The organism is Vreelandella halophila (assembly GCF_019903425.1).
Taxonomy (GTDB): Bacteria; Pseudomonadota; Gammaproteobacteria; order Pseudomonadales; family Oleiphilaceae; genus Halospina; species Halospina halophila.
This window is the reverse complement of the sequence record NZ_JACHUZ010000013.1, coordinates 1-56,946: the sequence shown is the minus strand read 5'-3', so window position 1 is coordinate 56,946 and position 56,946 is coordinate 1. Positions and strand designations below refer to the sequence as shown.

The 56,946-nt window shown below is 62.1% G+C and carries 50 protein-coding genes and 2 tRNA genes (1 of these 52 only partly in view); 44 read left to right on the top strand and 8 right to left on the bottom strand.

Annotated features, from left to right (window positions below):
- The 3 genes in view from H4I92_RS04470 to H4I92_RS04460 are tightly spaced (each overlapping or abutting the next) and all read left to right on the top strand, a layout consistent with a single transcriptional unit that may run on beyond the window.
- Window positions 1–721: the end of a sodium-dependent transporter gene (locus H4I92_RS04470; protein ID WP_077529468.1), read on the top strand. The gene continues 731 nt to the left of window position 1, outside the view; the window shows 721 of its 1,452 coding nt (coding positions 732–1,452); its start codon lies beyond the left edge, outside the window; it ends in the stop codon at window positions 719–721.
- Complete coding sequence (locus H4I92_RS04465; RefSeq protein WP_077529467.1) at window positions 718–1,164, top strand: type II toxin-antitoxin system RatA family toxin; 447 nt, start codon at window positions 718–720, stop codon at window positions 1,162–1,164. Before H4I92_RS04470 ends, H4I92_RS04465 begins: the two co-directional genes overlap by 4 nt.
- A complete protein-coding gene (locus tag H4I92_RS04460; RefSeq protein WP_077529466.1) occupies window positions 1,161–1,442 on the top strand; it encodes an RnfH family protein in 282 nt (93 codons plus the stop codon). Before H4I92_RS04465 ends, H4I92_RS04460 begins: the two co-directional genes overlap by 4 nt.
- 8 nt (window positions 1,443–1,450) lie before the next feature.
- Here H4I92_RS04460 and H4I92_RS04455 read toward each other — a convergent pair whose 3' ends face one another.
- Window positions 1,451–1,795, bottom strand: coding sequence for an outer membrane protein assembly factor BamE (locus H4I92_RS04455; RefSeq protein WP_077529465.1), 345 nt, complete (start codon window positions 1,793–1,795; stop codon window positions 1,451–1,453).
- 110 nt (window positions 1,796–1,905) lie between these two features.
- Between H4I92_RS04455 and fur the strand changes: the two genes are divergently transcribed.
- Window positions 1,906–2,331, top strand: coding sequence for a ferric iron uptake transcriptional regulator (gene fur / locus H4I92_RS04450; protein ID WP_077529464.1), 426 nt, complete (start codon window positions 1,906–1,908; stop codon window positions 2,329–2,331).
- A gap of 80 nt (window positions 2,332–2,411) precedes the next feature.
- Here the strand turns inward: fur and recN are convergent, their stop codons facing one another.
- On the bottom strand, window positions 2,412–4,094 hold the full coding sequence (gene recN, locus H4I92_RS04445) for a DNA repair protein RecN (RefSeq protein WP_077529463.1): 1,683 nt from the start codon (window positions 4,092–4,094) through the stop codon (window positions 2,412–2,414).
- A 199-nt stretch (window positions 4,095–4,293) separates the two neighbouring features.
- Here recN and grpE point away from each other — a divergent pair, with 199 nt between their 5' ends.
- The 7 genes from grpE (at window position 4,294) to greA (ending at window position 14,157) form a co-directional block, all read left to right on the top strand.
- A complete protein-coding gene (gene grpE / locus H4I92_RS04440; protein ID WP_077529462.1) occupies window positions 4,294–4,923 on the top strand; it encodes a nucleotide exchange factor GrpE in 630 nt (209 codons plus the stop codon).
- A gap of 86 nt (window positions 4,924–5,009) precedes the next feature.
- Window positions 5,010–6,932 carry a molecular chaperone DnaK gene (dnaK, locus tag H4I92_RS04435; protein ID WP_077529461.1) on the top strand — a complete coding sequence of 641 codons (1,923 nt, stop codon included), beginning with the start codon at window positions 5,010–5,012 and terminating at the stop codon, window positions 6,930–6,932.
- 100 nt (window positions 6,933–7,032) lie between these two features.
- Complete coding sequence (gene dnaJ / locus H4I92_RS04430; protein WP_077529460.1) at window positions 7,033–8,163, top strand: molecular chaperone DnaJ; 1,131 nt, start codon at window positions 7,033–7,035, stop codon at window positions 8,161–8,163.
- Between the two features lie 36 nt (window positions 8,164–8,199).
- On the top strand, window positions 8,200–9,003 hold the full coding sequence (gene dapB / locus H4I92_RS04425) for a 4-hydroxy-tetrahydrodipicolinate reductase (protein WP_077529459.1): 804 nt from the start codon (window positions 8,200–8,202) through the stop codon (window positions 9,001–9,003).
- Between the two features lie 262 nt (window positions 9,004–9,265).
- Entirely contained in the window at window positions 9,266–10,411 is a 1,146-nt protein-coding gene (carA, locus tag H4I92_RS04420) for a glutamine-hydrolyzing carbamoyl-phosphate synthase small subunit (RefSeq protein ID WP_077531655.1), read from the top strand.
- 48 nt (window positions 10,412–10,459) lie between these two features.
- Complete coding sequence (gene carB / locus H4I92_RS04415) at window positions 10,460–13,678, top strand: carbamoyl-phosphate synthase large subunit (RefSeq protein WP_077529458.1); 3,219 nt, start codon at window positions 10,460–10,462, stop codon at window positions 13,676–13,678.
- Window positions 13,675–14,157, top strand: a complete 483-nt coding sequence (gene greA / locus H4I92_RS04410) for a transcription elongation factor GreA (RefSeq protein ID WP_077529457.1) — start codon at window positions 13,675–13,677, stop codon at window positions 14,155–14,157. The genes carB and greA overlap by 4 nt, the downstream gene beginning before the upstream one ends.
- Here greA and yhbY read toward each other — a convergent pair.
- Window positions 14,154–14,459 carry a ribosome assembly RNA-binding protein YhbY gene (gene yhbY / locus H4I92_RS04405; RefSeq protein ID WP_077529456.1) on the bottom strand — a complete coding sequence of 102 codons (306 nt, stop codon included), beginning with the start codon at window positions 14,457–14,459 and terminating at the stop codon, window positions 14,154–14,156. The two genes, greA and yhbY, sit on opposite strands and share 4 nt — an antisense overlap.
- Before the next feature lie 83 nt (window positions 14,460–14,542).
- Here yhbY and rlmE point away from each other — a divergent pair, with 83 nt between their 5' ends.
- From rlmE to pnp, 14 genes are all read left to right on the top strand, one after another.
- Window positions 14,543–15,166 (top strand): 23S rRNA (uridine(2552)-2'-O)-methyltransferase RlmE, encoded by a 624-nt coding sequence (rlmE, locus tag H4I92_RS04400; RefSeq protein ID WP_077529455.1) that lies wholly within the window; start codon window positions 14,543–14,545, stop codon window positions 15,164–15,166.
- Window positions 15,167–15,275: 109 nt separating this feature from the next.
- The gene (gene ftsH, locus H4I92_RS04395; protein ID WP_218668141.1) at window positions 15,276–17,216 is read left to right on the top strand and encodes an ATP-dependent zinc metalloprotease FtsH; all 1,941 of its coding nucleotides are present in this window, start codon (window positions 15,276–15,278) and stop codon (window positions 17,214–17,216) included.
- Between the two features lie 71 nt (window positions 17,217–17,287).
- Window positions 17,288–18,118: a dihydropteroate synthase gene (gene folP, locus H4I92_RS04390; protein ID WP_077529453.1), complete on the top strand. Its 831-nt coding sequence runs from the start codon at window positions 17,288–17,290 to the stop codon at window positions 18,116–18,118.
- Window positions 18,119–18,139: 21 nt separating this feature from the next.
- Entirely contained in the window at window positions 18,140–19,483 is a 1,344-nt protein-coding gene (gene glmM / locus H4I92_RS04385) for a phosphoglucosamine mutase (RefSeq protein ID WP_077529452.1), read from the top strand.
- Window positions 19,484–19,546: 63 nt separating this feature from the next.
- Entirely contained in the window at window positions 19,547–20,305 is a 759-nt protein-coding gene (gene tpiA / locus H4I92_RS04380) for a triose-phosphate isomerase (RefSeq protein WP_077529451.1), read from the top strand.
- 11 nt (window positions 20,306–20,316) lie between these two features.
- Window positions 20,317–20,751: a preprotein translocase subunit SecG gene (gene secG / locus H4I92_RS04375; RefSeq protein ID WP_077529450.1), complete on the top strand. Its 435-nt coding sequence runs from the start codon at window positions 20,317–20,319 to the stop codon at window positions 20,749–20,751.
- A gap of 61 nt (window positions 20,752–20,812) precedes the next feature.
- Window positions 20,813–20,897, top strand: a tRNA-Leu gene (locus tag H4I92_RS04370).
- Window positions 20,898–21,246: 349 nt separating this feature from the next.
- Window positions 21,247–21,705, top strand: coding sequence for a ribosome maturation factor RimP (gene rimP / locus H4I92_RS04365; protein WP_077529449.1), 459 nt, complete (start codon window positions 21,247–21,249; stop codon window positions 21,703–21,705).
- A 39-nt stretch (window positions 21,706–21,744) separates the two neighbouring features.
- A complete protein-coding gene (nusA, locus tag H4I92_RS04360) occupies window positions 21,745–23,241 on the top strand; it encodes a transcription termination factor NusA (protein ID WP_077529448.1) in 1,497 nt (498 codons plus the stop codon).
- A 19-nt stretch (window positions 23,242–23,260) separates the two neighbouring features.
- On the top strand, window positions 23,261–25,831 hold the full coding sequence (gene infB / locus H4I92_RS04355; protein ID WP_077529447.1) for a translation initiation factor IF-2: 2,571 nt from the start codon (window positions 23,261–23,263) through the stop codon (window positions 25,829–25,831).
- A 12-nt stretch (window positions 25,832–25,843) separates the two neighbouring features.
- The gene (rbfA, locus tag H4I92_RS04350; protein ID WP_077529446.1) at window positions 25,844–26,260 is read left to right on the top strand and encodes a 30S ribosome-binding factor RbfA; all 417 of its coding nucleotides are present in this window, start codon (window positions 25,844–25,846) and stop codon (window positions 26,258–26,260) included.
- A complete protein-coding gene (truB, locus tag H4I92_RS04345) occupies window positions 26,257–27,174 on the top strand; it encodes a tRNA pseudouridine(55) synthase TruB (RefSeq protein ID WP_077529445.1) in 918 nt (305 codons plus the stop codon). The genes rbfA and truB overlap by 4 nt, the downstream gene beginning before the upstream one ends.
- A gap of 74 nt (window positions 27,175–27,248) precedes the next feature.
- Complete coding sequence (gene rpsO, locus H4I92_RS04340) at window positions 27,249–27,518, top strand: 30S ribosomal protein S15 (protein WP_077529444.1); 270 nt, start codon at window positions 27,249–27,251, stop codon at window positions 27,516–27,518.
- Window positions 27,519–27,596: 78 nt separating this feature from the next.
- Window positions 27,597–29,723, top strand: coding sequence for a polyribonucleotide nucleotidyltransferase (gene pnp / locus H4I92_RS04335; protein ID WP_077529443.1), 2,127 nt, complete (start codon window positions 27,597–27,599; stop codon window positions 29,721–29,723).
- Window positions 29,724–29,941: 218 nt separating this feature from the next.
- Here pnp and lon read toward each other — a convergent pair whose 3' ends face one another.
- On the bottom strand, window positions 29,942–32,395 hold the full coding sequence (gene lon, locus H4I92_RS04330; RefSeq protein ID WP_077529442.1) for an endopeptidase La: 2,454 nt from the start codon (window positions 32,393–32,395) through the stop codon (window positions 29,942–29,944).
- 150 nt (window positions 32,396–32,545) lie between these two features.
- On the opposite strand from lon, the gene H4I92_RS04325 reads away from it, so the two are divergent.
- The 4 genes from H4I92_RS04325 (at window position 32,546) to H4I92_RS04310 (ending at window position 36,751) form a co-directional block, all read left to right on the top strand.
- Window positions 32,546–33,409: a thioredoxin family protein gene (locus H4I92_RS04325; protein ID WP_077529441.1), complete on the top strand. Its 864-nt coding sequence runs from the start codon at window positions 32,546–32,548 to the stop codon at window positions 33,407–33,409.
- A 162-nt stretch (window positions 33,410–33,571) separates the two neighbouring features.
- A complete protein-coding gene (locus H4I92_RS04320) occupies window positions 33,572–34,051 on the top strand; it encodes a DUF3015 domain-containing protein (protein ID WP_077529440.1) in 480 nt (159 codons plus the stop codon).
- 64 nt (window positions 34,052–34,115) lie between these two features.
- The gene (locus H4I92_RS04315) at window positions 34,116–35,942 is read left to right on the top strand and encodes an Lnb N-terminal periplasmic domain-containing protein (protein ID WP_077529439.1); all 1,827 of its coding nucleotides are present in this window, start codon (window positions 34,116–34,118) and stop codon (window positions 35,940–35,942) included.
- The gene (locus H4I92_RS04310; RefSeq protein ID WP_077529438.1) at window positions 35,921–36,751 is read left to right on the top strand and encodes an alpha/beta hydrolase; all 831 of its coding nucleotides are present in this window, start codon (window positions 35,921–35,923) and stop codon (window positions 36,749–36,751) included. The genes H4I92_RS04315 and H4I92_RS04310 overlap by 22 nt, the downstream gene beginning before the upstream one ends.
- Here the strand turns inward: H4I92_RS04310 and H4I92_RS04305 are convergent.
- The gene (locus H4I92_RS04305) at window positions 36,748–37,077 is read right to left on the bottom strand and encodes a hypothetical protein (RefSeq protein WP_077529437.1); all 330 of its coding nucleotides are present in this window, start codon (window positions 37,075–37,077) and stop codon (window positions 36,748–36,750) included. The genes H4I92_RS04310 and H4I92_RS04305 overlap by 4 nt on opposite strands.
- A gap of 63 nt (window positions 37,078–37,140) precedes the next feature.
- Here H4I92_RS04305 and H4I92_RS04300 point away from each other — a divergent pair, with 63 nt between their 5' ends.
- Entirely contained in the window at window positions 37,141–37,665 is a 525-nt protein-coding gene (locus H4I92_RS04300; RefSeq protein WP_077529436.1) for a GNAT family N-acetyltransferase, read from the top strand.
- Window positions 37,665–38,171 (top strand): hypothetical protein, encoded by a 507-nt coding sequence (locus tag H4I92_RS04295; RefSeq protein WP_077529435.1) that lies wholly within the window; start codon window positions 37,665–37,667, stop codon window positions 38,169–38,171. The genes H4I92_RS04300 and H4I92_RS04295 overlap by 1 nt, the downstream gene beginning before the upstream one ends.
- A 13-nt stretch (window positions 38,172–38,184) precedes the next feature.
- On the opposite strand, the gene H4I92_RS04290 is transcribed toward H4I92_RS04295, so the two are convergent.
- Entirely contained in the window at window positions 38,185–38,760 is a 576-nt protein-coding gene (locus H4I92_RS04290; RefSeq protein ID WP_077529434.1) for a hypothetical protein, read from the bottom strand.
- A 193-nt stretch (window positions 38,761–38,953) separates the two neighbouring features.
- Here H4I92_RS04290 and aceE point away from each other — a divergent pair, with 193 nt between their 5' ends.
- The 5 genes from aceE to cysI all read left to right on the top strand — a co-directional run bounded on the left by aceE (window position 38,954) and on the right by cysI (window position 48,788).
- Window positions 38,954–41,620 carry a pyruvate dehydrogenase (acetyl-transferring), homodimeric type gene (gene aceE / locus H4I92_RS04285; protein WP_077529433.1) on the top strand — a complete coding sequence of 889 codons (2,667 nt, stop codon included), beginning with the start codon at window positions 38,954–38,956 and terminating at the stop codon, window positions 41,618–41,620.
- Between the two features lie 27 nt (window positions 41,621–41,647).
- On the top strand, window positions 41,648–43,360 hold the full coding sequence (aceF, locus tag H4I92_RS04280; protein ID WP_077529432.1) for a dihydrolipoyllysine-residue acetyltransferase: 1,713 nt from the start codon (window positions 41,648–41,650) through the stop codon (window positions 43,358–43,360).
- Window positions 43,361–43,559: 199 nt separating this feature from the next.
- Window positions 43,560–45,008 (top strand): pyruvate kinase, encoded by a 1,449-nt coding sequence (gene pyk / locus H4I92_RS04275; protein ID WP_077529431.1) that lies wholly within the window; start codon window positions 43,560–43,562, stop codon window positions 45,006–45,008.
- Window positions 45,009–45,282: 274 nt separating this feature from the next.
- Window positions 45,283–47,085, top strand: a complete 1,803-nt coding sequence (locus tag H4I92_RS04270; protein ID WP_077529430.1) for an assimilatory sulfite reductase (NADPH) flavoprotein subunit — start codon at window positions 45,283–45,285, stop codon at window positions 47,083–47,085.
- A complete protein-coding gene (gene cysI / locus H4I92_RS04265) occupies window positions 47,085–48,788 on the top strand; it encodes an assimilatory sulfite reductase (NADPH) hemoprotein subunit (protein WP_077529429.1) in 1,704 nt (567 codons plus the stop codon). Before H4I92_RS04270 ends, cysI begins: the two co-directional genes overlap by 1 nt.
- Before the next feature lie 197 nt (window positions 48,789–48,985).
- On the opposite strand, the gene H4I92_RS04260 is transcribed toward cysI, so the two are convergent.
- Complete coding sequence (locus H4I92_RS04260) at window positions 48,986–49,645, bottom strand: peroxiredoxin (RefSeq protein ID WP_077529428.1); 660 nt, start codon at window positions 49,643–49,645, stop codon at window positions 48,986–48,988.
- 215 nt (window positions 49,646–49,860) lie between these two features.
- Here H4I92_RS04260 and H4I92_RS04255 point away from each other — a divergent pair, with 215 nt between their 5' ends.
- The 5 genes from H4I92_RS04255 (at window position 49,861) to H4I92_RS04235 (ending at window position 54,379) form a co-directional block, all read left to right on the top strand.
- Window positions 49,861–50,352, top strand: coding sequence for an ABZJ_00895 family protein (locus H4I92_RS04255; protein ID WP_077529427.1), 492 nt, complete (start codon window positions 49,861–49,863; stop codon window positions 50,350–50,352).
- A 168-nt stretch (window positions 50,353–50,520) separates the two neighbouring features.
- On the top strand, window positions 50,521–51,237 hold the full coding sequence (locus tag H4I92_RS04250) for a hypothetical protein (protein ID WP_077529426.1): 717 nt from the start codon (window positions 50,521–50,523) through the stop codon (window positions 51,235–51,237).
- On the top strand, window positions 51,234–51,458 hold the full coding sequence (locus tag H4I92_RS04245; RefSeq protein ID WP_077529425.1) for a hypothetical protein: 225 nt from the start codon (window positions 51,234–51,236) through the stop codon (window positions 51,456–51,458). Before H4I92_RS04250 ends, H4I92_RS04245 begins: the two co-directional genes overlap by 4 nt.
- Window positions 51,459–51,556: 98 nt before the next feature.
- Window positions 51,557–52,987: an exonuclease domain-containing protein gene (locus H4I92_RS04240; protein ID WP_218668140.1), complete on the top strand. Its 1,431-nt coding sequence runs from the start codon at window positions 51,557–51,559 to the stop codon at window positions 52,985–52,987.
- 183 nt (window positions 52,988–53,170) lie between these two features.
- The gene (locus H4I92_RS04235) at window positions 53,171–54,379 is read left to right on the top strand and encodes an acetylornithine/succinyldiaminopimelate transaminase (RefSeq protein ID WP_077529422.1); all 1,209 of its coding nucleotides are present in this window, start codon (window positions 53,171–53,173) and stop codon (window positions 54,377–54,379) included.
- On the opposite strand, the gene trhO is transcribed toward H4I92_RS04235, so the two are convergent.
- Window positions 54,372–55,343: an oxygen-dependent tRNA uridine(34) hydroxylase TrhO gene (trhO, locus tag H4I92_RS04230; RefSeq protein WP_077529421.1), complete on the bottom strand. Its 972-nt coding sequence runs from the start codon at window positions 55,341–55,343 to the stop codon at window positions 54,372–54,374. The genes H4I92_RS04235 and trhO overlap by 8 nt on opposite strands.
- A gap of 138 nt (window positions 55,344–55,481) precedes the next feature.
- Between trhO and lpxL the strand changes: the two genes are divergently transcribed.
- The 3 genes from lpxL to H4I92_RS04215 all read left to right on the top strand — a co-directional run bounded on the left by lpxL (window position 55,482) and on the right by H4I92_RS04215 (window position 56,903).
- Window positions 55,482–56,453, top strand: a complete 972-nt coding sequence (gene lpxL, locus H4I92_RS04225) for an LpxL/LpxP family Kdo(2)-lipid IV(A) lauroyl/palmitoleoyl acyltransferase (protein ID WP_179105623.1) — start codon at window positions 55,482–55,484, stop codon at window positions 56,451–56,453.
- Between the two features lie 37 nt (window positions 56,454–56,490).
- Window positions 56,491–56,763 carry an oxidative damage protection protein gene (locus H4I92_RS04220; RefSeq protein WP_077529419.1) on the top strand — a complete coding sequence of 91 codons (273 nt, stop codon included), beginning with the start codon at window positions 56,491–56,493 and terminating at the stop codon, window positions 56,761–56,763.
- Between the two features lie 64 nt (window positions 56,764–56,827).
- Window positions 56,828–56,903 (top strand) — tRNA-Phe (locus H4I92_RS04215).
- Window positions 56,904–56,946: the final 43 nt, after the last annotated feature.

Here is a 56,946-nt window from a genome sequence, read left to right as displayed (position 1 = left end):
GACGCTGGGCAGCTATATGCCGGGGAATGCATCCATGCCGATTTCCGCGATCGGGGTGGCGCTGGTGGATCTGGTGGTGACTCTGGTGCTGGGGCTGGCGGTTACGGCGCTGATGCTGGCGGAGCAGGTGCCGCTGACGTCCGGGTTCGAGCTTGTTTTCGTGGCGTTACCGCAGGTGTTTGAGGCCATGGCAGGGGGGCAGCTTGTAGGCAGTCTGTTCTATCTGGTCATGGTGCTGCTGATCTGGACCTCGGCCCTGTTCACATTGGAGGTGGTGATTGCGCGTGTCACGGAAGCCCTGGGTGGAAACCGGGTTTTGGCCGGACTCATCGCCATGCTGCCGGCGGGCATGGCAGCAGCCCTGGCTCTGTCCGGGTTCACCCGGGTGGGAGGCGTGGATGCCTGGGCTCTGATGGAGCTTGTCGTCATGCTGGTCCTAGTGCCCGTTTCAGTGCTGGCGCTCGTTAGGCTGGCGGGCTGGCAGCTGCGCCCACGTCAGCTGCTGGCCTTTCTGGGCGTAAGGGGCAAGGGGTACCGGCTGTGGCGGGCGTTGATGGCATGGCTGGTCCCTGTGGCAGTGATGGTCTCTGTCGTTGTGACGGTGGTTGAGTACAGAGAGGGTTTCTGCCGGCTGGTCGGTACTGCTATGTGTGGCGGTGCTGGCCTGGAGCAGCCGGTGATGCCCATTGAAGAGGAACCTCACGGGGTAAACATTCAATGACCCGACAGATCGAGCGCAGTGCGCTTGTGCATCATTCCGCTGAAGAGATGTTCCACCTAGTCAGTGATGTGGAGCGCTACCCCGAGTTCCTTCCATGGTGTGGGGGTGCGGTGCTGCATGAGCAGGGCGGGAATCAGCTGGTGGCGTCGCTGGATGTGGAGCGCGGCGGCCTGAAGCAGCGTTTCACCACGCGCAATTACCTGATGCCCACGGAATCGATCCGTATGGAGCTGGTGGATGGTCCCTTTGAGCATCTTCAGGGCCTTTGGCAGTTCCGTGCGCTGCGGGCGGACGCCTGCAGGGTGACGCTCAGTCTGGAGTTTGCGGTCCAGAATGGCCTGGCACAGATGGCCTTCAGCGGCGTTTTTGCCCAGGCCGCCAACACCATGGTGGACGCGTTCTGCAGAAGGGCCAGGGCACTCCAGGAGGTTGAGGGGAGATGATCCTTGTGGAAGTCGCCTATGCGCTACCGGAAGCCCAGCGCCTGATTGCGCTCAGCCTTCCCGAAGGGAGTACGGCGCTTGATGCAATCCGGGAGTCCGGAATCGAGGATCTTTTTCCCGGGATTGATCTGGAACGCCAGAGCGTGGGGGTGTTCAGCCAGGTGATTGCCGAGCCCGGGCTGTACCGTCTGCGCGAGGGTGACCGGGTGGAGATCTACCGCCCCCTTGAGATTGATCCCAAGGAGGCCAGGGCTAAACGGGCCGGCACGCGGCGCTGACCGTTAAGTCAGTTGGCCGGGGTATCTTCCAGCAGCTTGGCTTCGTGCCGCAGGTACTGGCCGTCCTCGTAGATGATGGTCACCCGCTGCTTACGGATATCGCCACCGTCCTCCTGGAAGGTATAAAGGTAGTGTTCCCGGTTCGGATTGAAGCTGTTGACGGTTATGGGCGTGCCCAGAAGCTCGTGCACATCGGACCGGGTCATGGTCGGGTTGAGCTGGCCGAGATCTTCCTGATCGATAATGTTACCCTGTTGAACATCGATCCGGTAAACGCCCGGAAAACTGCATGCCGCAAGGCTGAGCGTCAGGGTGACCGCAGCCAGGCAGGCGGGAATGGAAGCCTTTTGCATCGTGGAAGGAAATCCTCTATCTTGAGTGCCGCTCCGAGGCGCGCTGCCCGCCTGAAGACGAGCGCACATGGTAACGAAAGCCCACTCCATCACCAACGGTTAGGTTCAGCATGGCACCAGAAAACGTCGAGCTGCGCAAGGCAGGCCTCAAGGTCACGCTGCCGCGGGTCAAGATTCTCAGCATCCTGGAAAGCGCGGAAGCTGCCGAGGATGCCGAAGGCGATCACCACCTCAGTGCCGAGGATGTGTACAAGAAACTCCTGGAATCCGGGGATGACGTGGGTCTTGCCACCGTTTACCGGGTGCTGACCCAGTTTGAAGCTGCAGGCCTGGTGCTGCGCCACAATTTCGAAGGCGGTCATGCGGTATTCGAGCTGGCCGGGGAAGAGCACCATGACCATATGGTGTGCACCCAGACGGGCCGGGTGATCGAGTTCTATGACGAGGTCATCGAGGACCGTCAGCGCCGTATCGCTGAAGAGCATGGCTTCGATCTGGTGGATCACAGCATGATCCTGTACGTGAAGCCGAAATAATCATCGTACGGTTTCTGTAGGAGCGAGCCCTGCTCGCGACTAACGGGATCGCCTGCGGGGCAGGCTCCTACAGTCGTGACTCAGTGGTGGGTTGCCTGCCCCTTCTGGACCATCTCGCTGGCGTGGGCAATGGTCTGCTCCGTGAGATCCACACCCCCGAGCATCCTGGCCACTTCCCGGATCCGTTCCTCGGAATCCAGGCTTTCCACGGTTGAATAGGTCCGTTCGTCCTCGGTGAACTTGCTCACGGTCATGTGCTGGTGTGCCTGGCTGGCCACCTGGGGCAGGTGCGTCACGCACAGGATCTGGCCGCTTTCGCCGAGTTGGCGCAGTAGCCGGCCGACTACTTCCGCGACGCCACCGCCGATGCCCACGTCCACTTCGTCGAAGACCAGCGTTGGGATCGTTGAGGTCTGGGCCACGACCACCTGAATGGCGAGGCTGATGCGGGACAGTTCACCACCCGAGGCTACTTTCCCAAGGGGGCGGGCGCTCTGGCCGGCATTGGTGCTGACCAGGAACTCCATCTCCTCGTGCCCGGAGGCTGCAGGCTGACCGTCTCCGGATGTGGCGGCGAAATGGGTCTGGAACTGGATGTCCGGCATGCTCAGCCGGCGCAGTTCCTCGCCGACGCCCGCATCGAGGCGTTCCGCAGCTTCCCGGCGGGCATCGCTGAGCTCATCCGCGAGCCGGTTCCAGTCTGCCCGGGCTGTTTCCGCCCGTTCACGCAGCTGTTCCAGGCTTTCGGAGCCATTCTCGAGTTCATCCAGCTCGGCGCGCAGTGATTCCTGGTGCTCGCGGATCTCCTGGGGCTGGATCTGGTGCTTGCGGGCGATCTGGTAGATCGAGCTCAGGCGTTCCTCCACCTCCTGCAGGCGCTGTGGATCGCAGTCATAGTCGTCGATGAAGCGTCGCAGGTTGTCCCCGGCCTCCTCGGCCTGGATGCGCGCCTCCTCAAGCATCTGGCAGGTTTCGGCGAGTTGTGGCACTTCTATGGGCAGCCGCTCCAATCTCTGACGTGCCTGCTCCAGCAGGCCCACTGCCGATGGTTCACCTTCGCTGCAGCACTGGGAAGCCTCATGGCACTGCTCAAGGATGCTCTCGGCGTTGGCCAGCTGCTTCTGTTCCGCCTCGAGCTGGTCCAGCTCACCCTCGCCCAGGGCCAACCGGTCGAGTTCCTCCACCTGGTAGCGCAGCAGTTCGGTGCGGGCGTTGCGTTCATCCCGCTGGTTGCTGGCCTGCTCCAGCTTACGGCTGAGCTCACGCCACTCCCGGAAGGCCCCGCGCACCTGCTCGGCAAGTCCGCCGTTACCGCCGAACTCGTCCACCAGCCGGTGGTGTGTCTCGCGCTTGAGCAGGGACTGGTGCTGGTGCTGGCTGTGGATGTCCATGAGCATGCCGCCCAGGGTCTTCAGGTCCGAGAGTGTGCAGGGCTGGCCGTTGATGTAGCCACGGGAGCGGCCGTCATGCCGGATCACGCGCCGGAGCACGCAGTCATTCTCCTGATCCAGGTCCCGCTCCTCCAGCCAGTGCCTGGCCTGAGGGATGCGGGACAGGTCGAACACCGCGCTCAGGTCGGCCCGGTCCGCGCCCTCGCGCACGGCCCCGGCATCCGCCCGGGCCCCGGTGACCAGGCTCAGGGCGTCCATGACGATGGACTTGCCGGCCCCGGTCTCGCCGGTGAGCGTGGTCATCCCTTCCCTGATGGTCAGTTCCACTTTCTCCGCAACGGCGTAGTTGGCAACGGTCAGATGCGTGAGCATGAGCAACTCCTGGTGTGTATCCATATACAGTATATGTTTATTTGTACAGTTAGTTGGTGGGGGTTTCAAGGGGGAGGGAGGCCGTCAGCGGTGAATAAAATGCCCAGGGGTGGTTGAAACCCGCTGCAGCAGCCCCATATCGCCCGGCAGACGTCCCCACGCGGGCCAGAGAATCCGATACCGAGCAATGAGGTCGATCATGAGTGATGACGAAACCCGTAAGGATGAAGCCGTGAACGAAGCCGGGGCGGACCAGAGCGCCGGCGCGGAAGAGGCGGAACCGGCACCCGGGGCGGGCGAGGAGACTGCGTCCGCCGGGAGCGGGGATGACGAGGTGGCTCAACTGCGTGAGCAGCTTCAGGAGCAGAAGGAAGAAGTGCTGCGCGCCAAGGCGGAGATGCAGAACATCCGCCGGCGTGCCGAGATTGATGTGGAAAAGGCTCATAAGTTCGGCACCGAGAAGTTCGTGAAAGAGCTTCTGCCGGTGGTCGACAGCCTGGAGAAGGCCGTCGAGAGCGCCCAGAACCAGGAGGTGCAGAACGAGGAAGTGGTCAGCCGCATCAAGGAAGGCGTCGATATGACGCTTGAAATGTTCACCGGCGCGTTGTCCAAGTTCAACGTCGAGCAGATCAACCCGGTGGGTGAGCCCTTCGATCCACAGAAGCATGAGGCCATGTCCATGGTCCCGAGCAACGAGGCGGAGCCCAACACCGTGATCGCGGTGATGCAGAAGGGCTACCTGCTGCATGATCGCGTCGTGCGCCCGGCAATGGTCATGGTCGCCAAGGCGGACGATTCCGGAGGCGGAAACGTCGACGAGCAGGCTTGAAATTGAACCGTTAAGCCCAATAAAGGCAGTAACGGCAACCGAACACCGGATTTGAATTCAACGATCAGAAAACTGGAGTGATATCCATGGGTAAGATTATCGGCATTGACCTGGGCACCACGAACTCCTGTGTAGCCATCCCGGATGGTGACGGGGTCAAGGTGATTGAGAACGCGGAAGGCGATCGCACCACGCCCTCCATCGTGGCCTATACCGACGAAGGTGAGACCCTTGTGGGTGCGGCGGCCAAGCGCCAGGCGGTGACCAATCCGAAGAACACACTTTTCGCGATCAAGCGCCTCATCGGCCGTGCCTATGATGACGATGTCGTTCAGAAGGACATCAAGATGGTGCCCTACGACATCGTGAAGAACGACAACGGCGACGCTTGGGTGGAAGTAAACGGCGAGAAGATGGCGCCCCCGCAGGTGTCCGCCGAGGTACTCAAGAAGATGAAGCGGACCGCCGAAGACTATCTCGGTGAGACCGTGACTGAGGCGGTTGTTACCGTTCCGGCCTACTTCAACGACAACCAGCGCCAGGCCACCAAGGATGCCGGCCGCATCGCCGGTCTTGAGGTTAAGCGCATCATCAACGAACCGACCGCGGCCGCACTGGCCTATGGCCTGGACAAGAAGGGCAAGGATCGCACCGTGGCGGTCTACGACCTGGGCGGTGGTACCTTCGACATTTCCATCATCGAGATCGCGGATGTCGACGGTGAGAAGCAGTTCGAGGTGCTGGCCACCAGTGGTGACACCTTCCTGGGTGGCGAGGACTTCGACCTGGCACTGATCGAGTACCTGGCCGACCAGTTCAAGAAGGAGCAGGGCATCGACCTGCGCGGCGACTCCTTGGCCATGCAGCGCCTGAAGGAAGCTGCCGAGAAGGCCAAGGTTGAGCTCTCCAGCGCACAGCAGACCGACGTGAACCTGCCCTATGTCACAGCGGACCAGAACGGGCCCAAGCACCTGAACGTGAAGGTTACCCGGGCCAAGCTGGAATCGCTGGTCGAGGATCTGGTCAAGCGCAGCATCGATCCGTGCCGGACCTGCGTCGAAGACGCCGGCGTGAAGGTTGGCGAAATCGACGAGGTGATCCTGGTCGGTGGTCAGACCCGCATGCCCAAGGTGCAGGAAGCGGTGAAAGAGTTCTTCGGCAAAGAGCCGCGTAAGGACGTGAACCCGGACGAAGCCGTGGCCATGGGTGCGGCCCTGCAGGGCTCCGTGCTCTCCGGCGACGTGAAGGACGTACTGCTGCTGGACGTGACACCGCTGACCCTGGGTATCGAGACCATGGGCGGCGTTGCCACACCGGTGATCGAGAAGAACACCACGATCCCGACCAAGAAGTCGCAGACCTTCTCGACCGCCGAGGACAACCAGACCGCGGTAACCATCCACGTGGTTCAGGGCGAGCGCAAGCAGGCAGCCCAGAACAAGTCCCTCGGCCGCTTCGACCTGGCGGACATTCCGCCGGCACCGCGTGGCACGCCCCAGATCGAGGTGACGTTCGACATTGATGCCAACGGCATCCTGAACGTCTCCGCGAAGGACAAGGCGACCGGCAAGGAGCAGTCCATCGAGATCAAGGCGTCTTCCGGCCTGACCGAGGACGAAGTCGATCAGATGGTCAAGGATGCCGAGCAGAACGCTCAGGAAGACGAGAAGTTCGAGGAACTGGTCCAGGCGCGCAACCAGGGCGACAGCATGATCCATGCCGTCCGCAAGAGCCTGGAAGAGGCCGGCGATCAGGCCACCGAGGAAGAGAAGTCCGCCATCGAAAACGCCATCTCCGAACTGGAAGAGGCGATGAAGGGCGACGACAAGGAGCAGATCGAGGCCAAGACCCAGGCCCTGACCGAAGCTTCCTCCAGCCTGGCGCAGAAGATGTACTCCCAGCAGGGCGAAGAAGGCGCTGCCGGGGCTGAAGGCAGCCAGGACCAGGGCGGTGGTGATGATGCGGTTGACGCCGAGTTCGAGGAAGTCGACGACAATGACAAGCGGTAAAACCGCTGGCATCATCCACATCCTTTGATCGGCGGACGCGGGGGTTCTCTCCCGCGTTCGTCGTTGTTGTGAACACTCGAATTACGGTTGACAGACTGTCATGGCCAAACGCGACTATTACGAGATCCTTGGCGTCTCCCAGGGCGCTGACGACAAGGAGATCAAGAAGGCATACCGGAAGCTGGCAATGAAGTATCATCCGGATCGCAATCCGGATGACGAAGACGCCGAAGCGCGTTTCAAAGAGGCCAGCGAGGCCTATGAAGTCCTGAGTGACCCCGAGAAGAAGGCCGCCTATGACCAGTTCGGTCATGCCGGCGTTGATGGCTCCGCCGGTGGCGGCGGCTTCGGCGGCGGTGGTGGTGCCAGCTTCTCCGACATCTTCGGGGATGTCTTTGGTGACATCTTCGGCGGCGGGCGGGGTCGCAGCGGGCGTGGCGCGGACCTGCGCTACACGCTGGAGCTGGACCTCGAGGACGCCGTGCGCGGCAAGAACGTCAAGATCGAGATTCCCAGTGCCACCGAATGCAGCAGCTGTAACGGCAGCGGCGCCGAGCCGGGCACGCGGCCGGAGACCTGCGGGACCTGTCGCGGTATGGGGCAGGTGCGCATGCAGCAGGGCTTCTTCTCGGTGCAGCAGACGTGCCCCAACTGTCGGGGCGCCGGCCAGATCGTGAAGAACCCCTGCAAGGCCTGCCGTGGCGAAGGGTTCGTCGAGGAAGAGAAGACCCTTTCGGTCAAGGTGCCGCCGGGCGTGGATACTGGTGACCGGATTCGCCTTTCCGGCGAAGGCGAGCCGGGCATGCACGGCGCTGCGCCGGGGGATCTCTATGTGCAGATCGCGGTCAAGGAGCATCCCATCTTTGACCGGGACGGCCGCAACCTGCATTGCGACGTGCCCATCAGCATCACGGATGCGGCGCTCGGTGGCGAGCTCGAGGTGCCGACGCTGGATGGCCGGGTCAAGCTCAAGATCCCGGCGGAAACCCAGAGCGGCAAGCTGTTCCGCCTGCGGGGCAAGGGTGTGACGCCCGTGCGTGGCGGGTCACCGGGTGACCTTCTGTGCCGGGTGATGGTGGAAACACCGGTCAATCTCACCAAGAAGCAGAAAGAGCTGCTGCGTGAGTTCGACGAGACCCTTCAGGAGGACAGCGACGGCAAGCAGCACGGGCCGCGCAAGAGCTCCTGGTTTGAGGGCGTGAAGAACTTCTTCGAGGATATGAAGTTCTAGCGCACCCGGTACAGTGGATACGCATGGGGAAACAGTATGACGCGGATTGCGGTCGCCGGCGCTGCCGGTCGTATGGGCAAAACACTGGTTGAGGCGGTGACGCTGACCGAGGGAGTCTCCCTGGGTGCGGCAACCGTTCATCCGGAAAGCTCGCTGATTGGTTCCGATGCCGGTGAAGTGGCCGGCGTCGGCCGCAATGGCGTGATGCTGGTCGGCAGCCTCGCGGAGGTGACGGACGATTTCGATCTGGTGATCGATTTCACCTTCCCGGATCTGACCCTGCAGCACCTGGATATCTGCCGGGATGCCGGCAAGGCGGCGGTGATCGGCACCACGGGCCTGAGCGAGGCCGAGAAGCAGCAGCTTGAGGCGAAAAGCGAAGGCCTGAACGTGGTGTTTGCGCCCAACATGAGTGTGGGGGTGAACCTGTTGCTCCAGATCCTGCAGACGGCGGCCCGGGTGATGGGTGATGACGCCGATGTCGAGATCATCGAGGCCCATCATCGCCACAAGAAGGACGCCCCCTCGGGGACCGCGCTGCGGCTGGGTGAGGTGGTGGCTGATACACTCGGCCGTGACCTCCAGCAGTGCGCCGTCTATGGCCGGGAAGGCTTTACCGGGGAGCGCCCGCGTGACGCCATTGGCTTTGAGACCATCCGTGCCGGGGATATTGTGGGTGAGCACACCGTAATGTTTGCTGGTCTCGGGGAGCGCATCGAGATCAGCCACAAGGCCAGCAGCCGCATGACCTTTGCCCAGGGTGCTGTCAGGGCGGCCCAGTGGCTGATGCAGCAGCCCGCGGGGCTGTACGACATGCAGGATGTGCTCGGTCTCAAGTGATCCGCGCCGTGAATGCCCTCGTGCCGGCCCCATAGGGGAACTCCCGGATGACAGTGCAGTCGGTTTCTCTATATAATACGCCGGATTTGTTAAGCGCTTACTCCACCGGCTGTTGAGGAACCTCTGTGAGTCCGGCAGAAGTTCCCAGAATCCCTGCGAAAAGCGGGACGGCGTCCACGACACCGTCTCGCTTTTTTGCAAATGAGCGCCGGGGTTTCGTGACGCGCGTCCTACCCGCCAGAGACGCTAGAGGGGCATGGCTTTGACGAAACCAGCGATCCTTGCACTTGAGGACGGCAGCATCTTCAGAGGGGAATCCATTGGTGCCGACGGCGCCACCAGCGGCGAGGTCGTTTTCAATACGGCCATGACCGGCTACCAGGAGATCCTGACTGACCCGTCCTATACCCGCCAGATGGTCACACTGACCTATCCGCACATTGGTAATACCGGCACCAACCCGGAGGACGTGGAGTCCGACCGGATCTGTGCTGCCGGACTGATCATCCGCGACCTGCCGCTGCTGGCCAGCAACTGGCGCCGGACCGACTCGCTTTCGGATTACCTGCAGAGGGAGAGCGTGGTGGCCATTGCCGGTGTGGATACCCGCCGACTGACGCGTCTGCTGCGCAATAAGGGGGCCCAGGGCGGTGCCATTGTCGCCGGTGAGAACGCCAGCGAGGAAGAGGCCCTGCGCCTGGCCCGGGACTTCCCCGGCATCAAGGGCATGGACCTGGCCTCCGAGGCCGGCTGCAAGGAGCCGCGCACCTGGACCCAGAACGTCTGGACCCTGGATGAGGGCTACGGCGAGGCGCCCGAAAAGCGTTACCGTGTGGTCGCCTACGATTACGGCATCAAGTACAACATCCTGCGGCTGCTGGTCTCGCGCGGCTGCGAGGTGACTATGGTGCCGGCGCGGACGCCGCTGGACGAGGTGATGGCGTACAACCCGGATGGCGTCTTCTTTTCCAATGGCCCCGGTGATCCGGAGCCCTGTGATTACGCCATCGAGGCCCTGAAGGGCTGTATTGAGCGGCGCATTCCGACCTTCGGCATCTGCCTCGGGCATCAGCTGCTGGGGCTGGCCGTCGGCGGGCGCAGTGAGAAGATGAAGTTCGGGCACCATGGCGCCAACCATCCGGTGGAGCGGGTTGCCGACGGCACCGTGGTCATTACCAGCCAGAACCATGGCTTTGCGGTGGATGAGAAGTCACTGCCGGACAATGTGGAGGTTACGTACCGCTCGCTGTTTGATGGCACCCTCCAGGGGATGCGCCTCAAGGATGCGCCGGTATTCAGCTTCCAGGGGCATCCGGAAGCCAGCCCCGGGCCGCGGGATGTGATCCCGCTGTTCGATGAGTTCACCCGCCTGATGGATGAACATCAGGCCACGCAGGCCGCACAGTGAGGCCGACGGCTTCGAATCACGGCTCGAGACGAACAGGATAAGGGTTCAATGCCGAAAAGAGACGATATTCAAAGCATTCTGATTCTTGGCGCCGGCCCCATCGTGATTGGCCAGGCGTGCGAGTTCGACTATTCCGGCGCCCAGGCCTGTAAGGCCCTTCACGAGGAAGGCTTCCGGGTCATTCTGGTCAACTCCAACCCGGCGACCATCATGACGGACCCGGTGATGGCCGATGCGACCTATATTGAGCCCATCACCTGGCGCACCGTCGAGAAGATCATCGAGCAGGAGCAGCCGGACGCAGTGCTGCCCACCATGGGTGGCCAGACCGCGCTCAACTGCGCCCTGGACCTGGAACGCCACGGCATTCTGGAAAAGCATGGCGTGGAGATGATCGGTGCCAACGCGGACACCATCGACAAGGCCGAAGACCGCGACCGCTTCGACAAGGCGGTTCACAACATCGGCCTGGAGACACCGCGTGCCTCCATGGCTCACAGCATGGAAGAGGCCTATCAGGTGCTGGACCACATCGGTCTGCCCTGCATCATCCGGCCGTCCTTCACCATGGGGGGCTCCGGTGGCGGCATCGCCTACAACCGGGAAGAGTTCCATGAGATCTGCGAGCGCGGCCTGGCGCTGTCGCCCACCAATGAGCTGCTGATCGACGAGTCGCTCATCGGCTGGAAGGAATACGAGACCGAGGTTGTCCGGGACAAGAACGACAACTGCATCATCGTCTGTAGCATCGAGAACATGGATGCGATGGGCGTGCACACCGGCGACTCCATTACCGTGGCGCCGTCCCAGACGCTCACGGACAAGGAATGGCAGATCATGCGCGACGCCTCGCTGGCGGTGCTGCGTGAGGTGGGTGTCGAGACCGGCGGCTCCAACGTCCAGTTCGGCATCAACCCGGCCAACGGGCGCATGGTCGTGATCGAGATGAACCCGCGTGTGTCACGCTCTTCGGCGCTGGCATCCAAGGCCACCGGTTTCCCGATCGCCAAGGTCGCCGCCAAGCTGGCGGTCGGCTTCACCCTGGATGAGCTCAGCAACGACATCACCGGTGGCGTTACCCCCGCCTCCTTCGAGCCGTCCATCGACTATGTGGTCACCAAGATCCCGCGGTTCACTTTCGAGAAGTTCCCGCAGGCGGATCCGCGCCTGACCACCCAGATGAAGTCCGTGGGTGAGGTCATGGCCATCGGGCGCACCTTCCAGGAGTCCTACCAGAAGGCGCTGCGCGGTCTCGAGACCGGCGCCTCCGGGCTGGACCCGATCCTGGAGGACCGTGAGGACGCCCGGGATACCCTGATCCATGAGCTCAAGGTGCCGGGCGCCAGCCGCAGCTGGTACGTTGGCGAGGCTTTCCGCTGGGGCATGAGCGTGGATGAGGTGTTCGAGTACACCTTCATCGACCGCTGGTACCTGATCCAGATCCAGGATCTGATCGAGGAGGAGAAGCAGCTCCAGTCCACCGGCATGGCGGATCTGGACTACAACACTGTCTTCCGGCTCAAGCGCAAGGGCTTCTCCGATACGCGCCTGGCCAACCTGCTGGGGGTGTCGGAACAGAGCTTCCGCAAGCTGCGGCATGATCTGGGTGTGCGCCCGGTCTACAAGCGCGTGGATACCTGCGCCGCCGAATTCGAGTCCTCCACGGCCTACATGTACTCCAGTTACGAGGAGGAGTGCGAGGCCAATGTCAGTGACAGGAAAAAGATCGTGGTCATCGGCGGTGGGCCCAACCGCATCGGTCAGGGCATCGAGTTCGACTACTGCTGTGTGCACGCGGTACTGGCCATGCGCGATGACGGCTATGAAACCGTCATGATCAATTGCAACCCGGAGACGGTCTCCACCGACTACGACACCTCGGACCGGCTCTATTTCGAGCCCATTACCCTCGAGGACGTACTCGAGATCGTCCAGGCGGAGAACCCGGATGGCGTCATCATCCAGTTTGGCGGCCAGACGCCTCTGAAGCTGGCGCGCGGCCTGGAAGCGGCCGGCGTGCCCATCATCGGCACCAGCCCGGACGCCATTGACCGGGCCGAGGACCGCGAGCGCTTCCAACAGATGATCAACCGGCTGGGGCTCAAGCAGCCGGCCAACGCCACGGTGCGCAGCCTGGAGGAAGGCATCCTGGTGGCGCGGGACATCGGCTACCCCCTGGTGGTCCGCCCCTCCTACGTGCTGGGCGGCCGGGCCATGGAGATCGTCTACACCGAGGAGGAACTCAAGGAGTACATGCGCAGCGCCGTGCTGGTCTCCAACGACAGCCCGGTCCTGCTGGACCACTTCCTGAACTCCGCCATCGAGATCGATATCGACGCCGTGTGCGACGGCAAGACCGCCGTGATCGGCGGCATCATGCAACACATCGAGCAGGCGGGCGTGCACTCCGGTGACTCCGCCTGCTCACTGCCGCCCTACACCCTGCCGGCAGACGTCCAGGACCAGATGCGCGACATGGTCAAGCGCATGGCGCTGGAGCTGGACGTGGTTGGCCTGATGAACGTGCAGCTGGCCTGGCAGGACGGCGAGGTCTATGTGATCGAGGTGAATCCGCGGGCCTCCCGGACCGTGCCCTTCGTGTCCAAGGCTGTGGGGCGCTCGCTGGCACGCATTGCCGCGCGCTGCATGGTCGGCGTCAGCCTCGAGGAGCAGGGCATCACCAGCGAATCCGTGCCCCAGTACTACTCGGTGAAGGAATCGGTCTTCCCGTTCCCGAAGTTCCCGTCCGTGGATCCAATCCTGGGGCCGGAAATGAAGTCCACCGGCGAGGTCATGGGCATCGGCGACAGTTTCGACGAAGCCTTTGCCAAGGCCGCGCTGGGCGCGGGCGAGACACTGCCCACCTCGGGCACCGCCTTCATCAGTGTGCGTGATGCGGACAAGCCGGACGTTGTACGCCTGGCCCGTGACCTGGCGGATGTGGGTTTCCGCCTGATTGCCACCGGCGGTACCGCCCAGGTGCTCTCCGAGGCCGGGCTCGAGGTCGAGAAGGTGAACAAGGTACGCGAGGGCCGCCCGCACATTGTGGACGCCATCAAGAACGGCCAGGTCGACCTGATCGTGAACACCACCGAGGGGCGCAAGGCCATTGCGGATTCCGCCCAGATCCGTCAGTCCGCCCTTCAGCGCAAGGTCACCTACGCCACCACACTGACTGGCGGCGAAGCATTCTGCCGCGCCATCCGATTCGGCTCTGAGCGCCAGGTGCGTCGCCTCCAGGATCTGCACGCGGGGTATCAGCAATGAGCAACAACCGTGTTCCCATGACCAAGCAGGGCGAGCGGGCCCTGCGTGATGAACTGTACCGGCTCAAGTCCGAGGACCGGCCGAAGGTGATCGAGGCGATCTCGGAAGCACGCGAACACGGCGATCTGAAAGAGAACGCCGAGTACCACGCGGCCCGGGAGCAGCAGAGCTTTGTTGAAGGTCGGATCCAGGAGCTCGAAGGTAAGCTGGGCGCGGCCCAGGTGATTGACGTCACCACCATCGAGAAGACAGGCAAGGTGATCTTTGGTACCACGGTGCGCCTGATCAACATGGACACTGAGGAGGAGGTTTCCTACCAGATCGTGGGTGACGACGAGGCGGACATCAAGGAAGGCCGGATCTCGATCTCCTCACCGATCGCCAGGGCGCTGATCGGCAAGGAGGAAGGCGAGGAGGTTTCGGTTCAGGTGCCCTCAGGCACCGTGGAATACGAAATCGACGAGGTGATGCATATCTAGCGTTGGCGCAGGTTGGAGAGCTTCGGGTTGGGTTCGGCCGCGCGGCGCAGCAGTACGGCCACCTTGCCGATCACCTGCACCAGTTCCGCGCCTGTGCTCTCGCAGGCCTCGTCAATCAGTTCACGCCTTTCCTCGCGGTCCGTGGAGGCGATCTTGACCTTGATCAGTTCGTGGTCATCCAGGGCCCGCTCCAGTTCCTGCTGCAGCCCTTCGGAAATGCCGTTGTCGCCGACCTGTACGACCGGTTTGAGGTCATGGGCAAGAGCCCGGTACTGGCGGCGCTGTTCGGCGGATAGTGGCATGTTGGGGTCTCTTGATCGTATGGATTGGGTAGAACGCATGATAGCAGCCGGCACAGCCCGGATGCACCGTTTCGGAGGCAGGATTGGGACGTTCCAAAAGCAGTGACCGCTGGCTGCGCGAGCACCACCAGGACCCCTACGTGAACCGCTCACGGGAGGAGGGGTACCGCTCCCGTGCCAGTTACAAGCTGATCGAGATCGACCGCAAGGACGGGCTTTTCCGGCGCGGCCAGACCGTGGTTGATCTGGGTGCTGCGCCCGGCGGCTGGTCCCAGGTGGCTGCTGAAAGGGTTGGCGAGAGCGGTACCGTGCTCGCCAGCGATATCCTGCCGATGGATCCGATTCCGGACGTGACCTTTGTCCAGGGCGACTTCACCGAGCAGGCGGTTCTGGATGAACTGCTGGCCAGGCTCAATGGTCGCCCAGTGGACCTTGTCATTTCCGATATGGCGCCCAATATGAGTGGGGTGGCGGCCATTGATATCCCCAGTGCCATGCATCTGGTGGAACTGGGGCTGGAAATGGCGCACGAGGTGCTGCGCCCGGGGGGTGCTTTTGTGACAAAGGTGTTCCAGGGTGAGGGATTTGATGACCTGCTTCGTACAATGAAGCGGGACTTTCAGCGGGTGGCCAGTCGCAAGCCGGATGCCTCGAGGGGCCGCTCGCGTGAACAGTATCAGGTGTGTACCGGGTTCCGTGGCCGTTAAGGCCCGTTAAGGGAACCGGGCGGCTATGGCCGCTGACCGGCGCATTGGTGTAAGGTTTGAATCAGGACCGTTCGAGTTCGGAACGGGCAGACAGTATGGGTGAGCGATCTTGAACGACATGGCAAAAAATCTGGTTCTGTGGCTGGTCATCGCAGCCGTTCTGCTGATGGTATTCCAGAACTTCAGCCCGGAACCGCAGCAGCAACAGCTCAACTATTCCCAGTTCATCGAAATGGTGCGTAGTGGTCAGGTCGAGGAAGTGACCATCGAAGGCCAGACCATTACCGGTGCACGGCAGAACGGGGAGAACTTCACCACCATCCGGCCGGCCGTCGAGGACCCCAACCTGATGGACGACCTCTACAACAACAATGTGGAGGTGACGGGCAAGGAATCCTCCGGCCAGAGTATCTGGACGCAGCTGCTGGTGGCCTCTTTCCCGATCCTGATCATCATCGCGATCTTCATCTTCTTCATGCGCCAGATGCAGGGCGGTGCCGGTGGCGGCAAGGGGCCCATGTCCTTCGGCAAGAGCAAGGCCCGCCTGATGAGTGAGGAGCAGATCAAGACCAGCTTCAGCGATGTGGCCGGGGTGGATGAGGCCAAGGAGGACGTTAAGGAGCTGGTGGATTTCCTTAAGGATCCCAGCAAGTTCCAGCGGCTGGGCGGCCATATTCCCAAGGGCGTGCTCATGGTCGGACCGCCCGGTACCGGTAAGACGCTGCTTGCCAAGGCCATTGCCGGTGAGGCTGGGGTGCCGTTCTTCTCCATCTCAGGCTCGGACTTTGTTGAGATGTTCGTGGGCGTGGGTGCTTCGCGGGTCCGTGACATGTTCGAGCAGGCCAAGAAGCAGAGCCCGTGCATCATCTTCATCGATGAGCTCGATGCGGTCGGCCGCCATCGTGGTGCCGGCATGGGCGGTGGCCATGACGAGCGCGAGCAGACCCTGAACCAGATGCTGGTCGAGATGGACGGCTTCGAGGGCAACGAGGGCGTGATCGTGATCGCGGCCACCAACCGCCCGGACGTGCTGGACCCGGCGCTGCTGCGCCCGGGGCGCTTTGACCGCCAGGTGGTGGTCCCGCTGCCGGATATCCGCGGTCGGGAGCAGGTGCTCAAGGTCCACCTCTCCAAGGTACCGCTCGCGGATGGGGTGGAGCCCAAAAACATTGCGCGTGGTACGCCCGGTTTCTCCGGTGCGGATCTGGAAAACCTCGTCAACGAGGCAGCCCTGTTTGCCGCACGCCGCAACAAGCGGCTGGTATCCATGGACGAGCTGGAGCTGGCCAAGGACAAGATCATGATGGGCTCCGAGCGCAAGTCCATGGTCATGTCCGAGAAGGAAAAACTCAACACGGCCAACCACGAGTCCGGCCACGCCATCGTGGGGCGGCTGATGCCCGAGCATGACCCGGTCTACAAGGTCAGCATCATCCCGCGCGGCCGGGCCCTTGGCGTGACCATGTTCCTCCCGGAAGAGGACAAGTACAGCCACAGCCGGCGCTACATCATCAGCCAGATCTGCAGTCTCTTCGGTGGCCGTATTGCCGAGGAACTGACGCTGGGCAAGGACGGTGTCACCACTGGTGCCCAGAACGACATCAAGCGCGCCACCGAACTGTCCCGGAACATGGTCACCAAGTGGGGCCTGTCCGATAAGCTGGGCCCGCTGATGTACGACGAGGACCGCGATGAGCCCTTCGCCGGGTACGATTCCGGCTCCGGCAGCAAGGGAGTTTCCGGGCCCACGGCGCAGGCCATTGACGAAGAGACGCGCCGAATTATCGATGAGTGCTATGAAACCGCCAAGCAGATCCTTGTGGACAACATGGAGAAGCTGCATCTTATGGCGGACGCACTGATGAAGTACGAAACCATCGATGCCGGTCAGATTGATGACATCATGGCGGGCAAGGTGCCACGGCCGCCGAGCAGTTGGGACGATGATGACGATCACGGCGGTGACACCGTTGTGGCCGACATCAATGCCGGCTCCGGGTCCGAGGCGTCGGACGGTGAAGGAACGGGTCATCCTGCCGGTGAACACTGAAAGCCCGACCCTCTGTGGTCTGAGCGCTCCCGGGTCAGTCCCGGGAGCGTTTTTCGTTGTGGGGAGCAGTCATGACCATCCTGTCTGAGAAGACACCGTCACCCGCCGTCATGGGGGTGATCAACGCCACTCCGGATTCGTTTTCGGACGGTGGCCGCTTCATCGTTCCGGAAAACGCTGTTGCGCAGGCCAGGGCGATGGTCGAAGCCGGGGTGGACTGGGTGGACGTTGGTGGCGAATCGACCCGTCCTGGCGCCAGACCGGTTCCCCTGCAGGAGGAGCTGGACCGGGTCTGCCCGGTTATCGAGGCGATCCGTCGCGATCTGGATGTGCCCATCTCCCTGGATACCAGTGCCCCCGAGGTGATGCGTGAAGGGGCTCGGCTGGGCATCAGCATGATCAACGATGTACGCTCGCTGGAGCGGGAAGGCGCTGTGGCGGCGGCGCGTGACACGGGGCTCCCGGTCTGCATCATGCATCGTCAGGGTGAGCCGGAAACCATGCAGGATCGGCCCGAGTACAGTAACGTTCTGGAGGAGGTGCTGGGGTATCTGGACCGTCGCGCCGCGGAGCTCCAGGAGGCGGGTATTGCCGGCGATCGACTGCTCTACGACCCGGGCTTTGGTTTCGGCAAGACGCTGGAGCACAACCTGATCCTGCTTGAAAACCTGGAGGCCATTGTCGCCCGTGGGTGGCCTGTGCTGGTGGGAATGTCACGCAAGAGCATGATCGGCGGTGTTACCGGTCGACCGGTTGAGGACCGCATGCCAGGCAGTGTGGCGGCTGCGACCATGGCGATGATGAAGGGGGCCGCGATCGTGCGTGTGCACGATGTGCAGGAAACGGTGGACGCCGCGCGTATGGTGCGTGCGGCGCGGGAACAGGGCACTCTCCGGGAATAGAACAGGAACGGGAACCGAATCATGGGTGAACGCAGGTATTTCGGAACGGACGGTATTCGCGGGGAAGTGGGGGTTCATCCGATATCCCCGGACTTCATCCTCAAGCTGGGGTGGGCGGCCGGTCGGGCCTTTCGCCGCGAGGGACAGGCCAACACCATGCTGATCGGCAAGGACACCCGCCTGTCCGGTTACATGTTCGAGTCAGCGCTCGAGGCAGGCCTGTCCGCCGCCGGCATGGATGTGCGCCTGCTGGGCCCCATGCCCACGCCCGCCATCGCCTATCTCACGCGTACCTTCCGGGCAGCGGCGGGCATTGTCATCAGTGCCTCCCACAACCCGCACCATGATAATGGCATCAAGTTCTTCTCGGCGGATGGCACCAAGCTCGGTGATGCGCTTGAGACACGTATTGAGCAGTGGATCGACTCGGAGCTTGCGGTGGTCCCCGCCGCGGATCTGGGCAAGGCGGCCCGTATCGATGATGCCCCGGGTCGCTATGTCGAGTTCTGCAAGAGCACCGTTCCGGGCCAGTTCAGTCTGGAGGGGCTTCATCTGGTGGTCGACTGCGCCAATGGCGCCACCTATCACGTGGCGCCGGCGGTATTCCGCGAGCTGGGCGCCCGGGTAACGGCCATGGGAGCGGAGCCGGATGGCCTCAACATCAACGACGGCTGCGGCTCCACATCTCCGGAGTCCATGCGCCAGCGTGTGCTTGAGATCGGCGCGGATCTCGGCATCGCCTTTGATGGTGACGGCGACCGGGTGATCATGGTCGATCACACTGGCCGCGAGGTGGACGGCGATGAGCTGCTCTACATCATCGCCCGTGAGCGCCACGATGCCGGCGGTCTTGATGGCGGTGTCGTGGGAACGCTTATGACGAACCTGGGCGTTGAGCTGGCTCTGGGCCGGCGCGGCATTCCCTTCGCCCGAGCCAAGGTTGGTGACCGCTATGTGATGGAAGAGCTGGTGAATCGCCGGTGGCAGATCGGTGGTGAGGGGTCCGGGCATATCGTCTGTCGGGACCGCACCACCACCGGCGATGGCATCGTCTCGGCCCTGCAGGTGCTGGTGGCCATGCATCAGCGCGAATGCGGGCTGGCAGAGCTGCTCTCGGATGTCACCCGCCTGCCCCAGGAGACGGTCAATGTGCGCGTCGGCCAGCGTTTCAATCCGGACGACAGTGAAGGCATCCAGTCGGCGGTGCGCGCCGCCGAGTCCGAGCTGGGCGAGCGCGGCCGGATCCTGCTGAGGGCCTCCGGCACCGAGCCGGTAATACGGGTTATGGCCGAAGGCGAGGACGCGGACCATATCGGGCGTGTGGCCCGTGAGCTGGCGGAGGTGGTGCAGCGGGAGGCGCCCTGAGCTTCCTTGCGCGGCAGAGGCATCTTGGGTATAGTGCCGCGTCCCTGAAAAACGGCTTCTTGTATGCGACGTCGGCTGATAGCAGCAAACTGGAAACTCAACGGGACAGGCGCTTTTGCGGCGGAATACGCGGCAGAGCTGGTGCCTGCTCTGGAAGGACTGGACCCAGCCGTTGAAGTGGCGGTGATGCCTCCGGCTATCCTGCTCCCGGCGTTGCGTGAGTCGCTGAACGAGAATAGCGGTCGCAGGGTCATGGTGGGCGTCCAGGATGTCTCCGCCTGGGAGGCGGGTGCCTATACCGGCGAGATTGCGGCCTCGATGGCGGCGGACCAGCATGGCAGCTTTGCCATCATTGGGCACTCGGAGCGCCGGCAGTACTGGTCCGAGTCTGATGGCCGCATCAATGCCAAGGTGCTCCAGGCGTTGAGCGCGGGTCTCGATCCCATTCTCTGTGTGGGCGAGACGGAAGCCGAGCGCGAAGCCGGAGACACCGAGGCTGTGGTGGCGCGCCAGGTTCGTGCGGCACTGACGGACGTTCCGGAATCGGATTGGCGTCATGTCTGTGTTGCCTACGAACCGGTCTGGGCCATCGGGACCGGGAAAAGTGCGACTGCTGAGCAGGCGCAGGCGGTACACGCGCACATCCGCGGGGTGCTGGAAGAGCTGGACCCCGCGGCGGCCGAAGCGCCGGTCATCTACGGTGGCAGCGTCAAGCCCGATACGGCTGGCGAACTGTTTGCACAGCCCGACATCGATGGCGGTCTTATCGGCGGCGCATCCCTGAATGCGACCGATTTTGCCGCCATCTGTCGGGCCGGTTGAGAGACGGAATTATGGATTGGGTTGAAACAGGCATTCTGCTGGTACATGTGGCTGTTGCCGTGGCCCTGGTGGTGCTGGTGCTGCTGCAGCAGGGCAAGGGTGCTGACGCCGGTGCGGCTTTCGGGGGTGGATCCTCCCAGACCGTGTTCGGCAGCTCCGGGGGCGTGGGTTTCATGGTCAAGCTCACCGCAGTGCTGGCAGCGCTGTTCTTCGTGACCAGCTTTGCGCTGGCGATGTACGCCAAGCAGCGGGCCGAGGTCGGCGTCCAGGATGGCGTGCCGACGGTCGAAGAATCCTCCTCGACCTCCGGGCAGCAGGGCGGCCAGGAAAGCGGCAGCCAGGCACCGGACATTGCCTCTGACAGCGGCGCCGATGGGGCCGAATCAGGCAGCGGGGATCAGGAAAGCGGTGAGAGTGAGGGCGAAGAGGTCCCCTCCATCGAATAAACCCCTTGTGGGTATTGGAAATGCCGGGGCTGTCCGTTAGTATACGCTCCGGAAATGACATGCCGAAGTGGTGGAATTGGTAGACACGCTAGCTTGAGGGGTTAGTGGCGCAAGCCGTGCCGGTTCAAGTCCGGCCTTCGGCACCATACAGGGAACGGCTTGGAAGGGGTGGCGCTGCTTTCCTCGACCAAGCCGTTTTTTTGGTCAGTCCTTGACCAGTCAGGGGGTGGTGCTTATACTTCCGCCCCTGTGCGGCGCGCATTGTGCGCTGCTAAGGCATTGTTTCGGCAGGCACCGGAGCAATGCGCGGGGTGGCATCACCAGCCCGCGGCATCCTTCAGGGATGCCAGGCCGCCGGAGAGGCGGCTGGCTTTTCGTTCGGTGGCTCCGCAGACCGGAGGCCACGTTTTGAAAAGGGGCTGGTTAGAGCCCTTTTTTTGTTTCTGGACTCCGCCAAACGGGCGGGTCCAGTGGTTGCATGACAGCGGAGGCGCATTGTCCGCGAAGGTTCGCAAGCTTGAGGAAATGCTGGCCCCCGTGGTCGAGGGGCTGGGATTCGTGTTCTGGGGCATTGAATACCTGGCCCAGGGCAAGCACACCACGGTAAGGGTCTATATCGATCACGCCGACGGCGTCACCGTGGATGACTGCGAGCAGGTCAGTCGCCAGGTCAGCGGCGTTCTGGATGTCGAGGACCCGATCGGAACCAACTATACCCTCGAGGTTTCCTCACCGGGCATGGACCGGCCGCTGTTCAGGCTGGACCAGTACCATGATTTCATTGGTTCCAGGTTGAGCGTGCGCCTGAGCGCGCCCTTTGAAGGGCGGCGCAAGTACGAGGGCATCCTGCGCGCGGTCGAGGGTGAGGAAATCTGTCTGGTGGTCGGCGAATACGAGCTCCAGCTCCCGTTCGAATCCATCGAGAGCGCGCGCATTGTTCCGGTATTCGAGTGATTTGCAGTATCAGGCTTACAGGAAAGGCAGGGCTGTTCAATGAATAAAGAAATCCTGATGGTGGTCGAGGCCGTCTCGAACGAGAAGGACGTCGACAAGGACGTCATCTTCGAAGCGATCGAGATGGCGCTGGCAACAGCGGCCAAGAAGCGGTATGAGGATGAGGAAGCGGATCTGCGCGTCAGTGTTGACCGCAAGACCGGTGAGTACGAGACCTATCGCCGCTGGACCATCGTGGACAACGACGCGGTTCCGGCCCTGGGCACGGAACTGACGCTCCAGGAAGCCAACGAGATCGATATGTCCCTGCAGCCTGGTGATGTCTACGAGGAGCAGGTGGAGTCGGTCTCCTTCGGGCGCATCGGCGCCCAGGCCGCCAAGCAGATCATTTTCCAGAAGGTGCGCGAAGCTGAACGTGCCCGGGTGGTCGACAGCTACCGCGACCGGGTGGGTGAACTGATCTCCGGCTCGGTCAAGAAGGTGACACGGGACAACGTCATCGTGGATCTCGGCAGTAACGCCGAAGCCCTGCTGCCGCGTGACCAGCTGATCCCGCGCGAGACCTTCCGCATGGGCGACCGGGTGCGTGCGCTGCTCAAGGAGATCCGCACCGATCATCGCGGCCCGCAGCTGATCTTGAGCCGGACAAGCCCGCAGATGCTGATTGAGCTGTTCCGCATCGAGGTGCCCGAGATTGCCGAGGAGCTGATCAACATCAAGGGTGCCGCGCGCGATCCGGGCTCCCGCGCCAAGATCGCCGTCAAGACCAACGACGGGCGCATCGACCCTGTCGGCGCCTGCGTCGGCATGCGCGGCGCCCGTGTCCAGGCGGTCTCCAACGAGCTGGGCGGCGAACGCGTCGACATCGTAACCTTTGATGACAACCCGGCACAGCTGGTCATCAATGCCATGGCACCGGCCGAAGTGGTCTCCATCGTGATCGATGAGGACACCCACTCAATGGAAGTGGCCGTAGCCGAGGATAATCTTGCCCAGGCTATCGGCCGTGGCGGCCAGAACGTGCGCCTCGCCAGCGAGCTCACCGGCTGGGAGCTTAATGTCATGACTGAGAGCGAGGCGGAAGAGAAACAGGAACAGGAGGCGCAGAAGCTGGTCGAACACTTTCAGCGCTTCCTGGATGCGGACGAGGAACTCGCCCAGGTGCTGGTGGAAGAAGGCTTCACCACGCTTGAGGAAATCGCCTACGTGCCGCGCGATGAGATGCTGGCCATCGAAGGCTTCGATGAGGATCTGGTCGAGGCGCTGCGCGAACGTGCCCGGGATGGCATGCTGAACGAGGCGCTCGCGTCGGGGACCGAGAGCCAGGAAGGCGGCGAACCCCAGGAAGATCTGCTCGGGATGGATGGTATGGATCCCGAACTGGCCCAGACGCTTGCCGGCAAGGGCATCTGCAGTATGGAAGACCTGGCGGAGCAGTCCGTGGATGAGCTACTCGACATCGAGGGTATGGATGAGGATCGCGCGGGTCAGCTCATCATGACCGCGCGCGCACCCTGGTTCGAGGGCCAGGAATAATCGGGAGAGGAGGACCAGTATGGCCGAAGTAACAGTCAAGCAATTGGCCGAAGACGTAGGCGCTCCCGTTGATCGCTTGCTCCGTCAGTTTGAGGAAGCGGGCCTGAGCAAGCGGGCGGAAGACGATGTGGTTACGGACGAGGAAAAGCAGACCCTGCTTGCCTACCTGCGCCAGGGTACTGGCGGCGAGAGTGGGCCGAGCAAGGTAACGCTCAAGCGCCGTACCACGACCCAGCTCCGGACCGGCGGTGGCAGCCGCGGTGGCAGTGGCAAGACCGTTAACGTGGAAGTGCGCAAGAAACGCACCTACGTGAAGCGCTCGGAAGCCCAGGGTCAGCCGGAGAGCGAAGCGGAACAGCAGGCGGAAGAAGCGGCGGCTGAAGCGCAGGCCCAGGAGGCCCCGCAGGCTGAAGAGGCTGCCGCTGAGCAGGCCGCGGAAGCAGCGGAAGCCACCCAGGCTGCCGAGCCGGAAGCGGAAGCTGCGGAAGCCGCCGAGAGTGAACCGGCGGCGGAAGAGGCTGCTGCCGAGGAACCAGCGCCTGCTCCCGAGCCGGTGAAGGAAGACACGCGCAAGCATGCCAGAAAGAAGAAAGGCAAGCCGGAACGCGACGACGACGAAGATAAGCACAAGAACAAGGGCGGCAAGGCGGCTCAGAAAGGGCCCAAGAAGCCGCGTGTTGAGGAAGAGCTGGCTGAGCTGGACGCACCGGAGGCTGAAGCCGAGCCCGAAGAAGCTGCCGCTGCACCGGAAGAGCCGCGCAAGCCGCTGCGCTCCTCCCGCCGCAAGAAGCAGCAGCGTGAAAAGCGCCATGTTTTTGAAAAGCCGACCAAGCCCAAGGTGCATGAAGTGGAAATTCCGGAAACCATCACGGTCGCTGAGCTCGCCCAGCGCATGGCCGTCAAGGCAGGCGAGGTCATCAAGACCCTGATGGGAATGGGCGTCATGGCCACCATCAACCAGGCCCTGGATCAGGAAACAGCGATTCTTGTGGTCGAGGAAATGGGGCACAAGGCCAAGTCGGTCCGTGAGGACGAGATCGAAGAGGAAGTCCTCAGCGATATCGAATACGAGGGTGAAGCCGAGGCGCGTGCGCCGGTCATCAGTGTCATGGGGCACGTTGACCACGGCAAGACCTCGCTGCTCGACTACATCCGCAAGACCAAGGTGGCCAGTGGCGAATCCGGCGGTATCACCCAGCACATCGGTGCCTACCACGTTGAGACCGGCCACGGCATGATCACCTTCCTGGATACGCCCGGCCACGCGGCGTTCTCCGAGATGCGTGCCCGTGGCGCCCAGTCCACGGATATCGTCATCCTGGTTGTGGCGGCTGACGACGGTGTCATGCCCCAGACCAAGGAAGCGGTCCAGCACGCCCGGGCCGCCGGCGTACCGCTGGTGATTGCCGTGAACAAGATGGACAAGCCCCAGGCGGACCCGGACCGGGTCAAGAACGAGCTGGTGGGTATGGAAGTGGTCCCCGAGGAATGGGGCGGCGAGACCCAGTTCGTGCATGTCTCCGCCGAGACCGGCGATGGCATCGACAACCTGCTGGAGGCGATCCTGCTGCAGGCTGAACTGCAGGAGCTCACGGCCGTGCCCAATGGGCCGGCCAAGGGTACCGTGGTTGAGTCGAGCATGGAGAAGGGCCGCGGCTCCGTGGCAACCCTGCTGGTCCAGAACGGAACCATGCACAAGGGCGATGTCATTGTTGCCGGCATGTACTATGGCCGCATCCGCGCCATGGTGGATGAGACGGGTAAGCATATTGAGACGGCGGGCCCCTCCATTCCGGTAGAGGTGCTTGGCCTCAACGGCACGCCGAACGCCGGTGACGAATTCGTGCGCGTGGCGGACGAGAAGAAGGCCAAGGAACTGGCCGAGTTCCGTCAGGAGAAAGAGCGCGAGCAGCGCCTCCACCGCCAGCAGGCCGCCAAGCTCGAGAACCTGTTCGAGAATATGGGCAAGGAAGAGGTCAAGACCCTCAACGTCATCGTCAAGGCCGATGTGCAGGGGTCCCTGGAGGCTCTTACCGGTGCCCTGCAGGATCTGGGCAACGAGGAAGTGGAGGTCCAGGTGGTCTCCAGTGGTGTGGGCGGTATCACCGAGTCCGACATCAACCTGGCCATCACCAGCAGCTCTGTGGTCTTCGGCTTCAACGTCCGCGCCACCCCGGCCGCCAAGAAGCAGGCGGAGCAGGAAGAAGTGGACATGCGCTACTACAGCGTCATCTACAACCTGATTGATGACGTCAAGGCGGCGCTGACCGGCATGCTCAAGCCTGAGTTCCGCGAGGAGATCCTGGGGATCGCGGAAGTACGCGACACCTTCCGTTCCCCGCGCTTCGGCCAGGTTGCCGGCTGCATGGTCACCGAGGGCCACGTCTACCGGAACAAGCCCATCCGTGTACTGCGTGACAACGTGGTGATCTTCGAGGGTGAGCTCCAGTCCCTGCGCCGCTTCAAGGACGACGTCAACGAAGTGCGCAATGGCATGGAGTGCGGTATCGGCGTGAAGGGCTACGACGTGAAGGTCGGTGACCAGATCGAGGTCTTCGAACGGATTCAGGTTGAGCGCAAGCTCAACTGATCGGGAGTACTCATGCCGCGTGAATTCAGTCGTGCCGATCGGGTTGCCGACCAGATCCAGCGGGAGCTGGCGCAGCTGATCCAGCGGGAGGTCAAGGACCCCCGCCTGGGTATGATCAACATCAGTGAAGTGCGGGTGACCCGGGACTTCGGTTACGCGGACATCTACATCACGCTGCTGAGCACCGAGGAACTGGACGAGAACAGCGAAGAGGTCCAGACCAGCCTGGAGGTGCTTCAGCGCGCCTCCGGCTTCCTGCGTGGGCATCTGGGTAAATCCATGCGTCTGCGCGTGGTGCCCCAGCTGCGTTTCCGTTTCGATCGGCTTGCCGGCCAGAGTCGCCACATGGAATCACTGATCCGCAAGGCGGTGGCCAGTGACGAAAGCCGGCACGGCGGGGATGACCCGGAGGACGGGGGCGGAGTTTGAGCCGCAGGCGTCGCGGGGACGACATCAACGGCGTACTGGTGCTCGACAAGCCGGCGGGGATGACCTCCAACGCTGCACTCCAGCAGGTCCGGCGTCTTCTCAATGCCGCCCGGGCCGGGCACACCGGTGCCCTGGACCCGCTTGCAACGGGCGTTCTGCCGCTCTGCTTCGGGGAGGCGACCAAGTTCGCCCAGCGCCTGCTGGAAGCGGACAAGACCTACCGTACCGTGGCCCGACTCGGCCAGCGCACAAATACCAGTGATGCGGATGGCGAGACCGTCCAGGAGAGGGCGCTGCCATCAGCCCTGGATACAGAAGCCGTGGAGTCCGTTCTGGCACCCTTCCGGGGGGCAATCGAACAGGTGCCCTCCATGTACTCCGCCCTCAAGTACCAGGGCCGGCCACTCTACGAGTACGCCCGGGAGGGGCGGACTGTCCCCCGGGAAGCACGCCCGGTACGCATTGAGGAGCTGACGGTGCTGCGGCTTGAAGGGGATGAACTGGAGCTGCGTGTGCGCTGCAGCAAGGGGACCTACATCCGGACACTGGTGGATGATATCGGCGAGGCCCTGGGCTGTGGCGCCCATGTGGCCGAGCTGCGCCGGGAGCAGGCCGGGCCCTTTGAACTGGCCCAGGCCCTGACGCTGGACGATCTTGAGGCCATGGGCCGGCAGGCAGTCCGTGAGCGGCTGCAGTCACCGGATGTGCTGCTTGCGGACCTGCCGGCGACTGTTCTGGACGGGCCCGGAGCCGTATCGATTTCCAACGGTCAGGCTGTTACCATATCGCCCTCTGAATCGGCGGTTGATGGCCTCTGTCGACTGTACGATCCGGATGGACGCTTCCTCGGCCTTGCAGAAGGCGCGGGGGAGGCCATAAGGCCCCGACGGCTGATGCGTACCGGGGCCCAGTAAGCAATACGGTCGGGCTGTAGATATGCGCGGTCCGCTCCGTTCCCATTCAAGGCATATTCAGGAGAAATCAGAGCATGGCACTGACCAACGAAGAAAAGCAGAAGATCGTCAACGATTACCAGCGCGCCGAGGGCGACACCGGTTCCCCCGAAGTACAGATCGCGCTTCTGACGCACAACATCGTGAAGCTGCAGGATCACTTCAAGGACAACAAGCAGGATCACCACTCGCGCCGCGGGCTGATCCGGATGGTCAACCAGCGCCGCAAGCTACTGGACTACCTCAAGCGCAAGAACGCGGATCGCTACGTTGAGATGATCCGCAGCCTTGAGCTCAGGCGCTAACGGTCAAAACATCCTCGGCCAGACCCTCGGGTCTGGCCGTTTTGGTTCTGAACAACGCACGTCTGGAAAGGAGCAACTGTGAATCCAGTCAAGAAAACCTTCGAATTCGCAGGGTCCACCGTTACCCTCGAGACCGGTCGCATCGCGCGGCAGGCCACAAGCGCCGTCCTGGTTACCATGGACGACACCTCCGTTCTTGTTACCGTCATGGCGGACAAGGAACCGAGCCCGATGCCGTTCTTCCCGCTGGCGGTTCACTACGTGGAAAAGACCTACGCCGTGGGCAAGATTCCGGGTGGCTTCCTCAAGAGGGAAGGGCCTCTCTCGGAAAAGGAAACCCTCACCTCGCGCCTGATCGACCGGCCCATCCGGCCGCTGTTCAAGGACGGGTTCAAGCACGAAACCCAGGTGATCTGCACCGTCATGTCCTCGAACAAGAACGTGGACCCGGACATCCCCGCGATGATTGGCGCCTCCGCTGCGCTGTCCATCTCAGGGCTGCCCTTTGAAGGCCCTATCGGTGGCGCACGTGTTGGCTTCACCGATGAGGACGGCTACTTCCTGAACCCGACCTACGAGAAGCTCGAAGAGAGCCGCCTCAACATGGTCGTGGCCGGCACCAAGGATGCCGTGCTGATGGTCGAATCCGAAGCGGACCGCCTGACCGAGGACCAGATGCTGGGCGCGGTGCTTTTCGCCCACAACGAGATGCAGACTGCGATCCAGGGCATCAATGAGTTCGTTGAGGATGTGAAGCCGACTTCCTGGAACTGGGAAGCCGAGCCCGAGAAGACCGAGCTGAAGAACCGCATCAAGGAGCAGTTCGGCAGCGAGATTGAGGCCGCCTACCAGGTCAAGGACAAGCTTGAGCGCCAGGAGACACTGGGCGAGCTGAAAAACCGTGTGCTCGAAGCACTGGCGTCTGACGAAGAAGGTGGCGAACCCACCGAGAATGACGTGAAGGAATACTTTGGCAAGGTCGAGAAGGAAATCGTGCGTGGGCGCATCCTGCGTAACGAGCCGCGTATCGACGGACGTGACAACAACACGGTGCGCCCCATCGATGTGGAGGTCGGGCTGCTGCCCAATGCCCACGGTTCGGCGTTGTTCACCCGTGGCGAAACCCAGGCGATCGTGACTACGACTCTGGGCACCGCCCGGGATGCCAAGATTGTGGATTCCCTCAAGGGCGAGAGCCGCGACCCCTTCCTGTTCCATTACAACTTCCCGTCCTACTCCGTGGGCGAGACCGGTCGCATGGGTCCCCCGGGGCGCCGTGAGATCGGCCATGGCCGGCTGGCGCGCCGTGGTGTTCAGGCGATCATGCCCAAGCATGATGATTTCCCCTACACCATCCGCTGTGTCTCCGAGATCACCGAGTCCAACGGCTCCAGCTCCATGGCTTCCGTCTGCGGCAGCAGCCTGGCGCTGATGGACGCCGGCGTACCGGTGAAGTCGCCGGTGGGCGGCATCGCCATGGGCCTGGTGAAGGAGGGCGAGGATTTCGCCGTTCTGACCGACATCCTGGGTGACGAGGACCATCTCGGCGACATGGACTTCAAGGTGGCGGGTACACCGGAAGCGGTCACCGCCCTGCAGATGGACATCAAGATCGCCGGCATCACCGAGGAGATCATGGAGATCGCCCTGCAGCGCGCCTATGAGGCCCGCCAGCACATTCTGGGTGAGATGGCGAAGGTGATTTCCGAGTCGCGTGCGGACGTAGCGAACAACGCGCCGAAGATGCACACCATGCACATCGACTCCGAGAAGATCCGGGACGTGATCGGCAAGGGTGGCGCCACCATCCGCTCGCTCTGCGAGGAGACCGGTGCGTCCATCGACATCGAGGACGATGGTACGGTCAAGATCTACGCGGAGAACTCCGAGCAGGTCGAGAAGGCCACTTTCCGCATCATGGAGCTGACCGCGGATGTGGAAGTAGGTCGGGTCTATCGCGGCCGGGTTGAGCGCATCGTGGACTTCGGTGCCTTCGTCAATCTGCTGCCGGGTAAGGACGGTCTGGTGCACATCAGCCAGATCGCCGACCGCCGCATCGAGACCGTGCGTGAAGAGCTCACTGAAGGCCAGGAAGTGCTGGTCAAGGTGCTGGACGTGGACCAGCGTGGTCGCGTCAAGCTCAGCATGAAGGAAGTAGCCGGTGACGAAGAGCCGGTGGACTTCCGCCTGCCCGGCGAGGGCTGATCGCCGGCGCATGTGCCGACAGGCACGTGGAGAAAGAGGGGTGGCTGCGGCCGCCCCTTTTTGTGTGGGCATCAACCGCGCATAAAAAAGGCCACCGCGTGGGTGGCCAATGGGCTCTACTCAGATGACAGGAATTCTGAGGATCGGATGCGCCGCAACCGATACTTCCCAGTTTAGTTCCCACAGCTCAGGGCGCTATAGCGGTTTGTCCGTATACGTCAGTGCGCCCTCCGTCGCGGCGAATCCTCAAAACAGACCCGGTACACGTCCGTGTATTCTTTCGCGAAGTGCACTTCCATACCTTCCTTCAGATAGTCCGGAAGTTCCTCGTAATCCCCCCGGTTGGCCTCGGGAAGGATCAGGGTGTGGATCTTCTGGCGCCGCGCGGCGATCACTTTCTCGCGTATGCCGCCTACTGCCAGTACCTGCCCGGTCAATGTCAGTTCCCCGGTCATGGCCAGCGTCTTGTGGGGCGCCTCGTTGCGCGCCAGTGACAGCAGTGCCGTGGCCATGGTCACGCCGGCACTGGGGCCGTCCTTGGGCGTGGCCCCTTCCGGTACGTGCAGGTGGATGTACGACTGGTCGAAGAATTCCGGATCCCCCTTGTACTGCTTCAGGTGGGACGAGACGAAACTGTGTGCAATGGAGGCGGACTCCTTCATCACATCGCCGAGCTGGCCGGTGAGCTTGAAGCCGCGGTTCTGGCTGTGGATGCGTGACGCCTCAACGCCCAGGGTGGCCCCGCCCATGGCGGTCCAGGCCAGGCCGGTCACCACACCCACACCGCGCAGAGCTTTCTCCTTGCGGAACAGGGGCTGGCCGAGGTAATCCGGCAGGTCCTTCACGCCCACCCGGATCGGGCTCTGCTCCGCCTCTTCGCTCTCAACCATGCGCACGATGCCCTTGCGCACGATCTTGTGCAGCTGTTTCTCCAGATTGCGCACACCGGCCTCGCGCGCATAGCCCTCGACCACCTGGCGAATGGCCCCATCAGTGATGTCCAGCTGCTTCTTCTTCAGGCCGGCCCTCTTCAGCAGCTTGGGCAGCAGGTGGTGCTTGGCGATGTCCACCTTCTCATCCGTGATGTAGCCGGAGAGCCGGATGGTGTCCATGCGGTCCAGCAGCGCCTGGGGGATGGTGTCCAGCTGGTTGGCGGTGCAGATGAACAGCACCTTGGAAAGATCGACGCGCAGGTCGAGGTAATGGTCCAGGAATTCGCTGTTCTGTTCCGGATCCAGGCTTTCCAGAAGCGCCGAGGCCGGGTCGCCCATGAAGGAGTTGCCGATCTTGTCGATCTCGTCGAGCATGATCACAGGGTTGTTGGTGCCCACTTCTTTGAGCGCCTGCACGAACTTGCCCGGCATGGCCCCGATGTAGGTGCGCCGGTGGCCCTTGATTTCGGCCTCGTCGCGCATACCGCCCAGCGAGAAGCGGTAGAACTCACGGCCCAGGGCGCTGGCCACGGACTTGCCGATGGAGGTTTTGCCGACCCCCGGGGGACCCACCAGCAGCAGGATGGAGCCGGAGATCTCGCCCTTGAAGGTGCCCTCGGCCAGGAACTCCAGGATGCGGTCCTTGATGTCGTCGAGCCCGTCATGGTCTCGGTTGAGTACCCGCCGGGCCTCCTTGAGGTCCAGCTTGTCCTGGGAGTGCTGGCCCCAGGGCATCTGGGTCAGCCAGTCCAGGTAGTTGCGGGTGGTGCCGTATTCCGGGGACCCCTGCTCGAGCACCTGGAACTTGCCGATCTCGTCCTCGAAGCGCTCCTGTACGTTCTCCGGAGGGATCTTGTCCGCCATGCGTTCGCGGAACATGTCCACGTCCGCTGTCTTGTCGTCCTTGGCAATGCCCAGTTCGCGCTGGATGATCTTGAGCTGTTCGCGCAGGAAGAATTCGCGCTGGTGTTTCTGCACGCGCTCGTTCACCTCCTCGGTGATCTCTGCCTGCATCTGGGCCACTTCGTGTTCCTTGCGAAGCAGCAGAAGGACCTTCTCCAGCCGGTTCAGCAGCGGCACAGTATTGAGTATGTCCTGCAGCTCCGGGCCGCGGGCACTGGTGATGGCGGCGCCAAAGTCTGCCAGTGGTGAGCTGTCATCCGGCCCGAAGCGGGAGAGGTAGTGCTTCACCTCCTCGCCGTAGAGCGGGTTGGTGCGCAGCAGCTCCTTGATGGAACTGATGATGGCCAGGGTGTAGGCCTTGACCTGCTCGTGGTCCTCGGCCGGTTCCTCGGGGTAGCTGACCTCTGCCAGGTACGGGGGCTCCCGGCGCAGCCAGTGATCGATGCGGAAGCGGCGGATGCCCTGGGCAATGAACTGGACCTTGCCGTCCTCGCGGTGGACGTGATGAACGCGCACCGCACAGCCCATGGTGGCCAGCTGCTCGGGGGCGGGGAGGTCCTCGTCATTCCCGCTCTCGCCGGCTTCGTTCTCCACAAAGCAAAGCCCCACCGTCATGTGGCTGGTGTTTTCCAGCCGCTGGAGGGTTTCATCCCAGGGGTCCTGGTTCAGAACCACGGGCTGCACCTGGGCCGGCAGGAAGGGCCGGCCGGAGAGCGGCATGATGTAGATCCGCTTCGGGAGCACCTGATAGGGCAGGGCGAGACCACTGCCACTGCCGCCCTGGCCATTACCGTTGTCATCCCTGCCGATGTATTCGATTGCGTCGCTGTCCGTCATGGTCCCCCTTCCAGTCACCAAACATCACTGCTCCCGCAGACATGATGTCTGAATTCCGCAAATCAAGGGGGCGGGCCGGGTTGAACAACCCCTTCCGGATCCCCATCTAGGCGGACAGTAAGGACCACCGCCAATACAGGATCCAGCACTATGAGCAATTCCGAGTTCGTTTTTGATGCCACACTCGAGAACTTCCAGCAGAAGGTGCTGGAAGCGTCCATGAACACGACGGTGGTGATTGATGTCTGGGCGGAGTGGTGCCAGCCCTGCAAACAGCTGACGCCCATTCTGGAGAAACTGGCCGAGGAGTACCGGGGTGCCTTCGTGCTGGCAAAGGTCAACGCCGAGGAGCAGCAGGAACTGGCGGGGCATTTGGGAGTGCAGAGCCTGCCCAACGTCAAGATCGTGAAGCAGGGTCAGCTCCTGGATGAGTTCAATGGGGCGCTGCCGGAGGGCGAGATCCGGCAGAAGCTGGATCAGCACGTGGATGCGCCGCCGGAAACCGATCAGGAGAAGGCCAAGCACTTGTGGTCCGAGGGGCAGCTTGAGGAAGCTGAGGCCGTGCTGATCCGGATGAACCAGCAGAACCCTCAGGATTACGACGTGCTGATCGACCTCGCGCGCCTGCGGATGGAGCAGGGGCAGACCGAGGAAGCGCGTGCGATCTATGAAGGTCTGCCCGGGGAAGAACGCCTCAAGCCCGGCGCCAAGCAGCTGGAGGCGCGATTTGAATTCGAGGAGCAGGCCCGGGATATTCCGCCCGTGGCGGAGCTTCAGGACCGCGTGAAAGAGGATCCCTCAGACGTGGCCGCGATGAACCAGCTGGCGACCCACGGCATCCTTGCTGGTGACTATGAGGCTGCCATGGAGCTCCTCCTGAAATCGGTGCAGACCGAGAAGGATTTCGGAGACGGTGCCGCCAAGAACACCCTCATTAAGCTTTTTGATCTGCTGGGCAACGAGAACCAACTGGTGAGGCAGTATCGGCGGCGGCTTTTCGCCATGATGTACTGAGCACGTTCTCAGGGCCTTCAGGTTCCATTCTGCTGCTTGTCATGCCTTCTTAAAGCGCCTATCTTTTCGGGAGCCCCGTCCGAGAGAAGAGGGGGTAGGGGGTCCGATCACGTTGTGGTCGGTCTGCTATCAAGGAAGTGAACAAACAAGTGGAGATTCAAGATGAGGAAAACACTGTTGGCCGCAGCACTGGTCGCAACCTCTTTCGGCGCCCAGGCAAGTGCACCTGGCGGTTCCGGTTGTGGCTGGGGCAACATGCTGTTTGAAGGCAATGACGGCATGCCGATGCACGTCCTGGCAACGCTGGTGAATGGCACCTCCGGCAACCGTACCTTCGGCATCACCTCCGGCACCAACGGCTGTGATACCAGTGGCGCGCTGTCTTATCACGGCGAAAACATGCTGGCCCAGGCGGGTGTCATGGAAGAAGTGGCGCAGGACATGGCCGTGGGCGATGGCGAGGCTCTGACAGCGCTTTCCGTATCCATGGGCATTCCGGCCGAAGAGCGTGATCATTTCAAGAAGACCATGCACGAGAACTTCAGCACCATCTTCCCGAGCGAAGACGTGACCGCTGAAGAAGTCATGGCCAACATCCAGAAAGTCATGAACCAGGACAAGCAGCTGGCCAGCCTCAGCTGATTGCCTCACCATACCGCCGTCCGGCCCCGTGCCGGGCGGTTGTTCCTCCCCGAGCAAACCACTGATGAAATCAACATACCTGGCACTGATACTGGTGCTGGCCAGTGCGCCGTTATGGGCAAGGACCACGCCTGAGGAACTGGCGGAGCACCCCCGCTGGAAGGCGCTGCTGCACATCAACCAGGGCACCACCTGGCGTTACCAGGGCCGCAGCTATATTGATGACCCCGATTTCTTTCTGCACGAATCCGGTGCTACCGATGCGCGCGCCGAGCTGGAGGCAAGTATTGAACAGCTCCGCTCGTCGGAAAGCGAGGCGCGCTGTGATTTTCCAGCCCGCTACCGTTTCCTGAGCCAGCAGCTGGATTGGCCCGATGACGGGGCCCTGAGCCACTGCAGTGAATACCAGGAGTGGCGCGGGGCCATGCCTGAGGAACGGGTCGCCCTGATTTTTCCCGCCTCCTACCTGAACAGTCCGTCCTCCATGTTCGGCCACACACTGCTGCGCATTGATCACGGCGAGGACGAGGACGGCGTATGGCTGTCCCGGGCCATCAATTTCGGCGCCACGGTTCAGGGGCAGGAGAACTCCATACTCTACGTTTACCGGGGCCTGTTCGGTGGTTACCCGGGGTATTTCAGCAACGTACCCTATATGAACAAGATCCGGGATTACGCCCACCTCGAGAACCGGGACATGTGGGAGTACCAGCTCAATCTCGACGAGCAGGAGCGGGAATGGCTTCTGGCGCACCTATGGGAGCTGGAAGACATTGAGTTCGATTACCTGTTCCTGGACGAGAACTGTTCGTTCCGGTTGCTGGAGCTGATCAACCTGGCGCGGCCGGAAAGCGGCCTGATGAACGATTTCCGCCTGGCGGAGGTGCCGGCGAATACGGTCAGCTCGCTGGACAGGGCAGGGTTCATCGAGTCGGTGGATTATCGCCCCTCCAAGGCGAATGAACTGGATGCGCTGGTCAAGCAGCTGGATGCCACGGAACAGGATCTGGCCCTGGCGCTGGCCGCTGACCATGCCGTCACGGAGCGGGAGGCCTTCAGGGAGCTGGAGCCCCGGCGCCAGAACCTGGTGGCCCGTACCGCCTATGCCCACCTGCGCCTCCAGAACCGGGAAGGAGAACGCAGTCAGGCGGCTGCCGAGCGTGGCATGGCGCTCCTCAGAACCATTAACGGTACGCCCACGGTCTCTGGGATTGAGCCGGAAAGACCGGTTTCGCCGGAAAAGGGGCACGGCACCAAGATGCTGGCCGCCGGCGGCGGCATGCTGGGTGATCGCGGGTTCGGGGAGTTGCAGGCCCGCTTCAGCTACCATGACTGGCTGGACAACCCGGATGGCTACCTCAACGGTGCGGCGATTGAAGCCTTCAACGCCCGTATCCGCCGCACCGAGGGCGATGACCTGACCCTGGAGCAGCTGGATGTGGTCAACATCAAATCCCTGGCGCCACGCAACAGCTTCCGTAAGCCGGTTTCATGGTTCGTCAATGGCGGGCTGGACCGGCGGTTCATCGGTGAGAAGCGCCATCTGACACGCCACATTCAGGGCGGGCCCGGTCTGGCTTGGGAGCTGGGCCCTGTCATGCCCTATGCCTATGCCATGGCTCGGGCGGAGAATAACAGCGCCCATGAGGTACTGGTCTCCACGGCGGCCGGCGCGCGGGCCGGGGTGCTCTGGTATGCTGATGGCTTCCAGCTGGGGCTGGAGGCGGAAGGCCTGTACTATCACAACGACGACCGCCGCTATCGGCCCTCGGCCACGCTCAACGTGCCCCTGGGCCGTAACCATGCCCTGCGAGCCCGTATTGAGCGGGATGGCGGACCGGACCGTGCTGAAACGGAGTTCCACCTCTCATGGCGCTATTACTTCGACTGACCCTGCTGCTGACACTGCTCGGGCTGGGTGGCTGCAGCGGCCTCTTCTTCTATCCCATGAGCGACTGGGTGCAGAACCCGGCGCGCCAGGGGCTGGATTATGAGGACATCGTGCTCATCCACCCGGATGGTCAGCGCATTCATGGCTGGTGGCTGCCATCGGCCACGGACGAGGTGCGGGGCACCGTCTACCATCTGCACGGCAATGCCCAGAACATCAGTACCCACCTGATGAACGTGGCCTGGCTGCCGGAGAAGGGCTACCAGGTACTGTTGATTGACTATCGTGGCTACGGTCTCTCCGAGGGTGAGCCGGATCTGGCCGGTGCCCGTAAGGATATCCAGCTGGGGTTGGATTGGCTCTATGCGGCGGACCGTGTGGAACCGCCCCTGGTGGTGTTCGGGCAAAGCCTGGGGGCGTCACTGTCGACCGCCGTATTGGGTCGGGAGGAGAACGCCGGCAAGGGTGACTGCGTCATGCTGGAGGCCGCGTTCACCAGCTACCAGAGCATCACCCGGGATGTGATGCGTAAAAGCTGGGTGCTCTGGCCGTTCAGTTTTGTGGTCGCGCCGCTGATGCCGGATGAGGCCAACCCCATTGACAGGGTTGCCGGTATTGCACCGAGGCCCCTGCTGGTCCTGCACAGCATCGACGATGACATCATTCCGTTTGAGCACGGCCGGGCCCTTTACGAGGCTGCTGCCGAGCCCAAGACCTTCCAGCGCCTGAAAGGCGGGCACATCCAGAGTACCCAGGCGGAGGATGTGCGCCAGCGCCTGCTGGACTTCATGGCCGAGGACTGCCCCTAGCGGCGCCGGTGGTGCTTCTTGGGAACGAAGCCGGGCGGCTTGCTGCTGAGCCAGCGCGCGAACTCCGCCAGCTCGGGGATGGCCAGCAGGGATTCAAGGGTGTTGTGGTAAAGGCCCAGCTGCTGCTCGCTGCGTACATGGTGGATCATGTTGTGGCAGGGCCGGCAGACCCAGCAGACGCGTCCTTCCAGCTCCTCCCGGGAGAAGTCTTTCCGGAAGCGCTTCCTACGGTGCAGTCGCCTGGGGATCAGGTGATGCTGGGTCAGGTCCGCGACGGCGCGCCCGCAGAGTTCACACTGTGACGGTCTGGGTGGTTTGCCATTCATTGCATGTGCAGACCCGATGCAGTTTGGTTATTATCAGCGCTTATTCTATCGAGGAAGTTGTCCATGTCCGAAATCCGGCCCGCAACAGGCCCTGATGTGCCCGCAATTCACAGCCTTGCGGAGCAATGGGTTCTTCAGGGGCTGAGCAGCGCGGAGGCGCGTGATCACGGGTTTCTGGTCTCCAATTTTACTCCCGCGGAGTACCGCCGGTTCACGCAGGTCGCCAACGCGTTCTATGTGTTTGAACATGAAGGGCAGATAGAGGCGTTCATACTGGCGCTCACCGATGACCGTATCAGCCCGGATGATCCCGTGAGCCTGTCGATCCATGACTATGACCCGGGGCCTTTCCTGCTGGTCAAACAGATCTGCAACCGACGCGGCAGCACTGTCAGGGGTGGCGCTACGGCCCTCTACCGCTTCGCCAGTGAGGAATTCAACGACCTGCCCCAGTATGCGGCCATTGTGCTTCAGCCTGAAAACACCCGCTCCATTAGCTTCCACGAGCAGCGTGGCTTCACCCGGTGCTGCGAACGGGATGCACCTGATGGCCGCCGGCGTGGCATCTGGTGCAGGAGCGCCTCCTGATGGACGTGACACCTCCGGTGCAGCGCCGGAATGTGGTCGACAACCGGGTCGACATCCTGATCCACGAATTCTATATCGCCGCCAGCCTTTACCTGCATGAGGACCAGCTCAACTGGCAGAAGCTGCATCACCTGCTCTACGTCAATGTGGGGCTGGGGGCGGTTGCCGGGTTTGCGCTGGAGAACGGGGCAGGGCCCGTGTCCGCATTTGATGCGGAAGCGGTCTTTGTACTGCTGGGTGTGATCGGCATCGTGGTCGCGCTGGCCTTCGGTACAGCGCTGTGGTACGGCACACTCTATCTCCAGAACCGCAAGGCGGCACTGGGTGCTCTGGAAGCCCATCTCGGGGAATACGGGGGCGAAGCGGTGGTCAACCTGCCCGCGCACCTGCAGGTGATCTCCAGTCGTTTTGCTCGGGTCTCGCCCACCGTCTGGGTGCTGCGCCTGTTCCCGGTCATGCTGGCCCTGGTCTGGGCAGGGCTTGTGGGCATGGTGCTGCTGCAATAGCGGCGGTGCGTGCTCAGTCGAGGCTGCGCATCATGCGACCCGTGCCCGTGAATTCCAGCCCGTACAGGGTCTGGTTGAATCCCTCCCGGGAAATGGCCTGTTTCGGGAACCGCACTCCCTGCCACTGGAGCTCCTGAACCCGCACATCAAAGTCCGTATTGACCACGGGCCGCCCCTGAACGCGCTCGATGAAACTCTGGACCTGGTGTTCCGGCGGGTTGATCACGATCAGGGTCTGGCCGTCACTGGCCGGACTCGGGATGGACCGCTGGCGCGGGACCGAGAAATCCGGTTCCGGCAACACCAGCGACAGGATGTTCCGTTCATCCTTCACGCGGCGGGTGGGGCGATTGGATTCCGTCGCCGTCAGGCCCAGCGCCATGCTCACGCTGGCCTGTTCCCCGGCGGTCTGCTGGATGGGAGGCGCCTCGCCACCGGCCGCCGTCGGGCCGACAATGTTGAGGACGTTGCCGGCGTTGATATGGACGCCGCCCAGAGCGGACTCGTCCATCATTTCGACCGCCTGAACGGAACTGGCCATCAGTGTGCTGAGGAGGGTGGCCGCGAGAGTTTGATGTCCCGTTTTCATGGTAGAACTCCGGATCCGTGGGAGAGGGTGTCTATACAAAGTGTAATGTTTCGTTAAAAAAGGTCAAATTCTGTTCAGCTCGTAGGGGATATCCGCTACGGAACTGTGATCCATTACGCGCAATCACGCTGCAATGAACTATGTTAGTCTCATGTGACGCACGTCACGATGGACACGATGCAGGAGGGCCCTGATGCGCGAAGACGAGGATCCGGTCGAAACACGGGAATGGCTGGAGGCACTGGAATCGGTTATTGAATATGAAGGGGTTGAGAGAGCGGAATACCTGCTGTCCAAGCTCTCCGACAGGGCCACCCGCGCGGGCACACCCATGCCCTACGCCATCACCACGCCCTTCCGCAACAGCATCCAGCCCACGGACGAAGCCCGCATGCCGGGCGACATGTTCATGGAGCGCCGCATCCGCTCACTGATCCGCTGGAACGCGCTGGTTATGGTGATGCGCGCCAACATGAAGCCGGGGGATCTCGGCGGCCACATCTCCACCTTCTCCTCCGCCGCCACGCTCTATGACGTTGGGTTCAACTACTTTTTCCACGGTGGCGACGAAAGCCGCGAGCCGGACCTGATCTATTTCCAGGGCCACGCCGCGCCGGGCATCTACGCCCGTTCCTTCCTGGAAGGGCGGCTGAGCGAGGAGCAGCTCGACCACTATCGCCAGGACACCCTGGAAAACGGCATCTCCTCCTATCCGCACCCCTGGCTGATGCCGGACTACTGGCAGTTCCCGACCGTTTCCATGGGGCTGGGCCCGATCCAGGCCATCTACCAGGCCCACATCATGAAATACCTCCATAACCGGGAGCTGGTGGAAAGCGGCGATCGCAAGGTCTGGTGTTTCGTGGGCGATGGCGAGTGCGACGAGCCTGAGACCCTGGGCGCGATCGGCCTGGCCGGGCGCGAGAACCTGGACAACCTCATCTTCGTGGTCAACTGCAACCTCCAGCGCCTGGATGGGCCGGTGCGTGGCAACGGCAAGATCATTCAGGAGCTCGAAGGCATCTTCCGTGGCGCCGGCTGGAACGTGCTCAAGGTGGTCTGGGGCCGCCACTGGGATACCCTGTTCGAGAAGGACACCGAGGGCGTACTGCAGGAGGCGCTGGACCGCACCTGTGACGGCGAGCTCCAGAACTACCTGAGCCAGGGCCCGGCCTACACCCGCAAGCACTTCTTCGGACAGAGTCCGGAGCTGGCCGAGTTCGCCAAGGAGCTGACCGATGATGACATCCTGGCGCTCAACCGCGGCGGCCACGACCCCTACAAGGTCTACGCTGCCTACAACGAGGCGGTGAACAACAAGGGCCAGCCCACGGTCATCCTGGCGCACACCATCAAGGGCTATGGATTCGGCAAGGGCGCGGAGGCGCAGAACATCGCCCACCAGGTGAAGAAGCTGGACAAGGAGGGGCTCAAGGCATTCCGGGACCGCTTTGGCGTACCGGTCAACGACGACGAGCTGGAGAACCTGCCCTACTACCGCCCGGCCGCCGACAGCCCGGAGATGCAGTACATGCAGAAACGCCGGCGTGAGCTCGGCGGCCACCTGCCGCGCCGGCGCCGGGATGCCCGTCCGCTCAAGGTTCCGGAGCTCAAGGCTTTCGACAAACTGCTCGAGGGCACCGGCGACCGCGAAATGTCCACCACCATGGCCTTCGTGCGTCTGCTCACTACCCTGCTCAAGGACAAGCAGGTGGGCCAGCGCGTGGTGCCCATTGTGCCGGACGAGGCCCGCACCTTCGGGATCGAGGGCCTGTTCCGCCAGACCGGAATCTACACCTCCGAGGGCCAGATGTACACGCCCGAGGACCGGGACCAGATCATGTACTACCGGGAGGACAAGAAAGGCCAGATCCTCCAGGAAGGCATTAACGAGGCCGGCGCCATGTCCGCCTGGATCGGGGCGGCGACCGCCTACAGCAACCACGACTACCCGCTGCTGCCGTTCTACATCTTTTACTCCATGTTCGGCTACCAGCGGGTGGGCGACCTGTGCTGGGCCGCCGGCGACATGCGCGCCCGCGGCTTCCTGCTGGGCGGCACCTCCGGGCGCACCACCCTTAACGGCGAGGGCCTCCAGCACCAGGACGGCCACGGGCTGATCCTGCACAACGTGGTGCCCAACTGCCTGACCTACGATCCCACTTACGCCTACGAGGTGGCGGTGATCATCCAGGAAGGCATGCGGCGGATGTATGCCGAGAACGAGAGCATCTACTACTACATCACGCTGCTCAACGAGAACTACCAGCACCCGCCCATGCCCAAGGGCGCGGAAGAAGGCATCATCCGGGGCCTCTACCAGCTGGAGAGCGTGAACGTCCCGGGCAAGGCGAAGGATAAGGCCCCCAGGGTCCAGCTGCTGGGCAGCGGCGCCATCCTCAACGAGGTGAGGGCGGCGGCCCAGATGCTGAAGGAGGAGTTCAAGGTGGGCTCCGATGTGTGGAGCGTGACCAGCTTCGGCGAACTGGCCCGTGAGGGCCAGCACGTGGCGCGCTGGAACCGCCTCCACCCGGACAAGAAAAACCGTACCTCCTGGGTGCACGATCAGCTCAAGGACCAGAAGGGGCCGGTGATCGCCTCCACGGACTACATCCGGCTGCAGTCCGAGCAGATCCGCGCCTTTGTGCCAGCGTCCTACCATGTACTGGGCACTGATGGCTTCGGGCGATCGGACACCCGCTGGAACCTTAGGTCCTTCTTCGAAGTGGATCGCTACCATGTGGTCGCAGCCGCGCTTAACGCGCTGGCCGAAGAAGGCACCGTGGAGCACGCCACGGTTATTGAGGCCATGAACCAGTACGGCATTGATGGCGACAAACCCAATCCAGCGTCCAGCTGATCCGGCGGCAGAAGGAGACACGGCATCATGAGTGAACAGGAGATCCGGGTTCCCGAGCTGGGCGGTGCGGAATCGGTTGAGATCGTCGGGGTTCTGGTGAGCGTCGGCGACTCGGTGAACGCTGAGGACCCGCTGCTGGAGCTGGAATCCGACAAGGCAACCGTGGAGCTGCCGGCGCCGGCGGCCGGCAAGATCACCCGCTTGGATGTGAAGGAAGGCGATTCCCTCAAGGAAGGGGATCTGGTCGGTATGATGGAGACCGCTGAGGGCGGCGGCGCGAGCGACGGTGAGGAGGCGCAAGGCGACGAGGCTTCGTCAGGAACCAGCCCCGCTCAGGATGAGGAACAGAGCGCTGATCAGGGCTCTGAAGAAACGGCTGCCGGGGAGGCGGAAACCTCAGGCGGTGAGCAGGAAATCCACGTCCCCGAACTCGGCGGCGCCGAATCGGTCGAGATCGTCGGGGTCCTGGTCAGCGTGGGCGATTCCGTGAATGCCGAGGATCCACTGCTGGAGCTGGAATCCGACAAGGCGACGGTCGAAATGCCGTCTCCCGCCACGGGAAAGATCACCCGCCTCGACGTTAAGGAAGGCGATACCCTCAAGGAAGGCGATGTCGTCGGGATGCTGGAAGTCGCAGGCGGCGGATCCGGGGCTGCAGCTTCAGGCGGCCAGGAGCAGAAAGCAGGGAGTAAGGAACAGGCGCCGGAGAGCGAGCAGCAGGGCACCCCTGTAGGAGCGAGCCCCGCTCGCGATAACACCAAGAGCGAGGCCCCCTCCCAGAGCGCAGCCTCTGGCACCGCCGCCAAACCTGAAACACCCGACACCCCTTCCGGCAAGCTTGTCCACGCCGGCCCCGCCGTGCGCCGCATTGCCCGGGAGTTCGGTGCGGATCTACAGCAGATCCAAGGCAGCGGGCCCAAGGGGCGCATTCTCAAGGAAGACGTCCAGACCTGGGTGCGTAACCAGCTCCAGTCCGGCGGCAGTGCGCCTGCAGGTGGTGGTGCGGGGATCCCCGAGGTACCGCTGCCCGACTTCAGCCAGTTCGGCGATGTCGAGCGCCAGTCCATGACCAAGATCCAGCGGCTGACCGCCCAGGGCATGCACCGCAGCTGGCTCAACGTGCCGCACGTGACCCAGTTCGAGAAGGCGGACATCACCGACCTGGAAGCCTTCCGCAAGGACCACAAGGCCGAGGGCGAGAAGCGGGGCGTGAAGATGACGCTGCTGCCGTTCCTGATGAAGGCCTGCGCCCATGCGCTCACCACCTACCCGCAGTTCAACGTGTCGCTGGACATGGCGAACGAGCAGATCATCCAGAAGCACTACTGCCACATCGGCATCGCGGTGGATACGCCCAATGGCCTCGTCGTGCCCGTAATCCGGGACGTGGATCAGAAGAGCATCTGGCAGCTGGCGGAAGAGGCCCAGGAACTGGCGGGCAAGGCGCGGGACAAGAAGCTCACAAACAACGACATGAGTGGGGCCTGCTTCACCATCACCAGCCTGGGTGGCATCGGTGGTACCGCGTTCACGCCCATCGTGAATTCCCCTGAGGTGGCGATACTTGGGGCCTCCAAGGCTTCCATGGAGCCGTTCTGGGATGGGGCGCAGTTCCAGCCTCGGCTGATGCTGCCGCTGTCGCTGTCCTACGATCATCGCGCCATCAACGGCGCTGACGCTGCCCGTTTTACCACCCTGTTGTCCCGGGTTCTCGGGGACCTGCGTGAGTTGCTGATGTAGCGGGCATTGCCCCGGTTCGTATCGAGAGCCGGGGCGCATCATTGGCCTCTAGAGCGTCATGGCGGCAATCCAGCCGAAGACAATCAGTGGTACGTTAAAGTAATGGCGTGGTACGACAATGAATGGGGCTTTTCGAAGCGGATGCTTGACAAGGCCGTCGCCCTGATGAAGGCAAGCCAGTAACGATAGGATCAGCTCAATGCTCAGGCGCACCAAGATAGTCTCAACACTCGGCCCCTCCACGGACTCGGCCGAAACGCTGGCCGCGATTATAAGGGCGGGTGTCGATGTGACGCGGCTCAACTTCTCCCATGGCAGTGATCAGGAGCATATCGATCGGGCCAGGCGGGTGCGGGAGGCGGCTTCTACCCAGGGGCGATTCGTTGCCCTGCTGGCGGACCTCCAGGGCCCGAAGCTGCGTATTTCCGGCTTCAGGGAGCACAAGGTCACACTCGCAACGGGCCAGGAATTCGTACTGGATGCGGCCTTGCCCAAGGACGCCGGTACTAGCCACCAGGTGGGCATCGATTACGAACAGCTGGTTGACGATGTGATGCCCGGGGATGTGCTGGTTCTGGATGATGGGGCGATCGAGATGGAGGTGATCTCGGTTGGTGACAACAGCATCACCTCCCGGGTTCTGGTCGGCGGCGTTCTTTCCGATAACAAGGGACTGAACAAACGGGGCGGAGGTCTGTCCGCTAATGCGCTTACGGACAAGGACAAGGAGGATATTGTGACGGCTGCCCGCCTCGGTGCCGACTATGTGGCGGTGTCCTTCGTCCGTAGCGCCGAGGATCTGCACACGGCGCGCCGGCTTCTGAAAGAAGCCGGCTCGGAGGCTGGCCTGGTTGCCAAGATTGAGCGGGCCGAGCTGGCCCATGACGAGGCGGCGCTCGATGAGGTCATCGAGGCATCCGACGTGGTCATGGTGGCGAGGGGCGATCTCGCAGTGGAAATCGGTGATGCCGAGCTGGTCGGTGTCCAGAAGCATATCATCCATCGTGCCCGGGTGCTGAACCGCGGCGTTATTACCGCCACTCAGATGATGGAGTCCATGATCACCAGCCCCATGCCGACCCGTGCGGAAGTTTCCGACGTGGCCAACGCGGTCATGGACTACACGGATGCCGTCATGCTGTCTGCTGAAACCGCGGTGGGTGACTATCCCGTAGAGGCGGTGGAGTCGATGGTCCGCATCTGCCTGGGCGCCGAGAAGCACCCCTCCATGCGCCAGTCACAGCATCGTATCCATGAAGCCATGGAGCATGTGGATGAGGCTGTTGCACTGTCCGCAATGTATGCGGCCAATCACCTTGAAGGCGTTACGGCGATCATCTGTATGACGGAGTCCGGGGCAACGCCCAGGTTGATGTCCCGGATTAAATCAAGTCTGCCCATCTTCGCTTTTTCCAGACACCATGCCACCCAGCATCGTGTGGTCCTGCTGCGCGGGGTACAGACGGTTCCCTTTGATTCGCTCGAGATTCCCAACGAGCAGACGAACGCATTGGCGGTCTCGGAGTTGGTGCGTCGGGGCGTGGTGGAAGAGGGGGACCGGGTCGTGATCACTAAGGGGGACTACGTGAATGCCCAGGGTGGCACGAACACGATGAAAATTGTCCGGGTCGGGGCGAGCATCCAGTGAACGCAGTCGTCGTCCCCTCCCGGGCAGTTGAGACGGTGGGTGCGCACGTGAGGTGCGGACCAGTTGCCGCGCTGAGCTCGGGTAAACCTGGAACAGTCTCCGCTGTATGGCTCTGAGACCCGGCTGCGGCCGGGGTTTTTGTGTTCACCTGGCAAGCCATTATCTATTATCGGTAAAATCCATAGATAATGACCCATGGATGGGTTAAAGCGATAACCTCTGCCTGTTATCCTTTTAGGCAATCGTGCTATTGGATAACCGGTGTTTATTCCTGATGACTCTATCAACAAGCAACTCACCTCTGACTGACGAACAGGCCCGCCAGCTCAACGAACTGCTGGGCAAGCTCGAAGGTCACCAGATTGACTGGCTCTCCGGGTATCTGGCCGGCTGGCGTGCCGCCCAGACCGGTCAACCCTCCGCCGGTGGTCAGGCCACTGCGGGTGCCAGCGCGGAGGCGCCCTCGCTGACCGTGCTCTATGGCTCGCAGACCGGCAATGCCGAGGGTGTGGCCGAGATGCTCGGCGAGCAGGCCAGTGCCCGGGGCATCAAGGCCACGGTCGTGGATATGGCGGACTACAAGGCTCGCCAGCTCAAGAGCGAGAGCTTTGTTGCCGTGCTGGCATCCACCCATGGTGAAGGCGATCCGCCGGACGGCGCCCTGGACTTCCACGAGTTCCTGCACAGCCGCAAGGCGCCCGGGCTGAAAGGTGTTCATTACGGCGTCCTGGCGCTGGGTGACACCAGCTATGAACACTTCTGCCAGACGGGCAAGGACTTTGATGCGCGCTTTGCGGAACTGGGCGCCAGCCAGCTGGTGGAGCGGGTGGATTGCGACGTGGATTACGATGACCCGGCGGAGGCCTGGGTCAACGCGATGCTGGACGCCATCGAGGCCAAGGCGGGAGCGGCTGTCTCCGCTGGCAGTGGGCAGAGCGCGGGCGGGGCACCTGGCAAATCCCAATACGACCGCAAGAATCCCTTCCCGGCGCCGGTGCTCGAGAACCTTGTGCTCAATGGCCGTGGTTCCAACAAGGAGACGCGTCACATTGAGCTTTCCCTGGAGGATTCAGGTCTGAGCTACAGGCCCGGCGACGCGGTGGGCATCTACCCCCAGAACAATCCCAACCTGGTTGCAGCCATCATTGAAAAGCTGGGGCTAGACCCGGAAGAGACCGTGTCGCTGGGCGAGACCCAGACCACCCTCTCCAAGGCCCTGATGCATTACCGTGAGATCACCGTGCTCACCAGGCCCCTGATGGAGCAGTGGGCGGCCTACAGCGGGGATGCGGAGCTGCAGAAACTGGTGGCCGATCACACGGGGCTGACCGACTGGATGCGCGGCCGAGACCTGTTGGACCTGATTGAAGCATGGCCCGTGGAAGGCCTGGGCGCGGACACGCTCACGGGGATGCTGCGCAAGCTGCCGCCCCGGCTCTACTCCATTGCGTCCAGCCAGGCGGCAGTGGATGAAGAGGTTCACATTACCGTCGCAGCCGTGCGCTATGAGTCCCATAACCGGGAACGGGAAGGTGTTGCCTCCACCTGGCTCTCCGACCGGTTGGAAGACGATGCCACGGTTCCGGTGTATATTGATCCGAACAAGAACTTCAAGCTTCCGGAAGATGATGATGCACCTGTCATCATGATTGGGCCGGGAACCGGTGTGGCGCCCTTTAGGGCGTTCATGCAGGAGCGTGAAGAGCGTGGTGCCCGGGGCCGGAACTGGTTGTTCTTCGGTGAGCAGCATTTCCACATGGATTTCCTCTACCAGAGTGAGTGGCTGGCCTGGCGCCGGCAGGGGCTGCTGGATCACCTTACCGTGGCCTTCTCCCGGGACCAGGAAGAGAAGGTCTATGTCCAGAACCGGATCCGGGACTACGCCACCGAGCTCTGGAGCTGGCTGCAGGACGGCGCCTACATCTACGTCTGTGGTGACGCGGACGCCATGGCACCGGATGTGAACGAGGCCCTGATCGACGTGATCGCCCACGAGGGCAACAAGAGTCGTGATGAGGCCACCGAATACCTGCGGGATATTGCCCGCGAGAAACGTTACCAACGGGATGTGTACTGATGGCCGATAAACTCCCAGAAGCCGAGATCATCAAGCGCGAGAGCCGCTACCTGCGGGGCACCATTGCGGAGAGCCTGGCGGATGAGGCCACGGGTGCCATCGCGGAAGCGGACACCAAGCTGACCAAGTTCCACGGCAGCTACCAGCAGGACGACCGCGACGTACGTGACGAACGCCGCAAGCAGAAGCTGGAACCGCTGTACATGCACATGGTGCGCCTGCGCCTGCCCGGCGGGGTGCTGACACCGACCCAGTGGCTGGGCCTGGACGAGGTGGCCGATGAGTGCGCCAACCACACCCTGCGCCTGACCACGCGCCAGACCTTCCAGTTCCATGGCGTGTTCAAGAACAAGATGCGCACCCTGATGCAGCGGGTAAACGAGCTCGGCATTGATTCCAAGGGCGCCTGCGGGGACGTTAACCGGAATGTGGTTTCCAACGTGAACCCGCACGAGTCGCAGCTGCACGCGGAGATCCATCGCCTGTCCACCGAGATCAGTGAGCGGTTGATGTGGCGCTCCGGCGCTTATGCCGAGATCTGGCTGGGCGAGGAGTGCGTGCATCGCGTGGGCGAGGAGGAAGAGCCCTTCTACAGCTACTACTACCTGCCGCGTAAGTTCAAGATCGCACTGGCAGTGCCGCCGGAGAACGACGCGGACGTCTTCGCCAACGACATCGGCCTGATCGCCATTGTCGAGGGCGGTGAGCTGCGTGGCTTCAACATCGCGGTCGGCGGTGGCATGGGCACCACTTACGGTGAGCCGGAAACCTACCCGCGCCTGGGCGAGATTGCTGGTTTCGTACCAGCGGACCAGGCAGCGGATGCCTGTGTGGCGATCACTGCTATCCAGCGGGATCACGGCATGCGCACCAATCGCTCCCACGCGCGCTTCAAGTACACCATGGATGACCATGGCCTGGACTGGTTCCGCGAGAAGTTCGCCGAGTACCACGGTCAGCCGATGGAAGAGGCTCGCCCCTATGAGTTCGATCATAACGGCGATCGCTTCGGCTGGGTTGAGGGTGAAAACGGCAACAGTCACCTGACCGTGCACATCGACAGTGGTCGCATTGCGGACTGGGACGGTTACCCGCTGCGCACCGGCCTGCGTGAGATCGCCAGGGTCCATACCGGCGAGTTCCGGGTGACCTGCAACCAGAACCTGGTGATTGCCAACGTCACGCCGGAGCAGAAGGATTCCATCCAGGCCCTGGTAGACCAGTACGGGCTGCGTGACGGCACCAGGGCGACGCCACTGGCACGCAATGCCATGTCCTGTGTGGCCTTCCCGACCTGCGCTCTGGCCATGGCGGAGTCTGAGCGGTACCTGCCGGAACTGGTGGGGAAGCTGGATGAGCTCATGGCGAAGCATGGCCTCTCGGACCAGGCGGTCAACGTGCGCGTGACCGGCTGCCCCAACGGCTGTGCGCGGCCCTATCTGGGTGAGATTGGTCTTACCGGCAAGGCTCTGGGTAAGTACAACCTGTACCTGGGCGCGGACCATAAGGGTGAGCGCATGAACCGGCTGTACCGCGAGAATATTGATGAGGCGACCATTCTCGGGATCCTGGATCCGATGCTGGAGCGGTATGCGGCTGAGCGGGAGGCCGGGGAGTACTTCGGGGATTTCCTGGTGCGTGCCGGTATCGTCGAGGCGGAGCGGACGCCGGCGATGTTCCATGAGGCGTTGGCTACGGAGTAAACCTTAGACCGGGGCGGAGAGTGCGGCAGGGCTGGACGGGAAACGCTGTAAATACATCCCTGTACGCTGCTCTTCCGCCATCCATGGCTCCAGAGCTTCCCGTCCAGCCCTGCCGCACTCCTTGCTAGCTTGATGCTTGTATTCAATAAAAAACCCGGCTCGAAAGCCGGGTTTTTTGTGTCTTACCGCCGGAGTACTTACTTCGGCTGCTTGACCGTCCGCAGGTAAGGCTTGTGCGTGGTAAAGCCTTCCGGGTACTTCTTGTGCGCGTCCTCGTCGCTGACGCTCGGCGGAATGATGACGTCTTCTCCGTTCTTCCAGTTAACCGGCGTGGCGACGGTTTCCTTGGCGGTCAGCTGGCAGGAGTCCAGCAGGCGCAGGACTTCGTCGAAGTTCCGGCCAGAGGTCATCGGGTAGGTGAGCATGGCCTTGATCTTCTTGTCCGGCCCGATGATGAACACGGAGCGCACAGTGGCGTTATCGGCCGGTGTGCGGCCTTCGGCTTCGCCTTCTTCGTCCGCCGGCAGCATGTCGTACTTCTGGGCAACGTTCAGGTCGGTGTCACCGATCATCGGGTAGTTCGGTGCGGTGCCCTGGGTTTCCTCGATATCCTTGGCCCAGCTGGCGTGGTTGTCCACGGGGTCAACGGAGAGGCCGATGATCTTGGCGTTGCGCTTATCAAAGTCCGGCTTCAGCTTGGCCATGTAGCCCAGCTCGGTGGTGCACACCGGTGTGAAGTCCTTCGGGTGCGAGAAGATGATGGCCCAGCTGTCGCCGATCCACTCGTGAAAGTTGATCTGGCCTTCGGTGGTCTGGGCTGTGAAATCCGGTGCTGTCTGTCCGATTCTGAGGGTCATTGAACCTCCTCCTGGTGCGGGTTAGGTGGATGATCTCTAGGATATATAAACAGTGATTTTTATCAAAATGGGTTTTATGGATAACGTTATGCGGTTCCCGCTATGTTCCCCTCGCCTTGCATGGCGCTGGAGCCATGGGTATCTTTGCGCATGATCGTTGTAGGCTTAAAGTTACATCGGGTCGCTGAATCCAAACTTCAAGGAAGGAGTCGTTCATGGAAGGGAATACTCCCGTTGCCAAGTACGTATGGCTGCTGCTTGGCACAAATATCGCGCTTGTCATCCTTTTCGGGCTGGTATCGCTCTGGCTTGATCTCAATTCGGACAGCACACCCTCTCTCGTTCTGTTTTTTGTCTCAATCACCGTTCCGTCCTATGTGTTCGTGAAGGATCACGGAAGGGCGCCCACCAAACCGGAGCGCAAACGGCTCGTACGCTGGTCATTTGCTGCCTATCTGGTGTTCAGTGTCCTGATGCTGGCGTTACTGCTGGCCCTGCCGGGGCCGCTTTTCCCTGCAAAACCCGGCAAGGAGCTTGATGCTCAAACGCTCGCCCTGATCCTCGGCATTGGCTTCGGTGTTGCCATGCTGCTGGCCTCCGCTGCTCTCGCAATTGGCTACAGCTTCTTCACGAAGCAGATCGCCAAGGGCTTTGAGCAGCAGGCCTCAAAGGACAAGTCCAACGCGCCCGGTGAGGATTCGGTGTGATGATCGTGAGAGGTAAAGAAGCGACGTATGCTGGGATGTCAGTTGATCCTAGATTCCTATCAATGAAGCTCGCCTTCATTGAACTAGGAATGCCCTGAGAGGGCGCGTCACTGAGATGGGTCTGCGTTCACGGATTGAGAAGGGAAATTAGGAGAAAAGGAGTTTCGAATGTCGGTTGTTGATGAAGCCCTGGATATTAGCTCTGCACTGGGAAACGGAGTTTACGCTATCGGCCAAGATATCGTTTTTGGTTTTCAGCGGACAGGCCAAGGATATGGCCTGGGAGAAGATGGGCGTATCGGAGAGATCGGTTATGAGAACCGAGCAATGGTCGGGCTTTTGCAGAAAGTGGCGGAGTATGGAATCAAAGATCCCAACAGTCCTCTGCATCAGGTGATCTATTACGTTCTGGAGAATTATTACTCCCATCTTCCGGAATCGGTCCTGCATGAAGTCGCCAGGGAGGCGCGGGTTGGTGTCGCTTATGCAGCGGGCCGGCTGGTTATAGGTAAAAAACTGGCCAAGGCAGTGGCTGTCAGGATTGCCGTCGCGATAGCTGCAACCGCGGTGTATAAGAGCATTGCGGTGAGAATTGGTGTTGCGGCAGGCACTTCTGCCACTGGCGTCGGTGTGCCTATAGGTCTTCTGATTGGCCAAGGGATTATGCAAAGATCATCTCGGGCATCAAGACGACTGCGTAAGAAGAGTCCAGAGCTTTATAGGAAGCTGCGGCGCAAGGGCGATCTTCAATTGCTGTATTTTATTGTTGAGCGACCCTTGGAGAAATACGTTGAGGCTATTGCGTTGGCTGAGAGGTCTCCCAAAGAGTTTCGTGAGAAGGTCGACAGCATACACTCCTCGGTTATGCAGGAGAGGGCGCAATGAAAGGGGTTATTTACTACATATCCAAATTAACCCTTCTGGATGAAATCCTTGGATTTGCGTATTGGGCGCTATGCATTGTCGGCCTGATCCTTTTTATCAATATGGAGATGGCTGGTTTCTGGAAGATCCTTGGAGTAGGCGTCTATATCCCGCTGATTGCTATCGTTTACATAGCCGGAGTAAAGAAGGTGAAGGCCTATTTCAGAAGGCAGGAGCAGTAGGGTCGTGATCTGCTGTGGGCCTGGGTTCGAATATCCTTGTGTCCCAGTATAGGTGTGGCATACGTACTGTTAAGCCCTGAGAAAGGCCTGCAAGCATTGTGAAACTCGCCTTCATCGATCTTGAGACCACGGGAGGAAGTGCCTCGGGTGACCGCATCACCGAGATTGGTCTGCGTCTCTGGGAAGACGGAGAGGTGATTGAGGAATGGCAGACCCTGGTTAATCCGGAGCAGACCATTCCGCACTACATCGAGTCACTGACCGGCATCACCAATGCCATGGTGGCGGATGCGCCACGTTTCGCGGAGGTGGCGGAGACCTTCCGGGAGAAGGTGGGCGATGCGGTCTTTGTGGCCCACAACGCGCGTTTTGATTACGGCTTCATTAAGGCGGAGTTCCGGCGGCTGGGGAAGGCCTTTGCGGCGCCGGTGCTGTGCACGGTGAAACTCTCCCGCCGGCTTTACCCGGAATACCGGCGCCACAACATGGATGCTCTGATCGAACGCCACGGGCTGGATCCGGGGCCGCGGCACCGGGCCATGGGCGATGTGGAGTCGATGTTCCAGTTCTTCGAGCGGACCCGGTCTGAGCAGGGCGAGGATTCGGTTGAGCAGGCGATCCAGGCCCTTCTGAAGCGCCCCAGCATTCCCTCCCACATCTCCCCGGACATCCTGGATGAGCTTCCGGATACGCCGGGGGTCTACCGTTTTTACGGCGAGAATGATGTGCTCCTGTACGTCGGCAAGAGCACCAACATCCGCCAGCGGGTGGCCTCGCATTTCTCAGGGGACCACAACAGCAGCCGGGGCGTTCAGCTTTCACAGAGCATGCGCCGTGTGGACTGGACGGAGACGGCCGGTGAGCTGGGGGCGCTGCTCCTGGAGCTGCACCAGATCAAGACGCTCAAGCCGCTGTACAACCGCCGCTCGCGGGCGGCGAAGCGGCTGGTGAGCATTGCGCTTTCAGAGACGGAAGCGGGATATCTGGGGGCGGAGCTGAGCTGGCGGATCGACCCTTCGAACCTGGATCAGTACCACGGGCTGTTCCGCTCCAAGAAGGATGCGCAGAAGGCGCTCCAGGGCGTTGCCCAGAAGAATGAGCTGTGCAACCGGCTGCTGGGGCTTGAGAGCGGGCCTGGGCCGTGCTTCCAGCGGCGGCTGGGGCGGTGTCGGGGTGCCTGTGAGGGTGAGGAGGATGTGACCCGGTACAATCTGCGCACGAAGATCGCCTTCCACAGCATGCAGTTGACGGCCTGGCCCTGGGAGGGGGCGATCGGGGTGGTGGAGGAGAATGAGGCCATGGGTAGAACGGATATCCATGTGCTTTATAATTGGGCGCATATTGCGACGGTTCACAGTGAGGCGGAGCTGCGGGATCTGGAGCCGGGGCGTGAGGCGCTGGCGTTTGATCTGGATTCGTACAAGCTGTTGGTTAAGTATGTGATGGCGCCTTCGCATCGGTTGCGGGTTGTTGAGTGCCCTTGGGTGCCTCGCCCGGACATTGTCTGGCCTTCTGATTCTCAGGACTGAAGGGTGATTGCTGGGGAGTGGTGTTGGGACTGCTTCCCGGGAATCGCTATGAATCCATCCCTGGACGCTGCGCGGTCGCCATCCATGGCGACCGAGCTTCCCGGGAAGCAGTCCCAACACCACTCCGTCCAAGTGTTCTGCCATTCGCCGTGAGCGGCAAATTTCCCGAAAAGAGCTGATTGCATGAGTAATTCCTCCGTAAACCGCGCCACCTTCGATGAAGTCATGGTCCCCACCTACGCCCCAGGCGATGTGATTCCGGTGAGCGGTGAGGGGGCCCGTGTCTGGGATCAGGAAGGGAATGAGTACATTGATCTGGCCGGAGGGATTGCGGTGACGGCGCTGGGGCATTCGCACCCCGGGGTGATGGCGGCGCTGCAGGAGCAGGCGGCGAAGATCTGGCATGTGAGCAATGTCATGACCAATGAGCCGGCATTGAAGCTGGGGCAGTATCTGTGTGAGAACACGTTTGCGGAGAAGGCGTTCTTTGCGAACTCCGGGGCGGAGGCGAATGAGGCGGCGTTCAAGCTGGCGCGGCGTTACAGCTGGGATCATCACGGTGACGGCCGGCACGAGATCATTGCCTTTGATGGCAGTTTCCATGGGCGGACGCTGTTTACCGTGGCCGTTGGCGGTCAGCCGAAGTATCTGGATGGTTTCCGGCCGGGGCCCGAGGGGGTGCGGCATGCGCGGTTCAATGATGCGGCGTCGGTGAAGGAGCAGATCTCGGATAAGACCTGTGCCATTGTGGTTGAGCCGGTGCAGGGTGAGGGCGGTGTGCGCCCGGCGGATTACGGGTTCCTGCGTGAGCTGCGCCGGATCTGTGATGACAACGGACTGCTGCTCATCTTTGATGAGGTCCAGTGTGGCGTGGGCCGCACCGGGCGGCTCTACGCCTACCAGGATTACCATGTGGAGCCGGACATCCTTACCACGGCCAAGGCGCTGGGGAATGGGTTTCCGGTCTCGGCCATGCTCACGCGGGCGGACATTGCGGCGAGCTTTACGGTGGGGACGCATGGCACCACTTACGGCGGGAATCCGTTGGCGTGCGCCGTGGCCAGGCGGGTGCTGGAGCTGGTGAATACCAGCGAGGTGCTGGACGGTGTTGCCGCGCGTCATCAGCGGCTGCGCGAGTGGCTCGAGGCCATGGCCGAGGAGACCGAACTGTTCCGCGATGTGCGGGGCCGTGGTCTGTTGATGGGGGCGGAACTGGCCGACCCCTACAGTGAGAACACCAAGGCCTTTGTCTCGGCAGCGCTGGAGGCCGGTGTGCTGGTCCTGGTGGCTGGCGGCACGGTGCTGCGCTTCGCGCCGCCGCTCAATATTCCCATGCCGGATCTGGATGAGGCGCTGGATCGCCTTGAAGCAGCGTGGAAGGCTCTCAGCTAGCAGAGTCGTCCTGGGCGCGCTTGGCCCGGCGGCGCTGTTCGATCACCTCCGCCGCCTCGGCGCCCACGTGGGCTTCGCCGCGTTCTTCCGCCAGACGGATCTGGCGCTCGCGCTCGGCGAAGCGCGCCATCTGCTCCTCGGTGAGGGAGTCATAGCACTTCGGGCAGCTGATGCCCTTCTGGTATTTGGGCGACTGCTTGTCCTCGTCCGTGATCGGGCGCCGGCAGGCGTGGCACTGGTCGTACTGGCCGCGCTCCAGGTTCTGGTTCACCGCCACGCGCTCGTCAAAGACGAAGCATTCGCCATTCCAGAGTGATTGCTCCTCCGGCATCTCCTCGAAGTAACGCAGGATGCCACCCTCCAGGTGATAGACCTCCTCGAAGCCCTGTTCCCTGAGATAGGCGGTGGACTTCTCGCAGCGGATGCCGCCGGTGCAGAACATGGCGATCTTGCGGTGCTTCTGCGGGTCCAGGTTCTTCTCCGCATACTCCGGAAACTGCCGGAAGGCGTCGGTGCCGGGGTTGATGGCATTCTGGAAGGTGCCGACCTCCACCTCGTACTCATTACGGGTGTCGATCACGGTCACTTCCGGGTCCTGCAGCAGCTGGTTCCACTCATGGGGCTTCACGTAGGTGCCGGCGGACTGCTTCGGGTCGATGCCCTCCACGCCCATGGTCACGATCTCGCTCTTGAGCTTTACCTTGGTGCGGTTGAACGGCTGGATGTCCGTCTCGGAATCCTTGTAGTCGATTCCGTCGAAGCGCGGGTCTTCGGCCAGGCGCGCCTTGAGCGCGGCGATCGCCTCATGGGAGCCGGCCACGGTGCCGTTGATGCCCTCGCGGGCCAGCAGCAGGGTGCCGCGGATGCCGTTGTCCAGCAGGAACTGGTATAGCGGCTCACGCAGCTGTTCGTAGTCGTCCAGGCGCACAAAACGATAGAGTGCGCAGACGGCGTAGGTCGTCATCGGGTTGCCTCCGTTGCGGGCTGGAACGTAAAACCAGAGCAATGGTGAGTGCGGGATTGTACGCAATGTGCTTCACCGTTTGCCAGCGAATCGGTATTCTGGCCGGTCACTGTTGATTGGCGGTATAAGAGCAGACTCGTGCGTCCTATTGATCCCAAGTACTACTACCGGCGTTTTCTCCATCCGCGCTACTGGCCAACCTGGATCCTGATCGGGGTCCTGCGCCTGCTCGCCTATCTGCCGCTTCCGGTACTGCAGGTGATCGGGCGAGCCCTGGGCTGGCTGAGCTATCTCGTCGGGGCCGAGCGCCGGACAATTGCGCGCACCAATATCGAGCTGTGCTTCCCGGAGATGTCTGCCCGTGAGCGGGAAAAGCTCGTCCGTGAGAGCATCATCGCCACCACCAAGGGCTATGTGGAAAGCCCCAAGGCCTGGTGGGGGAACATGAAACCCCACATTGAAAGGCTTGAGGTGCACGGCAAGGAGCATCTTGAGGAAGCCCGCCGCCGCGGCAAGGGCATCCTGATGCTGGGCGGCCATTTCAGCATCCTTGATTTTGCCGGCCCCTTCGCGGACGCCGTGTTCGATTTCAACCACATGTACCGGCCCAACAATAACCCCCTGTTTGATGCGGTCATCGAGCGCAACCGGCGTAAGTTCAGCGGAGCAGCGTTCAACAAGCGCCAGCTGAGGCAGATGATCAACTTCATCAAGGAAGGCAATATTGTCTGGTACGGCTGCGACCAGGATTTCGGCCCCCGTTACAGCGTCTTCGCCCCCTTCTTCGGCGTCCAGGCCGCCACGCTCAACACGCCCGCCTGGATCGCCCGGGAAACCGGCGCCACGGTCCTGTTCCTGAGCCAGTTCCGGGACGGTAATGGCGTTTACAGCGTGCATTTCTCGCCGGTCTTTGAGGACTACCCCAGCAACGACGAGGTGGAGAACGCGACCCGTCTCAACCAGGAGATCGAGAAGATGGTCCGGCGTTACCCGGAGCAGTACCTCTGGGTGCACCGCCGCTTCAAGACACGGCCGAAAGGCGAGCCCAGCGTCTATCCGCCGAAACGAAAAACATTCATGAAGAAGCTGCGCAAGATGATGCGGGGCTGACCCCCGCGCATCGGCAAAGCAACCAGGAGCCGCGCAAATGGCACGAACCGTTTTCTGCCGTAAGTACCAGCAAGACATGGAAGGCCTGGACTTCGCGCCGCTGCCGGGCGCCAAGGGCCAAGACATCTACGAGAACATCTCCAAACAGGCATGGGAGGAATGGCAGGCGCGCCAGACCCGCCTGATCAACGAGAAGCACCTGAACATGCTGGACCCCAAGGCCCGGGAGTACCTGCAGGAGCAGATGGAGGCGTTCTTCAACAACGAGGAGTCCGACGAGGCTGACGGCTTCGTACCTCCGGAAGAATAAGGCCAGTTCGGGCCCCGGCTCTTGACGTGGGGGCTCCGAACCGGTTTAATAACGCCCCGTTGTCGCCCGGATAGCTCAGTCGGTAGAGCAGTGGATTGAAAATCCTCGTGTCGGTGGTTCGATTCCGCCTCCGGGCACCAAGAATATCAAAGACTTAGCCCGCCTCGTGCGGGCTTTGTTGTT

What these genes read in the sequence shown, in the direction of transcription:
- H4I92_RS04465 (WP_077529467.1), top strand. Translation starts at nt 718, where the DNA reads ATGACCCGACAGATCGAGCGCAGTGCGCTTGTGCATCATTCCGCTGAA.
- H4I92_RS04460 (WP_077529466.1), top strand. Translation starts at nt 1,161, where the DNA reads ATGATCCTTGTGGAAGTCGCCTATGCGCTACCGGAAGCCCAGCGCCTG.
- H4I92_RS04455 (WP_077529465.1), bottom strand. Translation starts at nt 1,795, where the DNA reads ATGCAAAAGGCTTCCATTCCCGCCTGCCTGGCTGCGGTCACCCTGACG.
- fur (WP_077529464.1), top strand. Translation starts at nt 1,906, where the DNA reads ATGGCACCAGAAAACGTCGAGCTGCGCAAGGCAGGCCTCAAGGTCACG.
- recN (WP_077529463.1), bottom strand. Translation starts at nt 4,094, where the DNA reads ATGCTCACGCATCTGACCGTTGCCAACTACGCCGTTGCGGAGAAAGTG.
- grpE (WP_077529462.1), top strand. Translation starts at nt 4,294, where the DNA reads ATGAGTGATGACGAAACCCGTAAGGATGAAGCCGTGAACGAAGCCGGG.
- dnaK (WP_077529461.1), top strand. Translation starts at nt 5,010, where the DNA reads ATGGGTAAGATTATCGGCATTGACCTGGGCACCACGAACTCCTGTGTA.
- dnaJ (WP_077529460.1), top strand. Translation starts at nt 7,033, where the DNA reads ATGGCCAAACGCGACTATTACGAGATCCTTGGCGTCTCCCAGGGCGCT.
- dapB (WP_077529459.1), top strand. Translation starts at nt 8,200, where the DNA reads ATGACGCGGATTGCGGTCGCCGGCGCTGCCGGTCGTATGGGCAAAACA.
- carB (WP_077529458.1), top strand. Translation starts at nt 10,460, where the DNA reads ATGCCGAAAAGAGACGATATTCAAAGCATTCTGATTCTTGGCGCCGGC.
- greA (WP_077529457.1), top strand. Translation starts at nt 13,675, where the DNA reads ATGAGCAACAACCGTGTTCCCATGACCAAGCAGGGCGAGCGGGCCCTG.
- yhbY (WP_077529456.1), bottom strand. Translation starts at nt 14,459, where the DNA reads ATGCCACTATCCGCCGAACAGCGCCGCCAGTACCGGGCTCTTGCCCAT.
- folP (WP_077529453.1), top strand. Translation starts at nt 17,288, where the DNA reads ATGACCATCCTGTCTGAGAAGACACCGTCACCCGCCGTCATGGGGGTG.
- glmM (WP_077529452.1), top strand. Translation starts at nt 18,140, where the DNA reads ATGGGTGAACGCAGGTATTTCGGAACGGACGGTATTCGCGGGGAAGTG.
- tpiA (WP_077529451.1), top strand. Translation starts at nt 19,547, where the DNA reads ATGCGACGTCGGCTGATAGCAGCAAACTGGAAACTCAACGGGACAGGC.
- secG (WP_077529450.1), top strand. Translation starts at nt 20,317, where the DNA reads ATGGATTGGGTTGAAACAGGCATTCTGCTGGTACATGTGGCTGTTGCC.
- nusA (WP_077529448.1), top strand. Translation starts at nt 21,745, where the DNA reads ATGAATAAAGAAATCCTGATGGTGGTCGAGGCCGTCTCGAACGAGAAG.
- infB (WP_077529447.1), top strand. Translation starts at nt 23,261, where the DNA reads ATGGCCGAAGTAACAGTCAAGCAATTGGCCGAAGACGTAGGCGCTCCC.
- rbfA (WP_077529446.1), top strand. Translation starts at nt 25,844, where the DNA reads ATGCCGCGTGAATTCAGTCGTGCCGATCGGGTTGCCGACCAGATCCAG.
- rpsO (WP_077529444.1), top strand. Translation starts at nt 27,249, where the DNA reads ATGGCACTGACCAACGAAGAAAAGCAGAAGATCGTCAACGATTACCAG.
- lon (WP_077529442.1), bottom strand. Translation starts at nt 32,395, where the DNA reads ATGACGGACAGCGACGCAATCGAATACATCGGCAGGGATGACAACGGT.
- H4I92_RS04325 (WP_077529441.1), top strand. Translation starts at nt 32,546, where the DNA reads ATGAGCAATTCCGAGTTCGTTTTTGATGCCACACTCGAGAACTTCCAG.
- H4I92_RS04320 (WP_077529440.1), top strand. Translation starts at nt 33,572, where the DNA reads ATGAGGAAAACACTGTTGGCCGCAGCACTGGTCGCAACCTCTTTCGGC.
- H4I92_RS04315 (WP_077529439.1), top strand. Translation starts at nt 34,116, where the DNA reads ATGAAATCAACATACCTGGCACTGATACTGGTGCTGGCCAGTGCGCCG.
- H4I92_RS04310 (WP_077529438.1), top strand. Translation starts at nt 35,921, where the DNA reads ATGGCGCTATTACTTCGACTGACCCTGCTGCTGACACTGCTCGGGCTG.
- H4I92_RS04305 (WP_077529437.1), bottom strand. Translation starts at nt 37,077, where the DNA reads ATGAATGGCAAACCACCCAGACCGTCACAGTGTGAACTCTGCGGGCGC.
- H4I92_RS04300 (WP_077529436.1), top strand. Translation starts at nt 37,141, where the DNA reads ATGTCCGAAATCCGGCCCGCAACAGGCCCTGATGTGCCCGCAATTCAC.
- H4I92_RS04295 (WP_077529435.1), top strand. Translation starts at nt 37,665, where the DNA reads ATGGACGTGACACCTCCGGTGCAGCGCCGGAATGTGGTCGACAACCGG.
- H4I92_RS04290 (WP_077529434.1), bottom strand. Translation starts at nt 38,760, where the DNA reads ATGAAAACGGGACATCAAACTCTCGCGGCCACCCTCCTCAGCACACTG.
- aceE (WP_077529433.1), top strand. Translation starts at nt 38,954, where the DNA reads ATGCGCGAAGACGAGGATCCGGTCGAAACACGGGAATGGCTGGAGGCA.
- aceF (WP_077529432.1), top strand. Translation starts at nt 41,648, where the DNA reads ATGAGTGAACAGGAGATCCGGGTTCCCGAGCTGGGCGGTGCGGAATCG.
- pyk (WP_077529431.1), top strand. Translation starts at nt 43,560, where the DNA reads ATGCTCAGGCGCACCAAGATAGTCTCAACACTCGGCCCCTCCACGGAC.
- H4I92_RS04270 (WP_077529430.1), top strand. Translation starts at nt 45,283, where the DNA reads ATGACTCTATCAACAAGCAACTCACCTCTGACTGACGAACAGGCCCGC.
- cysI (WP_077529429.1), top strand. Translation starts at nt 47,085, where the DNA reads ATGGCCGATAAACTCCCAGAAGCCGAGATCATCAAGCGCGAGAGCCGC.
- H4I92_RS04260 (WP_077529428.1), bottom strand. Translation starts at nt 49,645, where the DNA reads ATGACCCTCAGAATCGGACAGACAGCACCGGATTTCACAGCCCAGACC.
- H4I92_RS04255 (WP_077529427.1), top strand. Translation starts at nt 49,861, where the DNA reads ATGGAAGGGAATACTCCCGTTGCCAAGTACGTATGGCTGCTGCTTGGC.
- H4I92_RS04250 (WP_077529426.1), top strand. Translation starts at nt 50,521, where the DNA reads ATGTCGGTTGTTGATGAAGCCCTGGATATTAGCTCTGCACTGGGAAAC.
- H4I92_RS04245 (WP_077529425.1), top strand. Translation starts at nt 51,234, where the DNA reads ATGAAAGGGGTTATTTACTACATATCCAAATTAACCCTTCTGGATGAA.
- H4I92_RS04235 (WP_077529422.1), top strand. Translation starts at nt 53,171, where the DNA reads ATGAGTAATTCCTCCGTAAACCGCGCCACCTTCGATGAAGTCATGGTC.
- trhO (WP_077529421.1), bottom strand. Translation starts at nt 55,343, where the DNA reads ATGACGACCTACGCCGTCTGCGCACTCTATCGTTTTGTGCGCCTGGAC.
- H4I92_RS04220 (WP_077529419.1), top strand. Translation starts at nt 56,491, where the DNA reads ATGGCACGAACCGTTTTCTGCCGTAAGTACCAGCAAGACATGGAAGGC.